A 49,895-nucleotide genomic window follows, 5' to 3' on the forward strand; every position below is an offset into this window, starting at 1 on the left:
ATCCATCGACGTGCCGGACAGCAGCCCGAGCACCCGCCAAGATTTCACAAGATGTGGTCTATTGCATGGCGGAAGTTTACGCAAGACTGCGTTGAAGCCGCTGACGCAGTTGATAGCGAGTCGAGATCAGCCGGTCAGCGCGGCCACCAGCTCCTTGCCCTTGGGCAGCATGTCGTCCCGGCACTGGTCGATCTCCGGGCCGTGGGTGGCCCCGCCGGGAATGCCCGTGCCCTCCTGGTGCAGGGTCACCAGCACGTTGCCGTCGGCGAAGCGCCCGTAGCAGCCGTTGCCGCCGGTGGACTTGGGGAACAGCACGTTCTCCCCCTCCACCCGGTCCGCGGCGGACTTGTCGATGGTCAGCCAGTACTGGGCGCCGTCCTTGGTGCCGTTGTGCTGGGGCTGGCTGTCGCTGCGGAACAGGGTGATCTCGGCCCGCAGGTTCGCCTCCGGCTGCCGGGATCCCCAGTAGCAGCGGACATCCACCGTCTGCAGGTCGCCCTGGCCCCTGGCGGCCTGGGTGGCGGTGGTCTTCTTCGAGTTCGCCGGTTCCAGGGCGGGGAACAGGGTGAGCTTGGCGTGCAGCGCGGCGCAGTCGGGCAGGTCGGCGTGCTTGTCAGCGGGACCGGCCGCCGCCGCGGCGGTGTCCTCCGGGGTGTCGGCGGAGCCGCCGGAGGTGAGCGCGACGACCACGCCGATCCCGGCGACCAGCAGCACGGCCAGGCCGACCGCGAGCGCGATCATCGGCCCGTTGGACTTCTTCGGCGGCTGTGGGTAGCCGTAGGGCGGTGGGTACTGCGGCTGCTGCTGGTACGGACCCGGTTGCATGGTCATCATCCTGGCCCAGAGGCCACTCCGGCGAGGGCCGAACCGCCCATGATGCGAGGATGGGTCCGTGTCTGCCGAAGTCATGATCTGGATCGCCGTCGCCGTCGCCGCGGTGCTGCTCGTCGCGCTCGTCACCGGGGTCGTGCTGGCCCGCCGCCGCCGGGTCAGCCTCGCCGAGCAGGACAAGCCCGTGGTCGAGGGCCGTCCGGGCTACCAGGCGGACCGCAAGATCAGTTTCGCGCCGGGCGGGGAGACCGCCACGGTCACCGAGCCGGAGCCCGAGCCACACCCGGTGACCGAGCGCACCGAGGTCGACGGCCAGCCCGGTGTCGGCGACGACGCCGCGGTGCCCAGGGACACCCCGCGCCGGGACATCGTGGACGTGCCGCTGCCGCCGGCCGCGCAGGCCCCGGCCCCGATCGAGCCGATCGTGGTGGCCCAGACACACCCGGTGCCCGAGAACATCGAGCCCGCCGCCGGTCGCCTGGAGCGGCTGCGCGGCAGGCTGGCCAAGTCCCGCTCCGCCTTCGGCCAGGGCCTGCTCGGCCTGCTCGGCGCGGGCGACCTGGACGAGGACTCCTGGACCGAGGTCGAGGACACCCTGCTGCTGGCCGACCTGGGCGCGGCCACCACCGCGGAGATCATCGAGCGGCTGCGCGCGGAGATCGTCACCCGCGGGGTGCGCACCCCGGAGGCGGCCCGCGCGGTGCTGCGCGAGGTGCTGGTGGACGCGCTCAAGCCGGAGATGGACCGCTCGGTGCGCGCCCTGCCGCACGACGGCCGCCCGGCGGTGCTGCTGGTCACCGGCGTCAACGGCACCGGCAAGACCACCACCACCGGCAAGCTGGCCAGGGTGCTCGTCGGCGACGGCCGCACCGTGATCCTGGGCGCGGCGGACACCTTCCGCGCCGCCGCCGCCGAGCAGCTGGCCACCTGGGCCGAGCGCGCGGGCGCGGAGATCGTGCGCGGCAAGGAGGGCGCGGACCCGGCCAGCGTGGCCTTCGACGCGGTCAAACGCGGCGTGGAGGCGGGCGTGGACGCCGTGCTGGTGGACACCGCAGGTCGCCTGCACACCAAGACCGGCCTGATGGACGAGCTGGGCAAGGTCAAGCGGGTGGTGGAGAAGCAGGCCAAGGTGGACGAGGTGCTGCTCGTGCTGGACGCCACCACCGGCCAGAACGGCCTCACCCAGGCCAGGGTGTTCTCCGACGTGGTCGAGGTGACCGGCATCGTGCTGACCAAGCTGGACGGCACCGCCAAGGGCGGCATCGTCTTCCAGGTGCAGCGCGAGCTGGGCGTCCCGGTCAAGCTGGTCGGCCTCGGCGAGGGCCCGGACGACCTGGCCCCGTTCACCCCGGGCGCGTTCGTGGACGCCCTGCTCAGCTGAGCGTGTGCGCTGCGCGCAACGCAGCCGTAACACCGGCATCGGCACAGTTCACTTCGGTGAAACCTCCGGCGTAACCGGACGAAACACCGCCTCTCGATCCTTCACCGCAACGTGGCAGGCACGGGAGGACTACGAGAATGAACCAAGGCGACACCGCCTGGGTGCTGATCAGCGCCGCTCTGGTGCTGCTCATGACGCCGGGGCTTGCGTTCTTCTACGGCGGCATGGTGCGCGCGAAGAGTGTGCTCAACATGCTGATGATGAGTGTCGGCAGCATGGCCGTGGTCGGCGTGCTGTGGATCCTGTACGGCTACTCCTTCAGCTTCGGCAAGGACGTGGCGGGTGGCTGGCTGGCCGACCCGGCCGAGTTCTTCGGCCTCGATGGGCTGATGAGCCCGGAGGCGGTCTCGGGCACCATCCCGACGCTGGCCTTCGTCGCCTTCCAGGCCATGTTCGCGATCATCACCGTCGCGCTGATCTCCGGCGCGATCGCCGATCGCACCCGGTTCGTGCCGTGGCTGGTCTTCGCCGCGATCTGGGTCACCGTCGTCTACTTCCCGGTCGCGCACTGGGTCTTCGACTTCGACGGCAAGGACGCTGACGGCAACGTCACCGATCCCGGCGGCTGGATCGCCAACCAGCTGGGCGCGATCGACTTCGCCGGTGGCACCGCGGTGCACATCAACGCCGGCGCGGCCGCACTGGCCCTGGTGCTGGTGCTCGGCAAGCGGCGTGGCTGGCCCAAGGAGCCGATGAAGCCGCACAACCTGCCGTTCGTGGTGCTCGGGGCCGGTCTGCTGTGGTTCGGCTGGTTCGGCTTCAACGCCGGTTCCGCGCTGGCCGCCAACACCACCGCCGCGGTCACCTTCGTCAACACCATCGGCGCCACCGCGGCGGCCACCGTCGGCTGGCTGGTGGTGGAGCGCTTCCGCGACGGCAAGCCCACCACCCTGGGCGCGGCCTCGGGCATCGTGGCCGGTCTGGTCGCCATCACCCCGGCCTGTTCCGCGGTCAGCCCGATCGGCGCGCTGGCCATCGGCGTCATCGCCGGTGTGGTCTGCGCCCTCGCGGTGGGCCTGAAGTACAAGCTGGGCTACGACGACTCGCTCGACGTGGTCGGCGTGCACCTGGTCGGCGGCCTGGCAGGCACCCTGCTGATCGGCCTGTTCGCCACCGACGCGGCCCCGGCCGCGGTCAAGGGCCTGTTCTACGGTGGCGGTTTCGAGCTGCTGGGCAAGCAGGCGGTCGGCGCGTTCGCGGTGCTCGCCTACTCCTTCGTGCTCTCCTTGCTCATCGGGTACCTGATCAAGGTCACCATCGGCTTCCGGGTCGAGGCGGAGGCCGAGGTCGAGGGCATCGACGACGCCGAGCACGCGGAGAGCGCCTACGACTTCGCCACCTTCGGCGGGCGGGGCGGCGCGTTCAAGCCCACGGGGTCCGCATCCACCGCGTCCCTTGAGGAGAGCAAGGCATGAAGCTGGTAACCGCGATCGTCAAGCCGTTCACCATCGACGACGTGAAGGCCGCGCTGGAGCAGCTGGGCGTGCTCGGCATGACCGTCAGCGAGGTCCAGGGCTACGGCAGGCAGAAGGGGCACACCGAGGTCTACCGCGGCGCGGAGTACGCCGTGGACTTCGTGCCCAAGATCCGCATCGAGGTGCTGATCGACGACACCGGGGTGGACAAGGTGGTCGACGCGATCGTCGAGTCCGCGCGCACCGGCAAGATCGGCGACGGCAAGGTGTGGGTGACCTCGGTGGACACCGTGGTGCGGGTGCGCACCGGGGAACGCGGCACTGACGCGATCTGAGGCGGAGCGTCGCATGAGCGCAGGGATCAGCGAGTCGGTCGGTCCCGCCGCGGGCGACCTGGTGCGGGCGCGGCAGCTGCTGCTGGCGCCCGCACCGGGCCACCGCAAGCTGGCCGCGGAGCCACTACGGGCGGCCCTGGTGGACCTGCACGACTTCTGGCTGGCCGCGCACGCCGGGCTGGCCGGGATCGGCGGGGCGGGCAGCGGCACCGCGCTGGTCGCGGTGGGCGCGCTGGGCCGTCGCGAGCTGGCCCCGTACTCCGACCTCGACCTCGTTCTTGTCCACAATGGACGGACCGAGGTGGGTGCGCTGGCCGACCGGCTGTGGTACCCGCTGTGGAACTCCGGCATCGGCCTCGACCACTCGGTGCGCACCACCGCCGAGGCGGAGAAGGTGGCAGGCGCGGATCTGCGCGCCGCACTCGGCCTGCTGGAGGTGCGGCACCTGGTCGGCGACCAGTCGCTGTCCGACCGGCTCGCCGCCGGGGCCAGGCAGTCCTGGCGGGCCGGCATCCGGAACCGGTTCGAGGAGCTGGTCGAGGCGGTCGAGACGCGCTGGCAGCGCTCCGGCGAGGTCGCGCACCGGGTCGAACCGGACCTCAAGAACGGCAAGGGCGGCCTGCGCGATGTGAACCTGCTGGACGCGCTGGCCGCCACCCAGCTGGTGGACCGGCCGGGCCGGGAGGTGCGCGAGGCCCGCACGCTGCTGCTGGACGTGCGCACCGAGCTGCACCGGGCCTGCGGCAAGGCCCGCGACATCATCCGCGCCGAGGACGGCGACGAGATCGCCCTCGCCCTCGGCCTGCCGGACCGCTTCGAGCTGGCCAGGCTGCTCTCCGCCACCGGCCGCACCGTGGCCTACGCGGTGGACGTGGCCCTGCGCACCGCACGCAACGCCTTGCCGCGCAAGGGTTTCGCCGCACTCAGCAGCCGAGCCCCGTGGAACCGCGGCCCGGCGCGCCGGCCACTGGACGACGGGGTCGTGCTGCACGGCGGCGAGGTCGCGCTGGCCCGCGACGCGGTGCCGGCCCGCGATCCCGGCCTGCTGCTGCGGGTGGCCGCCTCGGCCGCGCGCACCGGCAGCCCGATCGCCGCGGGCACCCTGGCCCGCCTGGCCGACTCCGCGCCCGAGCTGCGCCGCCCGTGGCCCAGCGAGGCCAGGCAGGAGCTGCTCGCCCTGCTCGGCTGCGGCCGCGGCCTGATCGCCGTGGTGGAGGCGCTGGACCGCACCGGCCTGTGGGGACGGCTGTTCCCGGAGTGGGGCGCGGTCCGCGACCTGCCGCCGCGCGATGCCGCGCACGCCTGGACGGTGGACCGGCACCTGGTGCACGCGGTGGCCAACGCGGCCCGGCTGGCCACCACCGTCTCCCGCCCCGACCTGCTGCTGCTGGCCACCCTGCTGCACGACATCGGCAAGGGCCGCGAGGGCGACCACTCCGAGGTCGGCGCCGCGCTGGCCACCCAGGTCTGCGAACGCCTCGGCCTCTGGCCATCCGACATCGCGATCGTCGCCTCGGCCGTCCGGCACCACCTGCTGCTGCCGCACACCGCCACCCGCCGCGACGTGGAGGACCCGGCCACCGTGCACCGCGTGGTGGACACCCTGGGCGGCGACCCGGTGGTCCTGGAGCTCCTGCACGCCCTCGCCGAGGCTGACTCGCTGGCCACCGGCCCCGGCGTGTGGACGGAGTGGAAGGCCGCGCTGATCGCCGACCTGGCCCACCGCTGCCGCGCCGCCATGGCGGGGGAGCAGCTGGCAGGACCGGGCCCGCTGCCCGCCGAACAGGCCGAGCTGGCCGAGTCCGCGGTGGCCACCGGCAAACCGCACGTGGTGATCACCCCGGCCGGGCACACCGCCACGGTCACCGTGCTGGCCCCCGACCGGATCGGCCTGCTGTCCCTGGCCAGCGGCGTGCTCGCGCTGAACTCGCTGGAGGTGCACGCGGCCGAGGTCAGCGCGCACGCCGGCGCGGGCGTGGAGACCTTCACCGTGTCCCCGCGCTTCGGCACCCTGCCGGATGCCGCGCTGCTGCGGGAACAGCTGGTCAAGGTGCTCGACGGCACACTGTCCCTGGCCGACCGCCTGGCCGCCAAGGAACGCGACTACGGCGGCCCGCCGGAGGAGATCGCCCCGCCCAGGGTGCTGTGGTTCGACGACGAGGCCAGCGGCGCGGTGGTGATGGAGCTGCGCGCCACCGACCGGATCGGCCTGCTGCACCGGATCGCCGCGGCCCTTGAGGCCTGCAAGGTCGACGTCCGCTGGGCCAGGGTGGCCACCCTGGGCGGCACGGTTGTCGACTCCTTCAGCATCACCACCAGCGACAACGGCCTAGCCGAGCCGGGCAGCCCAGCCCGCCGCAAGATCGAGAAGGCGGTGCTGGCCGCCGCCCGTTAACCGCGCACCGCGCGCGAGACCAGCTCCGCCACGGTGTCGGCGTAGTCCCGGTCCAGCGGTCCGTGCCCGGTGAACAGCCGGTAGTGCAACGGCCCGAACAGCAGGTCCAGCACCGCCTCGGCGTCCAGCCGCGCGTCCAGGCCGCTGAAGGCCAGCGCCAGCCGGACCGGCTCGCGCCGCGGCCGGAACCAGCGCTCCCGCATGGCCTGGGCGAGCTCGGGGTCGTGCTGCGCCGCGCCGAGCAGCTCACGGAGCCGGTCCCCGAGCACGGTCCCGGCATAGAGCCGCACGAACCGCCGCGCCAGCTCGCGCAGCACTGCCTCCAGCCCCGCCCCCGCTGCCAGCCCCGCTTCCGCCGCTTGCCCCGCCCCCGCGACCTGCCCCGCCCCTGGTGCCCGCCCAGCCCCCGGCGGCGGCCCGGCCTCCCGCCGCGACCGCGCCAGGAACGCCTCCAGCACCACCTCCCCCTTCCCCCGCCACCACCGGTACACCGTCTGCTTCCCCACCCCCGCCCGCGCCGCGATCCGGTCCACCGTGATCCCGCCCCACCCGTCCGCCGCCAGCAGCTCCCAGGCCGCGTCCAGCACCGCCTGCCGCGCCCGCTGGTCCCGCCGCAGCGGATCAGGACCCGGCATCGTCTTCCCCCTGCTCAACGACCTGCCACGAGACGAGTCGTCTCGCGCCACGGGTCAAGCTACCCCTCCGTACCGGGCGTGCCGCTGCCTAGCGGGACGTAGGTGGTTCCACCCAGGCCGGATCACGGTCCATCACGCTGCGCTGACCTGCGCGAATCGGTCAGGCTGAGCACCGTGACGCGGTTCGGGGACCACGGTGGGGAGCCGTGGCAGGAGGCCAGAGCGTCACCAGCGGAGAGCCGGTGGCGGCCCGGCAGAGGGGTCCAGGCCGCCACCGGTGCTCTCCAGGCAGAACCTGTTGACTGGCTGTCGATGGGCTGTGGGCGGAACGTCCGGGTTACCCCCGTACGTTCTTCAGTTGTGGACAGCACCGGCGTCACCTCCAGCCGCCCCGGCATCGGACCACTCGTGGTCCGCGCCGGCCCCCGCGACCTGATGCTGCTGGCCGGCCTACCCGGCGCGGGCAAGTCCTCGCTGCTCCGCAAGCTGCGCGCCAGCGGCCCGTACACCGTGCTGGACTCCGACCAGGTCCGCGACCCGCTGGCGGCCCGGCTGCCGAACCTGCCCTACCGCTGCTACCGCCCGCTGGTGCACCTGCTGCACCACCTGCGCATCATCTGGGCCGCCTTCGCCACCAGGGGACCGGTGCTCGTGCACGAGCCCGCCACCAGGGTGGTCACCCGGAGCTGGCTGTCCGTGCTGGCCCGGCTCACCGGCCGCACGCCGCGGATGCTGTGGCTGGAGGTCACCCCCGAACAGGCGCGCGCCGGGCAGCGCGAGCGCGGCCGGGTCATCCCCGCGCACTCCTTCGCCAAGCACGTGCGCCGCGCGCTGCGGATCAGCGCCCGGCTCACCGCCGGACGCCCGCTGCGGGGCTGGCCGAAGGCCACCGTGATCTACCGCAGTGACGTCGCCAACGGGCTGAAACTGGAGTTGGTGGGTTCGCGGTCGAGCTGACGGCTAGCCTTAGGGGCAGGAACTCTGTTGCCATCCTGACCCCGCTGGAGCCCGTGACCCGTGTTCGACAACCTCTCCGACCGCCTCACATCGGTCCTGAAGAACCTGCGCGGCAAGGGCAAGCTGTCCGACGCCGACATCGACGCGACCTGTCGCGAGATCAGGATCGCACTGCTCGAGGCCGACGTGGCGCTGCCCGTCGTGCGCACCTTCATCGCGCAGATCAAGGAGCGGGCCAAGGGCGCCGAGGTCTCCCAGGCGCTGAACCCGGCCCAGCAGGTCGTCAAGATCGTCAACGAGGAGCTGGTCGCCATCCTCGGCGGCGAGACCCGGCGGCTGAACCTGGCCAAGACCCCGCCCACGGTGATCATGCTCGCCGGTCTGCAGGGCGCTGGTAAGACCACCCTGGCCGGCAAGCTGGCCAAGCACCTGGCCGGGCAGAACCACACCCCGCTGCTGGTCGCCTGCGACCTCCAGCGGCCCAACGCGGTCAACCAGCTCCAGGTGGTCGGCCAGCGCGCGGGCGTGCCGGTGTTCGCGCCGGAGCCCGGCAACGGTGTCGGCGACCCGGTCGCGGTGGCCAGGCAGGCCATCGAGGAAGCCCGCAAGTCCCAGCACGACCTGGTCATCGTCGACACCGCCGGCCGCCTCGGCGTCGACGAGGAGCTGATGAAGCAGGCCGCCGACATCCGCGACGCGGTGCAGCCCGACGAGGTGCTGTTCGTGGTCGACGCGATGATCGGCCAGGACGCGGTCAGCACCGCGACCGCCTTCCAGGAGGGCGTCGGCTTCACCGGCGTCGTGCTGACCAAGCTCGACGGCGACGCCCGCGGTGGCGCCGCGCTCAGCGTCCGCGAGGTCACCGGCCAGCCGATCATGTACGCCTCCAACGGGGAGAAGCTGGAGGACTTCGACGTCTTCCACCCCGACCGGATGGCCAGCCGCATCCTCGGCATGGGCGACGTGCTCACCCTGATCGAGCAGGCCGAGCAGGTCTTCGACGCGCGCGAGGCGGAGAAGCAGGCGCAGAAGCTCGGCGCGGGCGAGCTGACCCTGGAGGACTTCCTCCAGCAGATGATGGCCGTGCGCAAGATGGGCCCGCTGTCCAACATCCTCGGCATGCTGCCCGGCGCCGGGCAGATGAAGGACGCCATCGCCCAGGTCGACGAGAAGCACCTGGACCGCGTGCAGGCGATCATCCGCGGCATGACCCCGGCCGAGCGGTCCGATCCGAAGATCATCAACGCCTCGCGCCGGCAGCGCATCGCCAAGGGCTCCGGCGTGCCGGTCAGCGAGATCAACAACCTGGTCAACCGCTTCTTCGACGCGAAGAAGATGATGCAGCAGATGGCCGGCCGCTTCGGCATCGGCGGCGGCAGCGCCACCAGGGGCGGCGGCAAGGGCCGCAAGGGCAAGAAGGGGAAGAAGGGCAAGGGCCCGACCCCGCCCAAGATCCGCGGCGGCTTCCCCGGCATGGGCGGCATGCCCGGCTTCCCCGGCGGCATGCCCGACCTCTCCGGCATGCCCAAGGGGCTCAACGAGCTGCCCCCGGCGCTGTCCAACATGGACCAGCTGCCGCCCGGTTTCGACCCCTCGAAGCTGAAGTTCGACAAGTGACGCGGGCTCGACCCCCGTTCCACCTGCGCGGCGTCCTCCTGCCGGAGGGCGAGCACCGGGACCTGTGGATCGTGGACGGGCTCGTCTCGCACGAGCCCGTCCGCGACGCGGTGACCCTGGCCGAGGGCGGCTACCTGCTGCCCGGCCTGGTCGACGCGCACTGCCACGTGGGCCTGGGTCCCAGCGGTGCGGTCGAGCTGCCCGAGGCGGCCGAGCAGGCCGAGACCGACCGGGACGCGGGCACCCTGCTGATCCGCGACTGCGGCTCCCCGCTGGACACCCGCCCGCTGCAGGAGCGCGCAGACCTGCCCCGGATCATCCGCGCCGGCAAGCACATCGCCCGCCCCAAGCGCTACATCCCCTACGTCAGCGCCGACCTGGAGCACGAGGAGCTGCTGCCGGCCACCGTGGCCGAGCAGGCGGCCTACGGCGACGGCTGGGTCAAGCTGGTCGGCGACTGGATCGACCGGAGCACCGGTGACCTGGCCCCGCTCTGGTCGGACGAGATCCTCACCGAGGCCATCGCCGTCGCGCACGCCGCCGGAGCCAGGGTCACCGCCCACGTGTTCTCAGAGGACGCGGTCCCCGGCCTGGTCAACGCGGGCATCGACTGCATTGAACACGGCACCGGCCTCACCGAGAGCACCATCGCCGAGATGGCCAGGCGCGGCACCGCCCTGGTGCCCACCCTGATCAACATCGAGACCTTCCCCGGCATCGCCGCCAAGGCGGGCAAGTACCCCCGCTACGCCGAGCACATGCGCGCCCTGCACGCCCGCAACGACGCCACCGTGGCCGCCGCGATCGAGGCGGGCGTCCCGGTCTACGCGGGCACCGACGCAGGCGGCGGCATCAAACACGGCCGCATCGCCGACGAGATCGCCGCCCTGCACCGCGTCGGCATGACCACCGAAGACGCCATCGGCGCCGCCTCCTGGTCCGCCCGCGCCTGGCTGGGCAGGCCCGCGCTGGCCCACGGCGCCCCCGCGGACCTGGTCGTCTACGCCGAAGACCCCCGAGCCGACCTGCGGGTGCTGCGCGCCCCGGAGCTGGTCGTGCTGGGCGGCCACCCGTACACCTGACCCGGGGGAGGACCAGATGACAGGGGCGCCACACCAGGACGACGAGGCCACACCACCCACCGGCTTCGCCCGTCCCGCCACACCGCCAGCCGGCGAGTCCCCGGCCGCGCAGGCCCCGCTCGCGCCCCCTGTCGCCCAGCTCCCACCAGGCCTCGGCGACCCGCCAGCCACCTTCCCGGCCCTCAGCCACGCCCCGGCATCCCCAGCCACCCCGCCCGGCCTCGACCAGCTCCCGGCCACCGCACCCCCGCCCCCGGCCCCCTCACCCGCCTTCGCCCCGATCCAGGCCACCGGACCCCCGTCCTGGTCCGCCTACTCCGCCCCCATGCGCGGCGTCGACCAGAACCAGAACCCCTACCTGCACCCCCGCTTCTACGAGGCCCAGCAGGTCGCCGCCACCCGCACCAGCGTGCACTGGGGCATCCTGGTCTTCGTCCTCGGCTACGGCGCCTTCCACCTGGTCGGACTGGTCATCAGCTCGGTGATGGCCGGCCAGGTCAGCGGTTTCGACCCGGCCGAGCCCCCGGTGCTCGGCCCGCTGCTGCTGCTCTCCTTCGTGCCCAACCTGTTCCTCGGCCTGGTCCCGGCCATCGCCAGCTGGTGGAAGGGCAGCGGCCTGCGCCGCGACTTCGGCATCGTGCCCACGCTGCGCGACGTCAAGGTCGGCCTGGTCTGCGGCGTGATCTCCATCGGCGCCGCCTTCCTGATCAACCTGGTCGTGTTCGGCCTGCGCGGCGAGCCCCCCGCCCCGTCGGGTGGCCTGGTCGCCGCCAACGAGGGACGCACGATCTGGCTGGCCCTGTTCGCGCTGTTCCTGTTCATCGGCGCCCCGCTCACCGAGGAGCTGCTGACCAGGGGCGCGCTCTGGGGCGCGCTGGAGCAGTACCGGGTGCCCAGGTTCGCCATCCTGGTGCTCACCGCGCTGGTCTTCTCGCTCATGCACCAGGAGCCCGAGCGCGCCCTCGGACTGTTCGCCCAGGGCATCGCGATGGGCTGGGCCAGGATGCTCACCGGACGGATCGGCGCCAGCATCGTGGCGCACGCGGTGAACAACCTGCTGCCGGCCGCGTTGATCTTCTTCGCGGCGGACCTCGCACAGGCCGTCTGAACCGGGTAGTCCTACTGGCTAAGGTAGGACAGTTCTTCCCGATCGCAACCCCCAGCTGTTCGGAGGCGCCCGTGAACGCATCGCAGACGCCGGAGCCGTTGGGCGAACCCCCGGCCGCACTCCGGTGGTGGACGACGCTGCGCTCCCTCGGCGAGCGTCCTGCCGATGCGCTCTTCGACACCCCCGCCAAGCCGCACAAGTGGGGCTTCGGCGCCTTCTTGATCTCCTTCGGCGCGTTCCTGCTGGTCTCGGTCACGCTCAGCGCCCTGTTCCGGCCCGCTCCCGGCGGCCGGATCGGCCCGCTGGAGCTGGTCGCGGTGCTGTCCCTGCCCACCCTGACCGGCGCGCTGGTCGCGGTGCTGATCACCGTGGTGCGCGGCAACGGCCCGCTGGCCGACCTGCGGCTGCGCTGGAACTGGCGGCACGCCAGCATCGGCCTGGCCATCGGCGCGATCGCCCTGGTGCCCACCCTCTACGCCACCCGGCTCTGGGCGGCCTGGGTGGGCAACGACCAGGCCACCTCCGCGGTCGGCAAGGTGCTCGACGGAGTGTCCATGTCCCCGGTGCTGGCCGCGATCGTGTTCCTGCACCTGTGGCTGGTCGGCCCGCTGTGCGAGGAGATCGTCTACCGCGGCCTGCTCTGGGGCGCGGTGGAACGGCTGGGCTGGGGCCGCTGGGCCGCGTTCGTGCTCAGCACCATGGTCTTCGCGGTCGCCCACTTCGAGCCGGAGCGCACCCCGCTGCTGCTGTTCATCGCCATCCCGATGGGCCTGGCCAGGATGTACACCGGCGGCCTGCTGGCCAGCATCGTGGTGCACCAGGTCAACAACCTGCTGCCCGCGCTGGGCATGCTGCTGATCATGACAGGGGTGATCCCGGCGTGAGGCTGGACCTCAACAGCGACCTCGGCGAGGGCTTCGGCATCTGGCGGCTCGGCGACGACGAGGCGCTGCTGGCGGTGGTCACCTCGGCGAACGTGGCCTGCGGCTTCCACGCCGGCGACCCGGCCACCATGCGCAGGGTCTGCCAGGCCGCGGCCAGTGCCGGGGTCGCGGTCGGCGCCCAGGTCTCCTACCGCGACCTGGCCGGGTTCGGCCGCCGCTTCATCGACGCCGACCCGGCCGAGCTGGCCGACGAGGTGCTCTACCAGATCGGCGCGCTGTCCGCCTGCGCCCGCGCGGCCGGGACCGAGGTCCGCTACGTCAAACCGCACGGCGCGCTGTACAACGCCGTGGTGCACCACGAGGCCCAGGCTGCCGCCGTGGTCGACGGGGTGCGCGCCTTCGGCGAGCTGCCCGTGCTCGGCCTGCCCGGCTCCCGGCTGCTCGCCGCCGCCGAGGCCGCCGGCCTGCCCGCGGTGCAGGAGGCCTTCGCCGACCGCGGCTACACCCCGGAGGGCACCCTGGTGCCGCGTGGTCAGCCCGGCGCGCTGCTGACCAGCACCGAGGACGTGGTCGAGCGCGCGGTGCGGCTGGCCGAGCGCGGCGAGATCCTGGCGGTGGACGGGTCCGTGCTGGCCAGCGGCGCGCGCTCGCTCTGCCTGCACGGGGACACCCCCGGCGCGGTCGCGCACGCGGTCGCGGTCCGGGCCGCGCTGACCGAGGCCGGCGTCACCCTCAGCGCCTTCGCCTGACCCCGAATTCGTCCCCCGGCCACCCCATCTGGCACAATGGCTGGCTGTCCGCCATGGTCGGTCCCTCTCACCGTGCCACGGCTCCGACAACCGAGCGCACCGCACCCGCAACCCCACGCGGGCAGGCAGGCGCTCACCCGTGAGCAGCACAAAATTTCGAGGAGCACCGCTACCCGTGGCCGTCAAGATCAAGCTCATGCGCCTTGGCAAGATCCGCCAGCCGTACTACCGCATCGTGGTCGCCGACGCGCGCACCCGCCGCAACGGCAAGGCGATCGAGACGATCGGCAAGTACCACCCCAAGGACGAGCCGAGCTTCATCGAGGTCAACGCCGAGCGTGCGGCGTACTGGCTGGGTGTCGGCGCGCAGCCGACCGAGCCCGTGCAGCGCCTGCTCGAGCTGACCGGTGACTGGCAGAAGTTCAAGGGCCTGCCGGCCCCCGCCGAGGGCACCCTGAAGGTCAAGGCGCCCAAGGCTGACAAGAAGGCGCTGTTCGAGGCCGCGCTCGCCGCCGCTGGCGACGAGCCGTCGACCGACGCCACCACCCCGAAGCAGAAGAAGGCCCCGAAGAAGGCCGAGAAGGCCGCCGACGAGGCCCCCGCGTCCGCCGAGGGCGCCGAGAAGGCTGAGGACGCCGGCGCATGACGGTACTCGCGGACGCTCTCGAGCACCTGGTCCGCGGCATCGTCGACCACCCGGACGACGTGCGCGTCCAGCTGATCACGACCCGCCGCGGGCGAACCCTTGAGGTGCACGTGCACCCCGAGGACCTCGGCAAGGTGATCGGCAGGGGCGGTCGCACGGCGACCGCGCTGCGCACCGTCATGTCCGGCATCGGCGGCCGGGGCCTCCGGGTCGACGTCGTCGACACCGACCGCTGAGCACCGCGGACGTCATCTCCGTGAGCACTGAAGTGGTCGTCGGGCGCATCGCCCGGTCGCACGGCATCCGCGGCGAGCTCGTCGTGGACGTGCACACCGACGAGCCGGACGACCGGTTCGCCATCGGCACGGTCCTGACCGGCAAGCCGCGTCAGGGCGCGTCCAGGAGTCTCACCATCACAGCCGCCCGGCCACACGCCGGGCGGCTGCTGGTGAGCTTCGAGGGCGTGGCCGACCGTTCCGCCGCGGACGCCCTCCGCGGGGTCCTGCTCACCGTCCCGGTCAGCGCGCTGCCCGAGATCACCGAGGAGGACGCCTTCTACGACCACCAGCTGGAGGGCCTGGCCGCGGTGGACACCACCGGAGCCGCCATCGGCGTGGTCCGCGAGGTCCTGCACGGCCCGGCTGGCGAGCTGCTCGTGCTCGACGCCGACGGCGCCGAACTGCTCGTGCCGTTCGTGCGGGCCATCGTGCCGGAGGTCGACCTCCAGGCCCGCCGGGTCGTCATCGACCCACCCGAAGGCCTCTTCGACCAGTAGAAACGACGAACGCGCGTGCGCCTGGACGTCATCACTATCTTCCCCGAGTACGTCGCCCCGCTGCGCGAGGCGCTGCTCGGCAAGGCCCTCGACCGCGGCCTCATCCAGCTCGGCGTGCACGACCTGCGGAACTACGCGCACGACGTGCACCGCTCGGTCGACGACAGCCCCTACGGCGGCGGTCCCGGCATGGTGATGAAGCCGCAGGTCTGGGGCGAGGCCCTGGACGACATCTGCCCGGCCGAGCCCGCGCCCCGGCTGATCGTGCCCACGCCGGCGGGCCGCCCGTTCACCCAGGCCATGGCCCACGCCTACGCCATGGAAGAGCACCTGGTCTTCGCCTGCGGCCGCTACGAGGGCATCGACCAGCGCGTGGTCGACGCCGCCTCGGCGCGGATGCCGGTGGACGAGGTCTCCATCGGCGACTACGTGCTCATCGGCGGTGAGGCCGCGGTGCTGGTCATGGTCGAGGCCGTGGTCCGGCTGCTGCCGGGGGTGCTGGGCAACCAGGCCTCGCACGAGCAGGACTCCTTCTCCGACGGCCTGCTCGAAGGCCCCAGCTACACCAGGCCCGAGGTCTGGCAGGGCCTGCCGGTGCCGGAGGTGCTCCGCTCCGGCAACCACGCCGCGATCAACCGCTGGCGCCGCGACCGAGCGCTGGAGCGCACCTACCACCGCCGCCCCGACCTGCTGGCCGCGCTGACCGAGGACGCCCTGGACAAGCACGACCGCAAGCTGCTCGACCAGCTGCGTGCCGAGGACCACCAGTCCTGACCAGGTCGATTTCGTGCCCGACTACCCCGTCTGGCACACTGGACAGGTTGCTGCTGCCGGTCGCTGGCCGGCGCGCACACCGGAAGCTCACCCCTGACGGGCCCTCTCGCGGACACGGCGACGGACCTAGGGCGTAAGTGAGAACTCTGAGAATGACGAGGACGGAACACCCATGAACACCCTGGACGCTCTGGACGCCCAGTCGCTGCGTTCTGACATCCCGGACTTCCGACCGGGCGACACGCTGAAGGTGCACGTTCGCGTCATCGAGGGTTCTCGTGAGCGCGTCCAGGTGTTCCAGGGCGTGGTCATCCGCCGCCAGAACGGTGGCATCCGCGAGACCTTCACCGTCCGCAAGGTCTCCTTCGGCGTCGGCGTCGAGCGCACCTTCCCGGTGCACTCCCCGAACCTGGCCAAGATCGAGCTGGTGACCCGCGGCGACGTGCGCCGGGCCAAGCTCTACTACCTGCGCGAGCTGCGCGGCAAGGCCGCGAAGATCAAGGAGAAGCGGGACACGGTCCCCGCCAAGTGATCGGGGCGAAGTCCCGTCACGTAGCCTGACTTGGTGGCCGACATCGTGGCTTCCCAGCCTCAGCACAACGATCCGGATGACTCCACCCCCGCCCACGGCACCCCGCGTGCCGGGGCCGGGGCAACGGAGGAGAAGCCCTTCCATACGAAGAAGCCCAAGAAAAAGGGCTCCTTCTGGAAGGAGCTGCCGATCCTGATCGTGGTCGCGCTGCTGCTCACCTTCCTGATCCAGGAGTTCCTGGCCCGGGTGTACGTGATCCCGTCGCAGTCGATGGAGCAGACCCTCCACGGCTGCGCCGGGTGCACGAACGACCGGGTGCTGGTCGACAAGGTGACCTATCGCTTCAGCAACCCCGAGCCGGGTGACGTCGTGGTCTTCCGCGGCCCCGACTCGTGGAGCCCGGAGATCGTGGGGTCCCGCTCGTCGAACTCCTTCGTCCGCTGGCTGCAGGGCCTCGGCTCGTTCATCGGCCTCGCGCCGCCGGACGAGCGGGACTTCGTCAAGCGGGTGATCGCGGTCGGCGGGCAGACGGTGCAGTGCTGCGACGACCAGAACCGGCTGCTGGTCGACGGCAAGCCGCTGACCGAGCCGTACCTGTACTGGGAGGCCGACCGCGGCGGTCCCGAGGACCAGACCCGGTTCGGCCCGATCACGGTGCCGCAGGGCCATCTCTGGATGATGGGCGACAACCGGAACAACTCCTCGGACTCCCGTGCCGAGGGCCACGGTCCGGTGCCGGTGGACAACGTGATCGGCAAGGCGCAGGTCATCGTGCTGCCGCCGAGCCGCTGGCAGGGCATCGACGACCCGAACCCGCAGGCCGTCGCCCTTGGCGCCGCGCCGTGGCAGGCCGGGATCCCCGCCGGGGTCGGCATCGCGGGCGCGGTGCCCACGCTCTGGCTGATCCGCCGGGGGCTACGGCCGCTGCGTTCGCGGCAGAAGCGGGAACGCGACTGACCATGGCAGGGGCGAGGACGCGTCCGGCCGGTCGCGCCCATGATCGCCGCGCCGCGCCACCCGCCGAGCTGCCCTGCCCACCGCGTGCGGTGGTCCGTGGCAGCTCGGGCAACTGGGCCTTGCAGGCCGCGCTGGACCGGCGCGGCCTTGGCCCGGTGGCCGGGGTGGACGAGGCGGGCCGGGGCGCCTGTGCCGGACCGCTGGTGGTGGCGGCCTGCGTGCTGCGGCCGGGTGACGTCCGCCGGTTCGAGGGCCTGACCGACTCCAAGCTGCTCACTCCGGCCGCCCGCGACCGGATGTACGACCTGGTGCTGGACCGGGCGCTGGCGCACTCCGTGGTGGTGATCGACCCGGCCGAGGTCGACGCACTGGGCATCCACGTGGTGAACCTGGAGGGCATGCGCCGGGCGGTGGCGCGACTGGCCACCCACCCCGGCTACGTGCTCACCGACGGCTTCCGGGTGCCCGGCCTGACCGCGCCGAACATGCCGGTGGTCAAGGGCGACCAGGCGGTGGCCTGCGTGGCCGCGGCCAGCGTGCTGGCCAAGGTCACCAGGGACCGCATCATGACCGAGCTGCACCAGAAGTGGCCGCGGTACGGCTTCGAGGTGCACAAGGGCTACTGCACCGCGGAGCACAGCGCGGCACTGCGGGCGCACGGCCCGATCGACGAACACCGGTGGAGCTACGCGAACGTCATCGCGGCCGCCGCCGAACACGGCATGGCCCCGCCCCGGCGGGTGAAAACCGGACTGCTCGCGACCGCCCGAAACGGCGTAGCCCCAGTAGTCCAGAATGTGTTGGTTCCACCAGGACGCCTCGCTGAGGGGGCGGCAGTGTCACGACGAGGGGTCGAAGGCGGATGAGCGCGGAGGATCTCGAGAAGTACGAGACCGAGATGGAGCTTCAGCTCTACAAGGAGTACCGCGACATAGTCGGTCAGTTCGCCTACGTCGTGGAGACCGAGCGGCGGTTCTACCTGGCCAACGCGGTGGACGTGCAGGTGCGCAACGCCGACGGCGAGGTCTACTTCGAGGTGCGCATGTCGGATGCGTGGGTGTGGGACATGTACCGCCCCGCGCGGTTCGTGAAGAACGTCCGGGTGATCACCTTCAAGGACGTCAACGTCGAGGAGCTGGACAAGCCAGACCTCCGCCTCCCCGAATCCGGCCCCTTCGGCCAATAGCACACCCCCGCCGCACCCCGCTCCCAAGATCGCGACCTATCCACACCCCCGGGTCCCCACCCCACCCACCAGCCCACTTATCCACACCCCGCCCCACCCCACCTGGCATTCCCCACCCGCTCCCACCAGGGTCGAAGAAGACACCCCGTCCTCCGACCCAGGAGCCCCCATGCCCCCCACGGCCACCCTCACCGCAACCCTGGAATCCCGCGCCACCGCCCACAACAAGACCCTGGGCCGCCGCGGCGAGGCCCTGGCCGCGCAGTACCTGGAGTCCCAGGGCCTGACCATCCTGGACACCAACTACACCTGCCGCCACGGCGAGCTTGACCTCATCGCCACCGACGGCAAAACCCTCATCGTCTGCGAGGTCAAAACCCGCAGCGACCCGGCCTTCGAGCCCCCCGCCGCCGCCCTGACCCCCCGTCAGGCCCGCCGCATCCGCGACACCACAGAATCCTGGCTGGCCCTGCACCACGTCCCCTGGGTCCCCATCCGCTGCGACCTCATCGCCATCCAATGGCCCCCAGGCGACCCCCCAATCCTCGACCACCGCCGCGCCATCCTCTAGCGCGCCCCAGTCGAGCCCCAGCTCCCGCAGGCCCCAGCCCCCGCCTGCCCCATCCCCGCCTGCCCCAGCCCCGCCTGCCCCAGCCCCGCCTGCCCCGGCCTGCCCGCTCGCATCTCCGAGGCGGCCACCCGAGGTAGCAGCCCCCTTCTCGCCCCTCCGCACGTCCTTCACCCAGCCGAGCCACCAACAGTGCCTCGGCCGCCCCGCACGCCCACCCGCGCCTTCCGCGTCCCCGGCCGCTCCCGTCGGAGCCACTCACCCCTCCTCCCCGCCCCAACGTCCCCGCCTTCGCCGCCGCCGCAACGTCTCTCGCCGCCCTCGATCTCCTCCTTCCCGTCTTCTCTGCCGAACCGACACCTCTCACCACCTTCCACCTCCTCCCCTCCTCGTCCGCCACACCGCCCCTTCCTCCCCCCACTTGCCCTCCCTCCCGCCGCTCCCGCTCTCCCCTCCGCCCTCCCACCTCCTTCCTCCTCTCTCTTCTCTTCCCTTCCCTTCGCACTGCCTGGAGTTGCCCTCATGCCCCCGGCCCGAGCTTGGTCCGTAGCCCTCTTCGGCGTGGACGGCCTCCTCGTCGAGATCGAGGCCGACCTCGGCGGCGGCCGTCCCGGCGTACAGATCGTCGGCCTCCCCGACACCGCGCTCCAGCAGTCCAAGGAGCGGGTCAGGGCCGCCGTCTGCAACAGCGAAGAACCCTGGCCCGAGCGGAAGATCACCTTCGCCCTGTCGCCCGCCGCCCTGCCCAAGACCGGTGCGGGCTACGACCTCGCCCTGGCCTGCGTGGCCCTCGCCGCCGCGGCCGCCATCCCCCAGGAGGCGCTCAACTCCACCGCCCTGCTTGGCGAACTGGCCCTGGACGGCAGGCTCCGCCCCATCCGCGGCGTCCTCCCGTCCCTGCTCGCCGCCCGGCGTGCCGGCATCCGCCGAGCCGTGGTGCCCACTCCCACCCTCCCCGAGGCGGGCCTGGTGTCCGACCTGGACGTCTACGGCGCCAACACCCTCGCCGAAGTCCTCCGCTGGCTCCGCGGCCAAGCCGACCTACCCACCCCGCCACCCACCACCGGCGCGCCCACGACCCCCTGCCCCGACCTAGCCGACGTCCTCGGCCAACCCGAGGGCCGCTGGGCCCTTGAGGTCGCCGCCGCCGGCGGCCACCACCTCCTGCTCGTCGGCCCACCCGGCACCGGGAAGACCATGCTCGCCGAACGCCTCGTCGGCCTGGTGCCTCCCCTGACCAGCGAACAGTCTCTCGAGGTCACCGCCATTCACTCCCTGGCAGGCACCCTGTCCCCGGAGTCCCCGCTGGTCACCAGCCCGCCGTTCGTCGCCCCGCACCATTCGGTCTCGGTCGCTGGACTGATCGGCGGCGGCTCCGGCCTGGCCAAACCCGGCGCGATCAGCACCGCCCACCACGGAGTCCTGTTCATCGACGAGGCCGGCGAGCTCGGCCCGCAACGCCTGGAGTCCATGCGCACCGCACTGGAACAGGGCGAGGTCCGCCTGGCCCGCCGCGACGGCCTGGTCCGCTACCCGGCTCGCTTCCAACTGGTCCTGGCCACCAACCCCTGTCCCTGCGCCCCACCCCGCGACAGCGAATGCGTCTGCCTGCCCCCAGCCCGCCGCCGGTACGCCGCCCGCCTGTCCGGCCCCCTGCTGGACCGGGTCGACCTCCAAGTCCGCATGCGCCCGCTCACCCACATGCACGTCGACCCCGACAACCCACCCGAGAACACCACCACCGTCCGCGAACGAGTCCTGGCCGCCCGCGAACGTGCCCAGCACCGCTGGGCCAAACAAGGCTGGCTCAACAACGCCTCCGTCCCCGGCCAAGCCCTGCACCGCGAGTTCGCCCTGCCCAAGTCGGCCACCGCCCTGCTCGACAGATCCCTAGCCCACGGCCTCCTCTCCGGCCGAGGAGCCGACCGCTGCCTACGAGTCGCTTGGACCCTGTGCGACCTCGACGAAGCCACCCGCCCCACCAGCGACCACGTAGCCGCTGCCCTGGAGTTCCGTGACCGAGCTGCCCGCCCCTGAACACCAACCCACCCGCCGCCACCTGTCCCCGGCCTCGCACCGTCCCCACAACACCCAACTTCGCGGCCACCGCCCGAAAGCCCCGCCAACCGCCCGAAATCCCACCGACTGCACGAAGCCCACACCGCCCGCCCGAAGCCCCGCCAATCACTTGAAGCCCTGCGAACCGCCGGACCTCGCACCGATCGCCTCAAGCCCTGCCAACTGCCGGACCTCGCACCGATCGCCTGAAGCCCTGCCAACTGCCGGACCTCCCGCCAATCGCCCGAATTCCGACCAGCTGTCCGAACTCCGCCGACCGCCTGAACTCCCACCGCACGCCCGATGCCCCCACCAACCCGTCAGGAGCCCCGTGAGCGTGGATGCCTCCCGCCTGCGCCTCGCCCGCGCCTATCTCTCGCGAGTCGCCGAACCCCCAGCCCCCGCACTGCACCGCCTCATCAGCGAAGTGGGACCGGTGGAAGCCGCCGACCGCGTCCACCGCGGCGACGTTCCAGAACCCGTCGCCAGGACGACCGAGTCCCGGCGCAACGCGTTCCGTCCTCGTGATGATCTGGCCGCGGCCGCCGCCATCCAGGCCCGCTTACTCATCCCGGAGGATCCTGACTGGCCCAGCTGGCAGTTCTCCAGCTTCATCGCCGCCGCGGCCCAGGGCTCTGAGGACGCCGTGCCGCCGTTGGCGCTGTGGGTGCGTGGCGATGCCCCGCTCGCCGGTCTGGTCGAACGCGCCGTCTCGGTCGTCGGCTCCCGCTCGGCGACCCCGTACGGCGAGGTGATCGCCACCGAACTCGGTATCGGACTGGCCGAGTTGGGCGTCACCGTCGTCTCCGGCGCGGCGATGGGCATCGACGGTGCTGCCCACAGCGGCGCGATCATCGGCAACGGACACACCGTGGCCGTGGTCGCCTGCGGCCTGGACATCCCGTACCCGCTGGACCACCTCGGCCTGTTCCGCCGGATCCTCACCCGCGGCGGCCTGGTGATCAGCGAATACCCGCCCGGGGTCAAACCAGCCAAGCACCGCTTCCTGGTCAGGAACCGTCTCATCGCGGCCCTCGGCGGCGGCACCGTTGTGGTCGAAGCCGGTATCCGCAGCGGTGCCACGAACACCGCCGCGCACACCCGCGCGCTGGGACGTCCGCTGATGGCCGTGCCCGGCCCGGTCAACTCGGCCATGTCGGTCGGCTGCCTCGCCCTGCTGCGCTCCGGTCACGCCGTCCCGGTCGGCACCGCGGCCCAGGTGATCGAAGCCTCCGGCCGCATCGGCATCGACCTGTCCGACACCCCGGAAGGCCCCCGCAAGGACACCGACGGCTTGGAACCCCACGCACTCCGCGTGCACGAGGCGTTGCCGGAACGAGCTGGAATGAGCGCGGAAGAAGTAGCCATCGAGTCCGGTCTGCCCCTAAGTCGGGTCAGAGGACTACTCCCCGCATTGGAACTCGCCGGACTCGCCCAGAGGGGCGACGAGGGTTGGCATCGGCAGCGAGCCAATAGATGATCAAACTGCGAGCACGGACCAGGTCAGCGACCCGCAACTGTTGGGCGGCACCACTTGACCTTGTCCGTCCGACCGCGCAGCGTGTGAGGTCGAGGCCGCCGCCCGCCAGGCGTGCCACGAGGGAGGAATGGCATGCCGACCCCGCGAGGGGACCGCCGTCGGGCCACCACAACGGCGTCCGCGCGTGCCCAGCTCCCCGCCCTGCTGGCGAGGTCCGTGGCCGAGTTCGAACGCCACCTGACCCTGGAGCGCGACGTCTCTCCGCATACGGCCCGCGCCTACCTGAGCGACGTGGTCTCCCTGCTGACCCACTTCACCCACGGCCCCACGACCTCCGCCGCAGCACCGGCCAGTCCACCCGCCGCGACGGTGACCGCCGCCGCCCTTGGCGCTGAGGGCGACACCGCTGCCGACGCCATCGCCGCCGCCGCTGCCGATGCCAGTGGCGGTGCCGATGCTGCTGGCGACGGCGACGGCGGTGCTAGTGGGCACGCCGGTGCCGGTGCCGGTGCCAGCACCAGTGCGGGTGCGGGTCCGGGAGACGGTGGCGGCGACGCGCCGGATCTGCGCGCCCTGGATCTTGACGAGCTGCGTGCCTGGCTTGCGGACCAGCGGGCCGGCGGGGCCAGTCGGACCACGCTCGCCCGCCGTGCCGCCGCCGCCCGGACGTTCACCGGATGGGCGGCCAAGGCGGGTTACCTGGACAACGATCCGGGGCCTCGGCTGGCCTCCGCGCGGCCGCATCGGCACCTGCCGACGGTGCTTCGCGCTGATCAAGCCACCGCCGCGATGGAGGCTTCGGCGTCCGGGGCTGCGGAGGGTGATCCGGTCGCTCTGCGTGATCACGCGATCGTGGAACTCCTGTACGCCACTGGAGTTAGGGTGGCGGAACTCTGTGGGTTGGACGTGGGCGATATTGATCACGCACGGCGTGTCGCACTGGTCATGGGCAAGGGTGGCAAGCAGCGTTCTGTCCCGTACGGAGTGCCCGCGGACCGGGCGATTCGTGCCTGGTTGGAGCGCGGTCGGCCGCAACTTGTCTGTGCCGCTTCACATGCGGCGTTGTTCCTCGGCGCGCGCGGTGGCAGGCTCGATCCCAGAGTGGTGAGGAGGGTGGTGCACGACATGGTCGGTTCCGTGCCGGGCGCCGCCCCGATTGGGCCGCACGGGTTGCGTCATTCCGCGGCGACCCATCTCCTGGAAGGCGGAGCCGACCTCCGCAGCGTTCAGGAACTGCTCGGTCACGCTACGCTCGCAACGACTCAGCTCTACACCCACGTCACCGTCGAACGGCTGAAGGCGATACATGACCGAACCCACCCCCGTTCCTGACGATGCCGGGGGAGGTTTCCGCACAGCGACCGTGTCAACGGCGTCCTCCCCGCAGGCCCGCTCCGCCCACCTCGGACGGGCTCGTCGTCACGGCGTTGACGACAGCACGGCGCCCAGGCAGGGGCGCGGTGCCGGTACCTCCGGCGGACACGGCCACCCGCCCGAGCCGGAGGCCGCTGAGCAGGCCGCCCCGCTTGGCGAACAGCGCAGCGCCGACGATGTCGAGGCCGGCATCGTCGCGTTGTGGCGCGCCTACGGCGTGGCCCGCGAGCAGTCGCTCCGGGACCGCCTGGTGCTCCACTACGCGCCGCTGGTCAAGTACGTCGCCGGTCGGGTCGGCACGGGTCTGCCGTCCTACGTCGACGTCGCCGACCTGGTGCAGTCCGGGGTGTTCGGGCTGGTCGACGCGATCGAGAAGTTCGAGCCGGAACGCGGGCTGAAGTTCGAGACCTACGCCATGCAGCGCATCCGCGGCGCGATCCTGGACGACCTGCGCGCCCAGGACTGGGTGCCCCGCTCGGTGCGCAGCCGTGCCAGGGACGTCGAACGTGCCCTGGAACGCCTCGAAGCACGGCTCCAGCGCACCGCTACCGACCTGGAACTGGCCGACGAGCTCGGCGTCACCAGCGACGAGCTCCGCGACCTGTTCGCCCAGCTCCAGCTGACCAGCGTGGTCGCACTGGACGAGCTGATCGCCGCGGGCCGGGGCACCGCCTCACTGGCCGAGACCCTGCCCGACGACCGCGCCGAGGACCCGGTCGCCGCCCTGGTCGACCAGGACGGTCGTCGCCAGCTGGCCGACGCGATCGCCCAGCTCTCCGAACGCGACCGAGTCGTGGTCACGCTCTACTACTTCGAGAACCTGACCCTCGCCGAGATCGGTCGCGTCCTGGGCGTCACCGAGTCCCGCGTCTGCCAGCTGCACACCCGAGCTGTGCTGCGCCTGCGGACCAAGATGGCGGAGCAGGCCGAGGCCTGACGGACCTGACGCGGTGACCGCGCCGCGATCAGGTCCGAGCACCGTGCGCCGGGCACCGGTTGTGGGCTGGCCCAGCCCGGATCGGTGGGTGGGGGTTCGGTGGTGCCTGGAGTTGTCTGGGTAGATGGCTTGGTTGGCCTCCTTTGGTTGTGCTGGCTTGGAGCCTCGCCTGGCTGGAGTCTCCGGGAGCGAGCTGCGGGCTGAGAGCGGAGACGCTGGCGGCTAGTTGCCGCTGGGGCAACAGCTTTTCGCCGGGATTGGCGTCGGTGTCGGCTAGCCGTCGACGGGTGGTCGGGGTCAGGAATGGGGCTGGGACTCGAGTTTCAGCTTTTGGCGGTGCGGCCGAGGCCGGAGTTGGGCTTGCCCGGGACCGGAGTTGGCCGGGCACTGGGCTGTGATTGGGCTTGCCGGCAGCTGGTGATGGTCAGGCTGGGTGGGGACGCAGCGGGGGTTGGGGCGGGCGTTGGTTGGCGTGTCTGGGCTGTCTCCAGGTGACCATTTGCCTGCTTGGCAAGGGTGATCCCAATGGGTGATTTTGGGAGATTGATCGGATTGGGCCGGGCAGGGCCGCCGGGGATTGGTTGGGCGGACGGGATTGAGGTTGGGCGGCCGCGGCCGCGGGGGGAGGGGGCCGGGCTGGGCCGGGTTGGGCCGGGTTGGGCCGGGTTGGGCTGGGCTGGGCTGGGATTGGGTTGAGCTGGGCTGGGATTGGGTTGAGCTGGGCCGGATCGGGTTGGGGTTGGGTGAGTGCTGGGGTTGAGGGCCGGGTGGCGTGGGTGTGCGCGGTGGTTCGGGTGGGTGGTGCGGTGGGCGTGGGGCGGGTTGGTGGGGGAGTTGGAAGTTGGGGTTGGGCGGGGCAGGGGGAGGAGGCGGAGGGTGGGGCGGGTCAGGAGGTGGAGGGGGTTCAGGTAGGTGTGGTGGCGGCGTAGGCCCCAGTGCAGGCAGGCGGGGGCTGGGCAGCCGGGGTGGCCTGGGGTGAGGTGGCCGAGGGGAGTTGCGGTGGGGATGTGCTGGCCTTTGCGGACCTGGGGTGTCAGGGGTTCGTAGGTGGTGTGCAGGCCGTTGGGGTGGTGGAGGGTGACCACGCCCCGGCCGGCTACCGGGCCGGCGAAGGTGACCACGCCGGTGGCGGCGGCGAGGACCGGGGTGCCTGGTGGGGCGCCCAGGTCTATGCCGCGGTGGCCGGGGCCGTAGCGGTGCTGCGGCGGGGTGAACCGCCGCAGCACCGGCGGCCGACCGGGGAGCGGCCAGGTCCACCTCGTGCTGGCGGGAGACAGCGAGGGTGGGGTGGCGCTGCGGACCGCGGTCGGGTCTGCCCCGGCCACCGCGCAACCGGCCAGGGCCGCCGTCAGCAGGGCGAGGGCCATCGCCGCTATGACGGGGTGCACCACGAGGGCCGTCCTGACGGGGGCGGGGGTTGGCGTCAGGGCGGGGGTGGTGACTGGCGGGGTGGGGGTGGAGTGGGGCATGGGGTTCAGCGTGGTGGGGGCGGGGGTGGGGAGCCAGGGCGTGGGAGGGCGGCTGTGGATAGGTGGGGGATTGTGGATAGGTCGCGATCTTGGGCAGGGGGGATTCGGAGTTGGGGTGGGTGTGGGCGTATGCTTTGAGCGCGGCCCGTCTGTGTGCGGGTTGACTTCGCGTGTCAGCGCAGGTCTCACCAGATGAGACGCGTGGCCCGGTGGTCCTGGATCTTCCGCAGGTGGGAAGGCCCGGGTTCGGGCGGCGGCCCTGACACCAGGGCGAGGGACCGCCCGGTTCCTTGCGACAACCATCCCGCGTGCGGGTTTATCCAGCACGCCTGAGAACACGAGGTGTCATCCGGCTATGGCCGTCGTCACCATGAGGCAGCTGCTCGACAGCGGCGTGCACTTCGGGCACCAGACTCGTCGCTGGAACCCGAAGATGAAGCGCTACATCTTCACCGAGCGCAACGGTATCTACATCATCGACCTTCAGCAGACGCTGACCTACATCGACCGGGCCTACGAGTTCGTCAAGGAGACGGTCGCCCACGGCGGCACCATCCTGTTCGTCGGCACGAAGAAGCAGGCGCAGGAGGCCATCGCCTCCCAGGCCCTGCGGGTCGGCATGCCCTTCGTCAACCAGCGCTGGCTGGGCGGCATGCTCACGAACTTCTCCACCGTGCACAAGCGTCTTCAGCGCCTCAAGGAGCTGGAGTCGATGGAGCAGACCGGTGGCTTCCAGGGTCTCACCAAGAAAGAGATCCTGATGCTCACCCGTGAGAAGGACAAGCTGGAGAAGACCCTCGGCGGTATCCGCGACATGGCCAAGGTGCCGAGCGCGGTGTGGATCGTGGACACCAAGAAGGAGCACATCGCCGTCGGCGAGGCCCGCAAGCTGGGCATCCCGGTCGTGGCGATCCTGGACACGAACTGCGACCCCGACGAGGTCGACTTCCCGATCCCGGGCAACGACGACGCGATCCGGTCGGCCGCGCTGCTGACCAAGGTCGTCGCCGAAGCCGCGGCCGCCGGCCTGATGGCCCGTTCCGGCCAGGGCAAGGCTGCCGAGGGCGAGGACAAGCCCGGCACCGCTGAGGAGCCGCTGGCCGAGTGGGAGCAGGAGCTGCTGGTCAACGCGGGCGCTCCGGCGACCGCGGGCGCTCCCGCCGCCGCCGAGGGCGAAGCCGCCCAGTCCTGATCAACGACCTCCGCCCGGCCCACGCGCCGGGCGGAGGTTCGTCAGGCTCCTCAACCCCACGCTCCCGTTGCGTACCGAAGAAGGACGGACGACGCACGATGTCGAACTACACCGCGGCTGATGTGAAGCGGCTCCGCGAGCTGACCGCCGCCGGCATGATGGACTGCAAGAAGGCGCTCGAAGAGGCCAACGGCGACTTCGACAAGGCGGTCGAGATCCTGCGCATCAAGGGCGCCAAGGATGTCGGCAAGCGCGCCGAGCGCACCACCGCCAACGGCCTGGTCGCCGTCGCCGGCGGGGTCATGGTCGAGCTGAACTGCGAGACCGACTTCGTCGCCAAGAACAGCGACTTCCAGGCGCTGGCCGACAAGATCGTGGCCGTCGCCCAGGAGGGCAAGATCGGCGATGTCGCCGAGCTGAAGTCCGCGAAGCTGGACGAGGGCACCGTCGAGGACGCCGTGCTCGGCCTCTCCGCGCGCATCGGCGAGAAGCTGGAGCTGCGCCGGGTCGTCTCCTTCGACGGCAACGTCGCGGTCTACCTGCACAAGCGCGCCTCCGACCTGCCGCCGGCCGTCGGCGTGCTGGTGGAGTACACCGGCGCCAACGAGGACGCCGCCCGCGGCGCCGCGATGCAGATCGCCGCGATGAAGCCGCGCTACGTCACCCGTGACGAGGTGCCCGCCGAGATCGTCGCCAACGAGCGCCGGATCGCCGAGGAGACCGCGCGTGAGGAGGGCAAGCCCGAGGCTGCCCTTTCCAAGATCGTCGAGGGCCGCCTGAACGGGTTCTTCAAGGACTCCGTGCTGCTGGAGCAGGCCTCCGTGCAGGACTCCAAGAAGACCGTCAAGGCCGTGCTCGAGGCCGAGGGCGTCACCGTGACCGGCTTCGCCCGGTTCGAGGTGGGCCAGGCCTGAGCGGCCTGCCCCGATGAACACCATCTGGTCCGAACGAGGACCATGAGGCTGTGCCCCGCCTTCACCTGTGAGGGCGGGGCACAGTTTCGCAAGCAAGGGCCGCCCATGGCCTGACGAGGAGGACGGTTGACCGTGACCGCGGACGGCGCAGCACACACCGGCTACCGCAGGGTGTTGCTCAAGCTCGGTGGGGAGATGTTCGGCGGCGGCGAGGTCGGCGTCGACCCGGATGTGGTGCAGGCGGTCGCCCGGCAGATCGCCGACGTGGTCGCCACCGGCGCCCAGATCGGCGTGGTCATCGGCGGTGGAAACTTCTTCCGCGGCGCTGAACTGCAACAACGCGGTATGGATCGTTCTCGGGCCGACTACATGGGCATGCTCGGCACGGTGATGAACTGCCTCGCGCTGCAGGACTTCCTGGAGCGCCAGCACGGCATCGACACCCGGGTGCAGACCGCGATCACCATGGGGCAGGTCGCCGAGGCGTACATCCCCCGGCGGGCGATGCGGCACCTGGAGAAGGGCCGCGTGGTCATCTTCGGCGGCGGCGCGGGCATGCCGTACTTCTCCACCGACACCACCGCGGCCCAGCGCGCGCTGGAGATCGGCTGCGAGGTCGTGCTGATGGCCAAGGCCGTGGACGGCGTCTACACCGCCGACCCGAAGCTGGACCCCGAGGCGCAGCGGTTCGAGCACATCACGCACAGCGAGGTCCTGCGCCGCGGCCTGAAGGTGGCCGACGCGACAGCCTTCAGCCTGTGCATGGACAACAACATGCCGATCATCGTGTTCAACCTGCTGGTCGAGGGCAACATCGCGCGCGCGGTGCGCGGTGAGAAGATCGGCACACTGGTCAGCACCCCTGCCGGCTGAACACCTCCCCAGCCGTGCTGGGATGGTGGCACAGCTACCAGTGGAGTCGGCCAACGAGACTTAGGAGCAGCCGTGATCGACGAGACCCTCCTCGATGCCGAGGAGAAGATGGAAAAAGCGGTGGCTGTGGCGAAGGAGGATCTGGCCGCGGTGCGGACCGGCAGGGCCACTCCGGCCGCCTTCTCCCGCATCGCTGTCGACTACTACGGCGCCTTCACCCCGATCAACCAGCTCGCCTCGGTGACCGTGCCGGAGGCGCGGATGGCGGTCATCAAGCCCTATGACCTGAGCCAGCTGAACGCGCTGGAGAAGGCGATCCGGGACTCCGACCTCGGCGTGAACCCGACCAACGACGGCAGCATCATCCGGGTGATCTTCCCGCAGCTCTCCGAGGAGCGCCGCCGGGAGATGGTGAAGGTCGCCAAGAGCAAGGGCGAGGACGCCAAGGTCTCCATCCGCAACATCCGCCGCAAGTCCAAGGACGAGCTCGACCGCATCAGCAAGGACGGCGAGGCGGGCGAGGACGACGTGGCGCGTGCGGAGAAGGAACTGCAGACACTGACCGACAAGTACGTCGGCCAGGTCGACGTGCTGGTCAAGCACAAAGAGACCGAACTTCTCGAGGTCTGATCGGGTGTCGACCGGCGATCGTGAGGATGCGCCCGGAGCGTCGTCGGACGTTCCGGGCGCTGCTTCGTCAGCTTCTTCCGACGCCGGGCGGCCGTCGAAGGCGGGCCGCAACCTCGGTGCCGCCATCACCGTCGGCGTGCTGCTGGGTGCGGCGATCCTGGTGGCCCTGCTGACGATCAAGGAACTGTTCGTCGGCGTGGTCGCGCTGGCCGTGCTCGGCGCGACCTGGGAGCTGTCCGGGGCGCTGCGCAGGGGCGCGGGCATCGAGGTGGCCCGCTGGCCGGTGCTCATCGGCGGGCAGGCCATGGTGTGGCTGTCCTGGCCGTTCGAGCGCAACGGGCTGCTGTCGGCCTTCGTGGTGACCGTGCTGCTGATCCTGGTGTGGCGCTTCCGCGGCGGCATCAACGGCTACCTGCGCGATGTCGCCGCCTCGGTGTTCACCACCGCCTACGTGCCGATGTTCGCCGCCTTCGCCGCGATGCTGGTGGTGCCGGAGGACGGCGCGGGCCGGGTGCTGTGCTTCCTGATCGGCGTGGTCTGCTCGGACACCGGCGGCTACGCGGCCGGGGTGTTCCTCGGCAAGCATCCGATGGCGCCCTCGATCAGCCCGAAGAAGTCCTGGGAGGGCTTCGCCGGGTCGATGCTGGCCGGGGTGGTCTCCGGCGCGCTCAGCCTGCCGCTGCTGCTGGGCGGCGCCTGGTGGCAGGGCGTCCTGTTCGGCGCGGCCCTGGTGATCACCTCGACCGTGGGTGACCTGATGGAGTCGGTGATCAAGCGCGATCTGGGGCTGAAGGACATGGGCACGCTGCTGCCCGGCCACGGCGGCCTGATGGACCGGATGGACTCCCTGCTGCCCTCGGCCGTCGTGTCCTGGCTGCTGCTGCGAGCCTTCGTACCCGCGCTCTAATCGTCGTAGGGATCATCCACCGCGCTGCGCGGTTCGCTGCGCCGCGAGGTGTCGACCACGGTGAACGTGCCGCCGGTCGGGTCCTCCAGGATGGCCAGCCTGCCGAAGGGCGAGTCGAACGGCTCGTAGCTGATCTTGCCGCCCAGTTCGGCCGCGCGGAGGGCGAGCGCGTCCGTGCCGACGGCCGGGTCCACGCCGAAGTAGACCATCCAGTGCGGGGGCACCTCGTGCGGGAACTGCGCGCCCATCCGCATCCGGCCCACCAGCGGCTCGCCGTTGCGTAACCAGGTGGTGTAGTCGAAGGCGGCGCCGTCGCCGATCTGCTCCTGCCGGAAGTCGAACAGCCCGGCGAAGAAGGCGTCCGCGCGCTGCCCGTCCCTGGTGTTCAGCTCGGCCCAGCTCAGCGCGCCCGGCCTGCCGGTGGCGAAGTGCCAGCCGAGGTCGGTCTCCCAGAACCCGAGCACGCCGCCGGTTGGGTCCTTGGCCACCACCAGGTAGCCCATGTCCGGCACGTGCACGGGGCCGGAGAGCACCGCGCCGCCTGCTGCCTCGATGTACTTGGCCGCGACCTCGGAGTTGGTGACGTGCAGGTACAGCGTCCAGCCGAGGAAACGGGCCTGGTCGTGCTGGGCCAGGTAGACCGCGCCGACCGGTTCGCCGTCCAGGCGGGCCATGCTGTAGCCGTTGACCTCGGGCTCGAACTGCCAGCCGAACAGGCCCGCGTAGAAGCGCTTGCAGGTCTCGGGGTCGCTGCTGGCGACATCCACCCAGCACGGGTGGCCGCCGGAGGGATCCAGCGGAGCAGGGGTGTGCATGCGGGTGCTCCTTCATCGGGTGGGGACGGCCGACGGGCGTGAAACTACGCTCGGCTGCCGACAATTCCTGTGATGAATGGGGAGCAGTTGGGAAACTGTTGGGCGTGAGTTCGACCGCGGAGAACGCAGGCGTGGTGCCCAGCCCCAACATCTGGCACTGGCCGGATGTGTACGAGACGGAGAACCGGGCGCAGGACACCGCGGGCGCGATCTGGCGGACCCTGCGCGCGGAGTGCGACTGGACCGGGCTGGACGTGGTCGACGTGGGCTGCGGCGACGGCTTCCACCTGCCGGTCTTCGCCGAACTGGCGCGTTCGGTGCTCGGCGTCGAACCGCACCCGCCGCTGGTCGAAAGGGCGGTCAGACGGGTGGCCGGACTGGCCAACGTGAACGTCCTGGCGGGCTCGGCGCAGCGCATCCCGCTGCCGGACCGCTCAGTCGACCTGGTGCACGCGCGCACCGCCTACTTCTTCGGCCCCGGCTGCGAACCGGGCATCGCCGAGGCCCTGCGGGTGCTGCGGCCCGGCGGCGCGCTGGCCGTGGTGGACCTGGACGGCAGCCGGCCGCCCTACGGCAAGTGGCTCCGGGCTGACGTGCCCGGATACCACCCGCGCCGGATCGAGAAGTTCTTCACCCGGCTGGGGTTCTCACTTCACCGGATCGAGACCCTGTGGCGGTTCACCGACCGGGAAAGCCTGGTGAAGGTGCTCTCGATCGAGTTCTCCGCGAAGGTCGCCGCGCGCGCGATCGCGGACACCGCGGGGCTGACCATTCCGGTCGGTTACCGGCTGCACGTGCTCCGGAAATCCAGCGGCCTGCTGCTGCCCTGAGCCCCTACTGTGCCCGGCATGCCAGCTGACGCCCCGCCGCTCCGGTCGCTGTCCCTGCACGCCCCGCACCGGGGCCTGCCCGAGCTGGTGCTCGGCCGGATGGCGGCACAGCTCTCGCCGGGCGAGGGGCCCTACGACGCGGTGCCCAGGCTGGAACGACGGGTCGCCGAGCTGCTGGGCAAGCCGGCCGCGGCGCTGTTCCCGACCGGCACGATGGCCCAGCAGGTCGCGATGCGCCTGCACGCCGACGCGCGCGGCCGCCGGGGCGTGGCCTTCCACCCGTACTGCCACCTGGACGAGGCCGAGCAGCAGGGCTACACGGTGGTGCACGGGCTGCATGCGGTGCGGGTCGGCGAGCGGGAGCGGCTGCTCACCCTGGCCGAGCTGCGGGAGGTCGAGGAATCGCCGGCCGCGCTGCTGCTGGAGCTGCCGCAGCGCAGCATCGGCGGACAGCTGCCGGAGTGGGACGAGCTGGTGGCGCAGACCGAGTGGGCGAAGGAGCGGGGCGCGGCCACGCACCTGGACGGCGCGCGGCTGTACCTGGCCCAGCCGTACTACCAGCGGCCGCTGGCCGAGATCGCCGGGCTGTTCGACTCGGTCTACGTCTCGGCCACCAAGGGTCTGGGCGGGGTCGCGGACGCGGTGCTGGCCGGCAGCGAGGAGCTGATCCGGCACGCGCGGGTCTGGCGGCACCGGCTCGGTGGCGCGGCCGAGGTGGCCTGGCCCTCGGCGCTGGCCGCGGAGTGGACGATGGACACCTGGCTGCCCAGGGTGCCGGAGTACCTGGCCACCGCGCGGGAGCTGGTCAGCGGGCTGCGCGGGGCCGAGGGCATCGAGGTGCTCTGCGATCCGCCGCAGACTCCGCTGTTCCACCTGCACCTGGCGGCCAGCCCGGAGTCGGTGCTGGTGGCGGCGCGGCGGCTGAGCGAGGAGCGCGGCGTGTACTTGCCGCGCTACGCCGGGGCGATGCCCTCGCCGCGGATGTCCGCGATCGAGATCACCGTGGGCGCGCAGTTCGACGACGTGCCGGTGGCCGAGGCAGTGGCGCTGCTCACCGAGCTGGTGGCGCGGGCGAGGGAGCTCGACCGGGGCTGTGGACAGAGGTAAGGAGCACTCCGCGGGACGTGGGACACTGGGTGGGCCATGACTTCGTTGCCCCTCGTGTTCGACGCCCCCAAACGCGGCCTGCCGCCGCGGCACCTCGCCGACCTCTCGGCCGAGCAGCGCCGCGCCGCGGTCACCGAGCTCGGTGAGAAGCCGTTCCGCGCGAACCAGCTGTCCAACCACTACTTCGCCAGGCTCACCGCGGACCCGGCCGAGATGACCGACATCCCGGCGGCCAGCAGGGACCGGCTGGCGGGCGAGCTGATGCCGCCGCTGTTCACCGAGCTGCGGAAGGTCACCTGCGACGAGGGCACCACCCGCAAGACGCTGCTGCGCGCGCACGACGGCACGCTGATCGAGAGCGTGCTGATGCGCTACCCGGACCGGGCGACGCTGTGCATCTCCAGCCAGGCGGGCTGCGGCATGGCCTGCCCGTTCTGCGCCACCGGTCAGGGCGGGCTGCAGCGCAACCTGTCCACCGCGGAGATCGTGGAACAGGTGCGGCTGGGCGCGGTGGCGATGCGCGACGGCGAGCTGCCGGGCGGGCCGGGGCGGCTGTCCAACATCGTGTTCATGGGTATGGGCGAGCCGCTGGCCAACTACAAGCGGGTGATCGAGGCGGTGCACCGCATCTGCGATCCGGCGCCCGCGGGGCTGGGCATCTCGCAGCGGTCGGTGACGGTGTCGACGGTCGGGCTGGTGCCGGCGATCCGGAAGATGACCGAGGAGAAGCTGTCGGTGCGGCTGGCGGTGTCGCTGCACACGCCGGATGACGAGCTGCGGGACACGCTGGTGCCGGTGAACACCCGGTGGAAGGTCGCCGAGGTGCTGGAGGCCGCGCGGGGTTACGCGGACCGGACCGGGCGGCGGGTGTCCATCGAGTACGCGCTGATCAGGGACATCAACGACCAGGGGTGGCGGGCGGATCTGCTGGGGCGGCTGCTGCGGGACAACCTCGGGCAGTTCGCGCACGTCAACCTGATCCCGTTGAACCCGACGCCGGGCAGCAAGTGGGATGCCTCGCCGAAGCCGGTGGAGCGGGAGTTCGTGCGCCGGGTGGAGGCGCAGGGGGTGCCGTGCACGGTGCGGGACACGCGTGGGCAGGAGATCGCGGCGGCCTGTGGGCAGCTGGCGGCTGAGGGCTGAGTTGTAGGCGGGCGGGTTGGTTTCGGTGCTAGCATTGACAGCAATGACAGCATCGGAGGTGGGTCATGGCGGTCCTGACGATCCGCGACTTCGACGAGAGTCTGAAGGCGAAGTTGCGGATCCGTGCGGCTGAGCACGGTCGATCCATGGAAGCCGAGGTACGCGCGATCCTCGCGGCGGTGTTGACCAAGTCTGAGTCCGGCCCTGGGATGGGGTCGAGGATCAGGCAGCGCTTCAGTGACGTCGAGGACGTCGTGTTCGAACCTCCACAGCGCACGGAGCAGGCACGAGCAGCGGAGTTCCTTGAGTGATCGTCCTTGACACCAACGTCGTTTCCGAGCTGATGAGGCGAGCTCCGAACGACGAGGTGGTGCGCTGGGTGGATCGGTACCCGGCCGAGGAAGTCTTCGTCACCGCGGTGACGGCGGCCGAACTCGCCTACGGGGTCGAGCGAATGCCGGACGGCCAGCGCAGGACCGCGCTCGCGGTCAAGGTTTCCGAACTCCTGACCGAGGACCTCCAGGGGCAGATTCTGCCGTTCGACGGTGTGGCGGCCGTGTACTACGGCGAAATCGCGGCAGCACACGAGAAACAGGGTGCCCCGATCAGCATGGCGGATGCACAGATCGCCGCGATCTGCCGTCGTTTCGCGGCCTGCTTGGTCACTCGTAACACCAAGGATTTCGCGGATACCGGCATCACCGTGCTCAATCCGTGGGGCGATGCCGATGAGGCGTAGACGGTAGAAAGCGGCTCGCGTGTCGTTGTGGTGCAGTACTTTGCCGCGGTGACGCTCAGGAAGGTCGATGATGGCTGGACCGGGGACGACCTCGACGATCTGATCGCCTACTTCGGCGTCGATCCGGATGAGTTCCAGGCACACCAGGTGGTGGCGGCGCGCTGCGCCCGGTGCGCAGGCCGGGTCTTCGTGCTGGAGACCGCCGAGTCGTCCACCTGTGTGCGGCGCACCTGCGTCGACTGCGACTCGACCGTGTTCATGCTGGACGCGGCGGAGTACTGGCCGACCGCCGATGAGGAGGTCGAGGCCAGGTACTTCGTCGAGTGCTCGTGTGACGAGGACCGGTTCGAGGTTGCGGTGGGCTTCACCTTCTACGAGGACACCCCGGACTCGGACATCCGGTGGGTGAGCATCGCGGTCCGGTGCATTGCCGATGGTTCGCTCGGATACTGCGCGAGTTGGAAGATCGGCTACGGGCCTTCGCACCATCTGGTCGAGGCGGTCTGATCGCATGCGGGAGTTCCAGGCGTTCGGTTTCGAGCCCGGCTACCGGGTGGCGGTTGATCCTGAGTTCCCGGCTGACGGGGACTGGGGTTGTCCGGTGTTCGGCTATGACCGGGATGGCCGTGTTGCCGGGGAGTTCGTGGCGCGGTGGGGCAGTCCGCTGACCGTGCGCGTCACTTCGGCCGGGGTGGAATGGGTGGGCCGGTTTCCGGCCTCGGCGGTTGGCGGGGTGGACGGGGTGTTCGCCTGCCCGGCGGCCGGGCAGCTGTGCGTTGTGGTGGCCGGGCTGGCGCAGGTGGTCGAGGTCGGCGCGCCGGGGGCCGGGGCGGTGCTGGTGCGGGACCAGGTGGCTCAGGTCGTGCCGGTGCTGGGGATGCCGCTGTTGCTGCTGGTCAGCTGGACCGACCTGGTGGCGATCGGGCCGGAAGGTGTTGCCTGGGAGTCCGCGCGGCTGGCGCTGGACGGGTTGCGGGTGCTGGACGCCGGCGATGAGGGCATCCGGTGCGTGGACGACTTGGCGGAGATCGTCGTGGTGGACCCGGTCACCGGCGAGACGAGGGGTTGAGGTGTACGAGCTGACCGGTGTGCTCGGTCGCGCGGAGCTGCTGCGGGACCGGGTGGCCGGACTGCCGCAGGCGGTGGTGGTCGGGCTGAGCCAGGAGCTAGGGCTGGTTCTCGTGGGCGCGGAGCTGTTCCGGGAGCTGACCGGAGCGCGGCGGGTGGACTTCGCCGAGCTGCCCGCGGCCTTCGCCGCACTGCTCGCGGAGTGGTCCCGGACCGGGCCCATCGCCTTTGTGGAGGCGGACTTCTTCGACGGTGATGGGTACCAGGGCGCCTCGGTGTGGCGGGACGGCCTACTGGAGTGGGGGCCGGTGGTCGCCGAGACCTGCGGGGCGGCGCGGCCGGACTGGCCGATCAACGCGGCGCTGGCCCGGCTCGGCGCGGTGAGCGATGGCCGGGACCTGTTCAGCTCGGTGGGGCTCGGCGCGGAGCGGGATGTGGCCGACTGGCTGGCGCGTGGCCTCAGGCACCGGTCGCGGTGATCACGATGGCGGTGGCGTTGTCGTTGCCGCCCGCGGCCTCGGCGGCCAAGAGCAGTTCGCGCACCATCGCCGCGGGGGTCTGCCCGCTGCCCAGGATGGCCAGGAGTTGTTGGTACGGAACCTGTTCGGCGATGCCGTCGGTGCACAGCAGGAAGGTGTCGCCCGGTCGAGGGGTGATCTTCATCAGGTCCGGCTCGGGGTGTGCGGGGTGGCCGAGGTAGCGGGTCAGCTGGTAGCGGGCTGAGGCGGCCTGCCGGGAGTCGAACGGGTACCAGCCGTGCACCGCGCCCAGCCAGGCCATGGTGTGGTCGACGGTGAGCAGCTCCAGCAGGCCGGCGCGCAGCCGGTACAGCCGGGAGTCGCCGAGCTGAGCGAGCCAGAACCCCTCCGGCGTCTCGGCCAGCGCGGTGAGCGTGCAGCCGGCCAGGCCGCCGATCTCCCGGCCGAACTCACTGATCCGCTGGTGCGCGAGCGCCACCGCGGTGCCGAGCGCGGCCGGATCGGCGCGGCCGTGCTCGGCCACCAGGTCCACCGCGGTCTGGGCGGCCATCGTGCTGCCCGGCCCGTCGCCCATCCCGTCGGCGACCACGGCCAGCAGCGGGTCCAGGCTCAGGTGCGCGCGGTCGAAGTTCGACCGGTAGCGGTTGCCGGTCTCGCTGCCCGTGGCGGCGGTGAGGACGAGGGTGGTCATCGGAGGAAGTATCCGGTGCCCTTCACCGTGTGCAGCAGCGGCGGGGGGCCGAGCTTGCGGCGGAGCTGGGCGATCACCACGTCCAGCACGTTGGAGGCGGGCGCGACCAGCTCGTCCCAGGCCGCGGCGATCAGCTCGGCGCGGCTGACCGTGCCGCCACCGGCCAGCAGCAGGCGGTGCAGCACCGCGAACTCCTTGCCGGTCAGCTCCAGCCGGGTGCCCGCGCGGCGGATCTCGTGCCGGGCCGGGTCCAGTTCCAGGTCGTCGTGGCGCAGCACCGGGGCCGGGGCCAGGCCGGTGCGGCGGCACAGGCTGCGCACCCGGACTACCAGCTCGATCATCGCGAACGGTTTGACCAGGTAGTCATCGCCGCTGGCCAGGCCGTCGATGCGGTCGGCGACGCTGTCCCGGCCGGTCAGGAACAGCACCGGCACCGGCCAGCCGGCCGCACGCCGGGCCGTGACGTAGCTGAGGGAGTCACCGGCGGGCAGCATGCGGTCGAAGACCGCGCAGTCATAGGCGTTGACGCTGAGCGCTTCGTCGGCCGCCGGCAGGTCGGTGGCGGCGTCGACGGCGAAACCCGCGCCGCGCAAGGAAACCTCGACGGCTACCCGCAGGTTCTCGTCATCCTCGGTGACCAGTACCCGCACAGTGGCCGACAGTAGCCGATCGGCCGGGCCGGTTCAGCCGACTCGGTCCAACAGCCAGCCCCGGTCCGCGGCCTTGGCGCCGGCCTGGAACCGGCTGCGCGCGCCGAGCCGGTTCATGATGTCGGAGACCATCCGCCGGACCGTGCGCACCGAGATCCGCATCCGGGCCGCGGCGGACTCGTCGGTGCAGCCGTCGAAGAGCAGGGTGAGCAGCTCGCGTTCGCGCATGGTCAGCTCGGCGGGCTCCGGCAGTTCCGAGGCGATCAGCGGCACCGCCGCCGGCCACACCCGCTCGAACAGCTCGGTGGTGGTCCGCACCACCCCGGCCAGCCGGAACATGGCCACCCGGCCCGGGTAGCCGTCGGCATGGTCCGCGGGCAGCACGGCGACCTCGCCGTCGATGACAAAGGCGTCCATCGGCACTTCCGGCAGTGTGCGCACCTCCGCCCCGGCCAGCGCCAGCGCGCTGAGCTGCAGCGAGGCGCCGGGGGTGGTGCGGGTCCGGTCGGGCACCAGCACCCGGTAGCGCACGCCGCGGCGCAGGTTGTCGTGGTCGAGCTTGCGGAAGGTGGCCAGCTGGCGCGGGAACGCGGTGTTGCCGCGGCGGGCGATGAGCACCTCGCGGCCGGCGGTGGCGAGCTGGGTGTCCACCCCGGTGGCCACGGGGGTGCGGTCGGCCGGGCGCAGCAGGGAGAGCACGGGGGTCTGGGTGTTCACAGCGGGTTGCCTCCGATCGGCATGGTCGCGGCGAGGGCGCGGGCGTGCTGCCCGTCGAGTCGTTCCAGACGCACGCCGAAGCGTTCGCCCAGGTAGGTCAGGTCGGTGGCGGCCGCGTCGACCACGGCGCCGGTGGTCGCGGCGATCCGGAGCACCGCGGCAGGCTCCCGGTCCTCGCCGGTGGTGACGGCCACGGTGATCGCCACGCCAGGCGCGGCGGCCAGCAGCCGTTGCAGCAGCGGACCACGGTCCACTGTGGACAGTTGGGCGTACCCGGCGAGCCGGAAACCGGCCTGGGTCACCGCGCCCGCCCGCCAGAACCGCCAGTCCTCGCGGGTCTCACCGCGGCCGGACCCGGTGTGGGTCAGCGCGGGCAGCACCGCGCGCAGGTCCTCCTCGGCGAGGGCGTCGGCAGGCAGTCCGGCGCGGGTGAGGCGGCGCAGCACCCGGCGCACGGTGTTGGCCAGCGCGGTGGTCAGGTCCTCGTCCCGGAAGACGTCCGGATCGCGCAGCGCCCGCACCGCCAGCCAGGTGCGCGGCGGCCGGTCCCTGGCCGGTCCGGTGTGCAGCACCAGCCGGGCGCCGAACTCGGGCATCGCCGGATCGGGGTCGGGCAGCAGCGCGTCCGCGGCCGCGGCCCGCAGGAACTCGTGGTCAGCCGCGCGCGGGCGCAGCACCACGACCAGCTCGTCCGGGTGGCTGAGCAGGCCGGCCGCGACCCCGCCGATGGTGGCGGTGCGGATCCGGCTGGCCGGAGCGAGCAGGTCGAGCAGGGTGGCCGGGTCGTGTTCGGTGGCGCCGAGGTCGTGGGCGCGGCGGCGGAGCAGGTGGCGGAGGCGGGTGGCCAGCAGCGTGGTCAGCCAGCGGCCGCGGACCCGGATCGCGGTGCAGGCGAGCAGGGCGGCGCCGACGCCGAGCGCGGTGGCCAGCGGCCAGGGGCGGCCGATGGCGAGCACGGCAGTGAGGGCGGCGAGCTGCCAGCAGAGGATGCGGAGGGCGGGGATGGCGGCGCGGCGGGGCGCGGGCGCCGGGGGAGCTGGGGGTGGTGGCGTGGGGCCGGTTTGGCGGGGCGTGGCGGGGGCGGCGGCGAGTACGCGCGGGCTGGCGGGAGCGGCGGCCGCGAGGACTCGGGGGCCGGTGGGTGTGGCCGGAGGGGCGGTGGTGAAGGCGCGGGGGCTGGTGGGTGCGCCAGGAGCGGCGGCCGGGAAGGCACGGGGGCCGGTGTCGGAGCCGGGAGCGGTGACCGGGAAGGCACGGGGGCCGGTGTCGGAGCCGGGAGCGGTGACCGGGAAAGCGCGGGGGCCGGTGTCGGTGGCAGGAGCGGTGACCGGGAAAGCGCCGGGGCCGGGGGCGGTGCCAGGAGTGGTGGCTGGGAAGGCATGTGGTCCGGTGGCGGCGGCGAGGACGCGGGGGGCGGCGTGGTGCGGTGGCTGGGCATGGCCCGGAGCGTGGGCGGGCCGCGGGCCGTGGGCAGGCTGGGCCGGGCTGTGCGGGACCGGGCTGGCCCCAGCGGTGCCCGGGTGGTGTGGCTGGGCTGGCCCAGTGGGCGGGGCCGTGCGGGTGGTCAGGCCCGTTGGCCAGCCGGGAGCGGGTTCCTGCGGCATGGGTTCCTCCTCACGCGACGCGGGTGTTGGACAGGGGGCGGGCGGCGCGGGCGTGGGCGCGGACCAGCGGGTGGGTCTGGAAGCGGCTGGGGGCGGGGGCCTCCAGCAGGTGGTGGTCGGTGAGCTCCTCCAGCAGGCGGCGGGTGTCCGGGTGGGACAGGCCCAGCTGCTGGCTGGCCTGCCGGGTGTCGAACTCCGGGGGGAGCGCGGCCAGCGCGTGGAAGGCGGAGCGGGCGCCAGCTGACAACCGCCGGTACGAGCCGGTCAGGCCGGGGGCCAGCTGCGCGGAGCCGAGCCAGTCGGCCAGGTCCGAGGCTGTCCACTGTGGACGGATCGCGAGCTGGGTGGCGACCGCGTGCAGGGCGCCGGGGTTGCCGCCGCAGGCGGTCAGCGCGGTCGTCAGCGAGGTGAGCGGCCTGCCCGTGGCGGCGTGGAACAGGGTGGCGGACTCTTTGGGGGACAGCGGGTTCAGCGGGTACCGGGTCTCGCCGGGCAGGCGCCAGTCGCGGGTGCGGGTGGTGACCAGGGTCAGGCTGGCCGAGGCGCCGGGCAGCAGGGGGCGCAGCTGGTCCTCGTCGGCGGCGTCGTCCAGGACCAGCAGTACGCGGCGGGCGGACAGCTCCGATCGCCACAGCGCGGCGCGTTCGTCCGCATCGGCCGGAACTGCCGTGTGGCCGAGGCCGCGGAGCAGGCGGGCCAGCGCGTCGGCCGGCGAGAGCGGGGGCGCGTCGGCGTGGGCGCGCAGGTCCAGGAAGAACTGGCCGTCGGGATAGCGGGCGGCCAGGCGGTGGGCGGCGTGCACGGCCAGCGCGGTCTTGCCGGCTCCGGTCATGCCGTCCAGCACGATCGTCTGGCCGGGCGTGGACTGGCCCAGCGCGGTCAGTTCGGCGGCGCGGCCGGTGAAACCCGGGACGTCCCTGGGCAGCTCGCGGCGCGGGTGGCTGGTGGCGGGGGTGGCCAGCGCCTGCTGGTGCGCCTCGGCCAGCGACGGGCCCGGGTCGACGCCCAGCTCCTCGGCCAGCACCCGGCGGGCCTGGTGGTAGGTCGCCAGCGCCTCGGCCCGGCGGCCCGCCGCGTGCAGGGCGCGCACCAGCTGGGTCCAGGCGGCCTCGCGCAGCGGCTCGTCCGCGGTCAGCGCGCGCAGGCCGCTGATCGCCGCCCGCGCCTCGCCCGCGGCCAGCTGCGCCTCGGCCAGCGACTCGCGCAGGTCGCGCCGGATCTCCTCGAGGCGGTCCGCGGCGGACTGGAACTCCGCGCCGGGCAGGTCCTCGAACGGGCGGCCGCGCCAGGCGGAGAGGGCCTCGGTGTACAGGGCGATCGCCCGGTGCGGCGCGCCCTCGGCCAGCGCGGCGCGGGCCGCGGCGGCCAGGTCGGCCACCCGGTCGGCGTCCAGCTCGCCCGGCGCGACCAGCAGCCGGTAGGCGCCGGGACGGCTCTCGATCGCCGAGGGCAGCAGGCGGCGCAGGCGGCAGATGTAGGTCTTGAGGTTGGCCTCGGCGGAGGCGGGCACGGCCTGTTCATGCCAGGTCGACTCGATCAGCCGATCAACCCGGACCCACGCGTTAGGGTGCAGCAGCAAGGTCGCCAGCACCGTGACGGGCTTCCGCGCACCGAGCTCGAGCACCGCTCCAGCCGGGTCGCGGGCCTCGACCGGACCCAGAATGTGGAAGATCGTCATCCCCCGCCCCCTCTCTCCATCGCACCCACCATCTCTGTGGCCACATGAGGTTTCCATGACACGACCGGGAGTGATCCCCGTCCGCGTTCTGGTGGTCGAGGACGACGACGACCTGCGGTTCGCGGTGGTCGCGGAGCTGCGCTCAGCCGGACTCGCGGTGGTGGAGGCGGCGGACATCGCGGCCGCGGACCGGGCGGTGCGCGCGGGCGAGCACGCCTGCGTGGTCTTCGACCGGATGCTGCCCGACGGCGACGCCATCAGCTACGTGCACCGGCGGCGGCAGGAGGGCTGGGCCACCCCGGTGTTGTTCCTGACCTCGCTGGACAAGATCGCCGACCGGGTCGCCGGGTTCGAGCACGGCGGCGACGACTACCTGGCCAAGCCGTTCGCGATGGCCGAGCTGACCGCGCGGGTGTCCGCGCTGTGCCGCCGCGCCGGCAGCGGCAGGCCCTCGGTGCTGCGGCACGCCGACCTGGAGATGGACTGCGCCCGGCGCGAGGTGCGCAGGGCCGGGGTGCTGCTGACCGTCTCGGACAAGGAGTTCGCGGTGCTGGAGCACCTGCTGGCCAGGGCGGGGCAGGTGGTCTCGCGCAGTGAGCTGATCGAGCACTGCTGGGACAACAGCGCCGACCCGATGTCCAACGTGGTCGACGCGGTGGTGAAACGGTTGCGCGCCAAGCTGGCCGAGCCCAGGCTGATCCACACCGTGCACGGGCGCGGCTTCCGGTTGGGCGCCGGGTGAGCACCACCTCCGCCGACCGGCTGCGCCGCCTCCGCCGCCTGCTCACCCTGCTGTTCACCGCGCTGAACGCGGCCGGGCTGATCCTGTTCGCCTACCTGGTGATCCGCGAGGACCGGCAGCAGGGCGAGCAGCACATGGACGCCGACCTGCGCCGGGTCAGCGCGGTGGTGTCCCGGCTGATCGACTACGACGGCACGATCAACACCGAGGAGCTCGGGCACGACCAGATCAACAACGCCTGCCCGCAGTTCACCGTGCTGGACCGGGACGAGAATGGTGAGTGGTCGACCAATCACACCAGCGAGAAGCCCTGCGCCCCGCTGCCGATGACCACACTGACCAGCCTGGCCCAGCAGTCCGTGGACACCCGCAGCATGATCACCGGCTACCAGCGCGGCAGCGGCGGCGAGCTGCTCAGGGTCACCGCCGACTCGCTGCGCAACCGGTCGGGGCAGTACGTCGGCGCGGTGGTCGCCGCGATGGACGCGCGGGAGGCCGAGAGCAGGCACGACCGGCGGGTGCTGATCGTGCTCGGGGTGTCCGTGCTGCTGGTCGGCGCCTGCGCGCTGGCCGGGCACGTGCTCTCCGGCCGGGCCATGCGTCCCGCGGTGGACGCGCTGGCCCAGCAGGAGGCGCTGCTCGGCGACATCGCGCACGACCTGCGCAAACCAGTGGCGGCGCTGCGCGCGCTGGCCGAGACCGGGCTGCGCAACCCGGACCAGCACGCCGAGCTGCTGCCGCGCGCGGTGCGGCTGTCCGCGCGGATGGGCGGCATCATCGACGGCCTGCTCATGCGCGCCCGCTTCGCCGCCGGGGTGCAGGAGCTGGCCAGGCAGCCGATCTGGCTGGACCAGCTGGTCGCGGGCGTGGTCGAGGACACCCCGCCGGAGGGCGCGCGGATCACGCTGACCACCAGTCCGAGCAAGGTCGACGCCGACCCGGTGCTGGTGCAGCGCGCGGTGGCCAACCTGCTCGGCAACGCCCTGCAGCACGGCCACCAGCCCGGCGCGGCCGCGGTGGTGCACGTCAGCGTGGCGGGCAACCGGGTCACCGTGGCCGACCAGGGCCCCGGCATCGACGCCGAACGCGCCGAGCTGGCCCTGGACCGCTTCACCAGCGGCGGCGGGTCCAGCGGGCTCGGCCTGGCCATCGTGCGCTGGGTCGCCCAGGCGCACGGCGGCACGCTGCGGGTGTACAACGCCGAGGCCGGCGGCGCCATCTTCGAGCTGGAACTGCCTGCCGTGTACCGGGACTGAACGACCGGTGTACCCGTGCTGCCTAGGATCCCCGGTATGAGCACCACGCAGGCCGGGCAGGTCTACTCGCTGATCGCGCGCAACGTGCAGTCGGTGGTCCGCGGCAAACCCGAGGTGGTGCGCCTGGCCGTGGCCGCGCTGCTGGCCGAGGGCCACCTGCTCATCGAGGACGTGCCGGGGCTGGGCAAGACCACGCTGGCCCGCTGCATCGCGCGCAGCATCGGCGGCAGCTGGAACCGCATCCAGTTCACCCCCGACCTGCTGCCCGGCGACATCACCGGCGTCACCGTCTACCACCAGAAGGAAGAGGAGTTCACCTTCCATCCCGGTGGCATCTTCGCCAACGTGGTGGTCGCCGACGAGATCAACCGCGGCACGCCCAAGACCCAGTCCGCGCTGCTGGAGGTCATGTCCGAGCGCCGGGTCACCGTGGACGCGGTCGCGCACCCGGTGCCCAGCCCGTTCCTGGTGGTGGCCACCCAGAACCCGATCGAGATGGAGGGCACCTACCGGCTGCCCGAGGCCCAGCTCGACCGGTTCCTGATGCGGTTGTCCGTCGGCTACCCGGACGTGGACGCCGAGGTTCTGGTGATCATGAGCGACTGCGCGGGCGTGTCCCCGGACGACCTGCCCGCCGTGGTCGACATCCCGACCCTGCGCGCCGCGATCACCCAGGTCCGCAAGGCGCACCTGGACCGCGCGGTGGTCGAGTACGCGGCCCGGCTGGCCGCGGCCACCCGGGAGCACACCGCGGTGCGCTTCGGCGCCAGCCCGCGCGGCAGCATCGCGCTGGTGCGCGCGGCGCAGGCGATGGCGGCCACCGAGGGCCGGGAGTTCGTCACCCCGGACGACATCAAGGACGTCGCGGTGCCGGTGCTCGCGCACCGCCTGGTGCTGACCGCCGACGCGGAGCTGAACCAGCGCGGCGCGGCCGAGATCGTGGCCGAGGTGCTGGCCGCGACGCCCGCGCCCGCGCTGAACCAGAGCGCCCGCTAGCTAGTTGCGGCAGTCCGCGCCGTTGATGGACTTGGGCTGGCTCTTGTAGACCACGCCGCCGCCGTTGGTGCCCCGGACGTCGAAGCAGTACTTGCGGTTCGGTTCCACCTCACCCTTCCAGGTGGTGGTCTGCTGCGGCGGGAACGTCTTGTTCTCGGTCGCGTTCTCGACCGCCATGCCCACGGCGAAGTACAGCGACTCGCTGCTGCGCCAGTTCAGCTCGACGGTGTTGCCGCGCACGATGGGCTCCTCCAGCACGATCTCCACCGGTTTCGCGGAGGTGGTGGGCGCGCTGGCCGGGGCGGGGCCGGGGGGCAGGGCCAGTTCGGCGGGGTCGTCGTTGATCAGCAGCACCGCGCCGACGGCGAGCACCGCGGCCAGGCCGACGCCGCCGAGGACCAGGCCGGTGCGGCTGGCCGGGCGGTCGGGGCGGGCCGGGCCGGAGATCACCAGCGGGGCGCCGTGCGGCTGGGGCGGGGTGGGTTCCGGTGCGGTGTCCGGGGTCGTGGTCTCTGGTGCCGCGGCGGGGGCCGGGGGCTCCGGTGCGGTCGCGGCGGCCCGGGCGGGGTGGCCCGATGGCGGGGTGGCGGGGTGGCCGGGCGGCGGTGTGCTCGGGATCTGGCCCGGCCGCGGGGTGCGCCGGACCTGGGCGACGTGGCCGGCCGCCCGGAAGCCGGGGGCCTGGGCGGGGTGGCCGGGCAGGGGTGCGACGGGCCAGTCGGCCTGCGCGGTGGTCAGCCGGTGCGCCTCGGGCGAGGGCCCCGGCACGTAGCCGGCGAAGTCGTCGAAACCCCGTCCCGGCGCCTCCGTGCCCGCGTTCCTCGGTTCGGGCCCGCCCATCCGGTCCAGCCAGCCCGAGACCACCGCCGCCTCGGCCGGGCGCAGCGCCGGGTCCTTGCTCAGCAGCGCCGACACCACCGCGGTCAGCGTCTCGGGCACGTCCGGCCTGGTCAGCGGCGGCACGGGGGTGCCGAGCACGCGCAGCATCCGCTCGCCCTCCGGCTCGCCGATCGCGCCGGGATGCGGTGACTCGCCGGAGAGGGCCAGGTGCAGCAGGGCGCCGAGGCCGTACAGGTCCGAGCGTTCGTCCACGGTGCCGTCGCGGAGGGTTTCCGGGGCGGTGAAGTCGATGCCGGTGCGGTGGTCGCGGGGGTAGGCGCGGCGCAGAGTGAGGCCGAGGTCGGCGAGCACGGGTTCGCCGGTGGGGCGGAACAGCAGGTTGCCGGGGGTGACGCCGCCGTGCACCAGACCGGCCCGGTGCGCGGCGGCCAGCGCGGTGGCCACCGCCCTGCCGAGGGCGAGCGCGTCGGGCACCGAGAGCCTGCCGCAGCTGGCGACGAGCTCGCGCAGGGACTGCGAGCACAGCTCCATCCGCAGCGCGGTGCGGCCGTCCGGGGTGTCCTCGACCGCGTCGGCGACCAGCACCGGCGCCCGATCCCGCAGCGCGGCCAGCCTGGTCAGCTCCCGGTCCAGCTCGGCACGGGTGCGCTTGGGCAGCTTGGCCGGGAAGACCTTGAGCGCGAACGCCTCGCCGGTGTCCGCGCGCATCCCGGCGTACACCGTGGCCACCGGTCCCTCGCCGAGCGGGACCAGCTCCTGCGGGCCGTTGCCGGTCATCCCGGACTCCCCTCTGTCTCGCACATCATCCGATGCCACCGGTGATGGCCGCTAGCTGCCGACCCGGTTCCCCGGCCGGGCCTTCGCCCAGATCGTAGGAAGCCGGACCACAGGTGCGCGCCGGGCGGCAGGTTGTTGCCGCTGCGGCCAGTGCGAGGAGGTAGGCCGATGACCACGACCGGGCTGGTGCGAGTGACGGTCGCCGCGCCGCACCGGCGCATCGACATGGCGTTGCCCGAGCAGTCCAGCGTCGCCGAGATCGTGCCGGGGCTGCTCCGGCACGCCGGTGAGCACCTCGCTGACGACGGTGCCGCCGACGGTGGCTGGCTGCTGCGGCGGGGCGACGGGTCGGCGCTGGAACTCGGGCGCACGCTGGGCTCGTACCGGATCAGGGACGGCGAGGTGCTGCACCTGACCTCGCGGCGCACCGAGTGGCCGGAGCTGGAGTACGACGACCTGGTCGACGCGATCGCCGACGGCGCGGGCCGGGCCGGCCGGGCCTGGAGCGCGCGGCACACCCGGCTGGCCGGGCTGGCCGTCGGCGGGCTGGTGCTGCTGCTCGGTTTGGCGGTGGTGCTGCGGGCCGGACCGCCCTGGCCGATGCCCGGACTGTGGTCACTCCTGGTGAGTTTGTTGCTACTCGCCGTGGGTGCTACGTTGGCCAGGACCGCGGGAGACGCGGTGGCCGGCGCGGTCTTCGGGGCGCTGGCGCTGCCGTACTCCTTCCTCGGTGGAGCTCTGCTCCTGGCCGGTAGCCACCCGCTGCTGGACCTGGGCGCACCCCAGATCCAGGCGGGTAGCGCGGCACTGCTGTTCGGGGCGGTGCTCGGCCATCTCGGCACGGCGCACGGGTTGCCGGTCTTCGCCGCGGCGGCGACCAGCGGCCTGCTCGGCGTGCTGGGTGGCGTGCTGGCCGGGCTGGACACCTTCGACGGGGCCCAGGCGGCCGCGATCGTGGCCGGTGCGGTGCTGGCGTTCTCCCCGCTGCTGGCTCCGCTGGCGATCCGGCTGGCCAGGGTGCCGATGCCGGTGCTGCCCCGCACCACCGCGGATCTCGTCCGGGATGATCCGCAGCCGCCGCGACCGGCGGTGTACCAGGCGGTCGCGCGGGCGCACGGGCTGCTGACCGGCATGCTGGTCGGCGCCGCGCTGGTGGCCGTGGTCTGCCAGGTGTTGCTGGTGCGCAGTGGCCGCACGTCCGCGCTGTGGCTGCTGGTGGTGCTCGCGCTCGGGTTCCTGCTCAGGGCGCGGCTGTATCCCGTGCTGTGGCAACGGGTTCCGTTGCTCGGCGCGGGGGTGTGCGGGGCGGTGTGCCTCGCGCTCGGACCGCTGCTGTCCGGGCGGGTGGCCATCGCCGGTGTGGTGCTGCTCGTGGTCGGCGGGCTGGTCGTGCTGGCCGGGCTGCACCACAGCCGACGCCAGGCGAGTCCGTACCTCGGGCGCTATGCCGAGCTGTTCGAGGTGGTGGTGGTGCTCGCCGTGGTGCCGGTGGTGTGCGCGGTGCTCGACCTGTACGCGTACCTGCGCGGGCTGGGCGGCTGAGATGGCATCCAGTCGCGACCAGCTGCAGGCGCACCAGTTCCTGGCCCAGCGGGCGATCTCCGCGCTGGTCACCAGGGAGACCGATCCGGAACAGCCACCGTTCCGGCGACCGAGCGTGTCCGCGTTCGGCAGCATCGCGCTGGCGGTGATCATCCTGGCCGGGTTCGGCGTGTACGGGCTGATCGTGCCGGGCGGCAAGGACGCCTGGCGCACCGACGACGCGGTGATCGTGGAGAAGGAGACCGGGGCGCGGCTGGTGTACGTGGACGGCAGGCTGCGGCCGGTCACCAACCACACCTCGGCGCTGCTGGCGCTGGGCAAGCACGCGCCGACCATGGACGTCTCGCAGGCGTCGCTGGCCGGGGTGCCGAGGGCGCCGCGGATCGGGCTGCTGGACGTGCCGGACGGGCTGCCGGCCCGGGAACGGGTGCTCGGCGGCGGCTGGAGCATGTGCTCGCAGCCCGCGGTGGACACCACCGGCGCGGCGGTGCACGAGTCGGTGCTGCTGGTCGGCCAGGCGCCCGGCGGCGGTCGCGCGCTCGGTGAGTCCGCGCTGCTGCTGGAACCGCCGGAACAGGGTGACTGGCAGCTGGTCTGGCGCGGGCACCGGCACCGGATCGCCCAGGCCGACACGGCCGCGGTCCGCCTCGCGCTGCGCACCGGGCCGGTGCTGCGGGCCGGGTCGGCCCTGGTGGACAACCTGCCGGCGGGCGCGGAGATCGGCCCGATCACGTTGCGGGACATCGGCAAGCCCAGCACCGCGGTGCCCGGCAAGCCGGACCTGCGGATCGGCCAGCTGGCGCTGGTGCGCACCTCGGGCGAGGTGACCCAGCGGTACCTGGTGGAGGCCGACCGGCTGCGGCCGATCTCGGAGCTGCAGTACGAGATCCAGCGCGCGCACAAGCCCACCGCCGAGGCCCTCGGCGAGGGCGAGCTGAACGGCGTCGCGTTGAGCCCGTTGGCGGTCAGCGGGGCGAAGCTGGCCACGGTGGAGCCCGCGCGGGCCGGCCAGGCGCCGGAGCGGCGGCCGGAGTTCGCAGGTCCGGCCGCGGGCGCGCCCACGGTGTGCGCGAGCTTCGAGCCGGGCGCGGAGGTGCCTGCGGTGACGGTGGACTCCGTGCTGCCGCAACGGGATCCGGCGCTGCGCACGGGCAGGCGCACCGACGCCGGGCTGCCGCTGGCCGACCGGGTGGTGGTGTCGCCGGGGTCGGTGGCGCTGGTGGAGGTGATGCCCAGTCCGCGCGCGCCGGTGGGCACGCTGTCGCTGGTGAGCGACCAGGGACGCAACCATCCGCTGGCCACGCCGGACGTGCTGGCGATGCTGGGGTACGAGGGGGTCCGGCCGGTGCGGATGCCCGCTGGGCTGGTGGCCCGGATTCCGCTGGGGAGTGGGCTGGATCCGCTGGCGGCGCAACGGCCCTGAGGCGCGGGCTGACGGCGCTGGGGCGCGGGCCGACGGCGCTGAGGCACGGGCCGACGGCGCTGACGCGGGATCGGAAG

Annotated in this window: 52 protein-coding genes (1 of these 52 only partly in view); 41 read left to right on the forward strand and 11 right to left on the reverse strand. The window is 72.4% G+C overall.

The annotated features are described in order from the left end of the window. Together ACWDY5_RS27020 and ACWDY5_RS27025 are read right to left on the reverse strand one after the other, a co-directional pair. Window positions 1–6, reverse strand: the 5' portion of a protein-coding gene (locus tag ACWDY5_RS27020; protein ID WP_449725004.1) for an anhydro-N-acetylmuramic acid kinase. 1,191 nt of this gene lie to the left of the window's left edge; 6 of the gene's 1,197 nt are visible here — the first part of the coding sequence; the start codon lies at window positions 4–6; its stop codon lies off the left edge, out of view. Between the two features lie 120 nt (window positions 7–126). Then, window positions 127–825 carry a hypothetical protein gene (locus tag ACWDY5_RS27025; protein ID WP_449724968.1) on the reverse strand — a complete coding sequence of 233 codons (699 nt, stop codon included), beginning with the start codon at window positions 823–825 and terminating at the stop codon, window positions 127–129. An 82-nt stretch (window positions 826–907) separates the two neighbouring features. Here ACWDY5_RS27025 and ftsY point away from each other — a divergent pair, with 82 nt between their 5' ends. The 4 genes from ftsY to ACWDY5_RS27045 all read left to right on the forward strand — a co-directional run bounded on the left by ftsY (window position 908) and on the right by ACWDY5_RS27045 (window position 6,417). Then, window positions 908–2,212 carry a signal recognition particle-docking protein FtsY gene (gene ftsY / locus ACWDY5_RS27030; RefSeq protein ID WP_449725005.1) on the forward strand — a complete coding sequence of 435 codons (1,305 nt, stop codon included), beginning with the start codon at window positions 908–910 and terminating at the stop codon, window positions 2,210–2,212. A gap of 137 nt (window positions 2,213–2,349) precedes the next feature. Further along, the gene (locus tag ACWDY5_RS27035; RefSeq protein WP_449724969.1) at window positions 2,350–3,687 is read left to right on the forward strand and encodes an ammonium transporter; all 1,338 of its coding nucleotides are present in this window, start codon (window positions 2,350–2,352) and stop codon (window positions 3,685–3,687) included. After that, window positions 3,684–4,022, forward strand: coding sequence for a P-II family nitrogen regulator (locus ACWDY5_RS27040; RefSeq protein ID WP_252481985.1), 339 nt, complete (start codon window positions 3,684–3,686; stop codon window positions 4,020–4,022). Before ACWDY5_RS27035 ends, ACWDY5_RS27040 begins: the two co-directional genes overlap by 4 nt. A gap of 13 nt (window positions 4,023–4,035) precedes the next feature. Beyond that, window positions 4,036–6,417, forward strand: a complete 2,382-nt coding sequence (locus ACWDY5_RS27045; protein WP_449724970.1) for a [protein-PII] uridylyltransferase — start codon at window positions 4,036–4,038, stop codon at window positions 6,415–6,417. Here the strand turns inward: ACWDY5_RS27045 and ACWDY5_RS27050 are convergent. After that, window positions 6,414–7,052: a TetR/AcrR family transcriptional regulator gene (locus tag ACWDY5_RS27050; RefSeq protein ID WP_449724971.1), complete on the reverse strand. Its 639-nt coding sequence runs from the start codon at window positions 7,050–7,052 to the stop codon at window positions 6,414–6,416. The two genes, ACWDY5_RS27045 and ACWDY5_RS27050, sit on opposite strands and share 4 nt — an antisense overlap. 360 nt (window positions 7,053–7,412) lie before the next feature. Here ACWDY5_RS27050 and ACWDY5_RS27055 point away from each other — a divergent pair, with 360 nt between their 5' ends. The 19 genes from ACWDY5_RS27055 (at window position 7,413) to ACWDY5_RS27145 (ending at window position 24,736) form a co-directional block, all read left to right on the forward strand. Beyond that, window positions 7,413–8,009: an AAA family ATPase gene (locus ACWDY5_RS27055; RefSeq protein ID WP_449724972.1), complete on the forward strand. Its 597-nt coding sequence runs from the start codon at window positions 7,413–7,415 to the stop codon at window positions 8,007–8,009. A gap of 60 nt (window positions 8,010–8,069) precedes the next feature. After that, window positions 8,070–9,626, forward strand: a complete 1,557-nt coding sequence (gene ffh / locus ACWDY5_RS27060; RefSeq protein WP_252481989.1) for a signal recognition particle protein — start codon at window positions 8,070–8,072, stop codon at window positions 9,624–9,626. Further along, window positions 9,623–10,708: an amidohydrolase family protein gene (locus ACWDY5_RS27065; protein WP_449724973.1), complete on the forward strand. Its 1,086-nt coding sequence runs from the start codon at window positions 9,623–9,625 to the stop codon at window positions 10,706–10,708. Before ffh ends, ACWDY5_RS27065 begins: the two co-directional genes overlap by 4 nt. A 16-nt stretch (window positions 10,709–10,724) precedes the next feature. Further along, a complete protein-coding gene (locus ACWDY5_RS27070) occupies window positions 10,725–11,816 on the forward strand; it encodes a CPBP family intramembrane glutamic endopeptidase (protein WP_449724974.1) in 1,092 nt (363 codons plus the stop codon). 71 nt (window positions 11,817–11,887) lie between these two features. After that, window positions 11,888–12,700 (forward strand): CPBP family intramembrane glutamic endopeptidase, encoded by an 813-nt coding sequence (locus tag ACWDY5_RS27075; protein ID WP_449724975.1) that lies wholly within the window; start codon window positions 11,888–11,890, stop codon window positions 12,698–12,700. Next, window positions 12,697–13,449: a LamB/YcsF family protein gene (locus tag ACWDY5_RS27080; protein ID WP_449724976.1), complete on the forward strand. Its 753-nt coding sequence runs from the start codon at window positions 12,697–12,699 to the stop codon at window positions 13,447–13,449. The genes ACWDY5_RS27075 and ACWDY5_RS27080 overlap by 4 nt, the downstream gene beginning before the upstream one ends. A 175-nt stretch (window positions 13,450–13,624) precedes the next feature. Beyond that, a complete protein-coding gene (rpsP, locus tag ACWDY5_RS27085) occupies window positions 13,625–14,095 on the forward strand; it encodes a 30S ribosomal protein S16 (protein ID WP_449724977.1) in 471 nt (156 codons plus the stop codon). Further along, on the forward strand, window positions 14,092–14,331 hold the full coding sequence (locus ACWDY5_RS27090; protein WP_086789136.1) for an RNA-binding protein: 240 nt from the start codon (window positions 14,092–14,094) through the stop codon (window positions 14,329–14,331). Before rpsP ends, ACWDY5_RS27090 begins: the two co-directional genes overlap by 4 nt. Window positions 14,332–14,351: 20 nt before the next feature. After that, window positions 14,352–14,870, forward strand: coding sequence for a ribosome maturation factor RimM (rimM, locus tag ACWDY5_RS27095; protein ID WP_449724978.1), 519 nt, complete (start codon window positions 14,352–14,354; stop codon window positions 14,868–14,870). Window positions 14,871–14,885: 15 nt separating this feature from the next. Beyond that, window positions 14,886–15,644 carry a tRNA (guanosine(37)-N1)-methyltransferase TrmD gene (gene trmD / locus ACWDY5_RS27100; RefSeq protein WP_449724979.1) on the forward strand — a complete coding sequence of 253 codons (759 nt, stop codon included), beginning with the start codon at window positions 14,886–14,888 and terminating at the stop codon, window positions 15,642–15,644. Between the two features lie 172 nt (window positions 15,645–15,816). After that, entirely contained in the window at window positions 15,817–16,176 is a 360-nt protein-coding gene (rplS, locus tag ACWDY5_RS27105; RefSeq protein WP_252481996.1) for a 50S ribosomal protein L19, read from the forward strand. 33 nt (window positions 16,177–16,209) lie between these two features. After that, complete coding sequence (lepB, locus tag ACWDY5_RS27110) at window positions 16,210–17,133, forward strand: signal peptidase I (protein WP_449724980.1); 924 nt, start codon at window positions 16,210–16,212, stop codon at window positions 17,131–17,133. Window positions 17,134–17,222: 89 nt separating this feature from the next. Next, entirely contained in the window at window positions 17,223–17,999 is a 777-nt protein-coding gene (locus ACWDY5_RS27115; RefSeq protein WP_449725006.1) for a ribonuclease HII, read from the forward strand. Next, window positions 17,996–18,319 (forward strand): DUF2469 domain-containing protein, encoded by a 324-nt coding sequence (locus ACWDY5_RS27120; protein WP_086790123.1) that lies wholly within the window; start codon window positions 17,996–17,998, stop codon window positions 18,317–18,319. Before ACWDY5_RS27115 ends, ACWDY5_RS27120 begins: the two co-directional genes overlap by 4 nt. A gap of 169 nt (window positions 18,320–18,488) precedes the next feature. Beyond that, window positions 18,489–18,890: a YraN family protein gene (locus tag ACWDY5_RS27125; RefSeq protein WP_252481997.1), complete on the forward strand. Its 402-nt coding sequence runs from the start codon at window positions 18,489–18,491 to the stop codon at window positions 18,888–18,890. Window positions 18,891–19,409: 519 nt separating this feature from the next. Beyond that, on the forward strand, window positions 19,410–20,924 hold the full coding sequence (locus ACWDY5_RS27130) for a YifB family Mg chelatase-like AAA ATPase (protein ID WP_449724981.1): 1,515 nt from the start codon (window positions 19,410–19,412) through the stop codon (window positions 20,922–20,924). 352 nt (window positions 20,925–21,276) lie between these two features. Continuing rightward, the gene (dprA, locus tag ACWDY5_RS27135; RefSeq protein WP_449724982.1) at window positions 21,277–22,425 is read left to right on the forward strand and encodes a DNA-processing protein DprA; all 1,149 of its coding nucleotides are present in this window, start codon (window positions 21,277–21,279) and stop codon (window positions 22,423–22,425) included. A gap of 216 nt (window positions 22,426–22,641) precedes the next feature. Continuing rightward, window positions 22,642–23,757 carry a tyrosine-type recombinase/integrase gene (locus tag ACWDY5_RS27140; protein ID WP_449724983.1) on the forward strand — a complete coding sequence of 372 codons (1,116 nt, stop codon included), beginning with the start codon at window positions 22,642–22,644 and terminating at the stop codon, window positions 23,755–23,757. 232 nt (window positions 23,758–23,989) lie between these two features. After that, window positions 23,990–24,736, forward strand: coding sequence for a FliA/WhiG family RNA polymerase sigma factor (locus ACWDY5_RS27145; RefSeq protein WP_449725007.1), 747 nt, complete (start codon window positions 23,990–23,992; stop codon window positions 24,734–24,736). A 323-nt stretch (window positions 24,737–25,059) separates the two neighbouring features. Here the strand turns inward: ACWDY5_RS27145 and ACWDY5_RS27150 are convergent, their stop codons facing one another. Beyond that, window positions 25,060–26,508 carry a peptidoglycan DD-metalloendopeptidase family protein gene (locus tag ACWDY5_RS27150; protein WP_449725008.1) on the reverse strand — a complete coding sequence of 483 codons (1,449 nt, stop codon included), beginning with the start codon at window positions 26,506–26,508 and terminating at the stop codon, window positions 25,060–25,062. Window positions 26,509–26,560: 52 nt separating this feature from the next. On the opposite strand from ACWDY5_RS27150, the gene rpsB reads away from it, so the two are divergent. The 5 genes from rpsB (at window position 26,561) to ACWDY5_RS27175 (ending at window position 30,721) form a co-directional block, all read left to right on the forward strand. Then, window positions 26,561–27,397, forward strand: a complete 837-nt coding sequence (gene rpsB, locus ACWDY5_RS27155; protein ID WP_252486123.1) for a 30S ribosomal protein S2 — start codon at window positions 26,561–26,563, stop codon at window positions 27,395–27,397. A gap of 98 nt (window positions 27,398–27,495) precedes the next feature. Then, on the forward strand, window positions 27,496–28,311 hold the full coding sequence (tsf, locus tag ACWDY5_RS27160; RefSeq protein ID WP_283661024.1) for a translation elongation factor Ts: 816 nt from the start codon (window positions 27,496–27,498) through the stop codon (window positions 28,309–28,311). A 132-nt stretch (window positions 28,312–28,443) separates the two neighbouring features. Continuing rightward, window positions 28,444–29,184, forward strand: a complete 741-nt coding sequence (gene pyrH / locus ACWDY5_RS27165; RefSeq protein WP_252486169.1) for a UMP kinase — start codon at window positions 28,444–28,446, stop codon at window positions 29,182–29,184. A 72-nt stretch (window positions 29,185–29,256) separates the two neighbouring features. Further along, window positions 29,257–29,814 (forward strand): ribosome recycling factor, encoded by a 558-nt coding sequence (gene frr / locus ACWDY5_RS27170; protein ID WP_449724984.1) that lies wholly within the window; start codon window positions 29,257–29,259, stop codon window positions 29,812–29,814. Between the two features lie 124 nt (window positions 29,815–29,938). Continuing rightward, window positions 29,939–30,721 (forward strand): phosphatidate cytidylyltransferase, encoded by a 783-nt coding sequence (locus ACWDY5_RS27175; RefSeq protein WP_449725009.1) that lies wholly within the window; start codon window positions 29,939–29,941, stop codon window positions 30,719–30,721. On the opposite strand, the gene ACWDY5_RS27180 is transcribed toward ACWDY5_RS27175, so the two are convergent. Further along, on the reverse strand, window positions 30,718–31,536 hold the full coding sequence (locus ACWDY5_RS27180; RefSeq protein WP_449724985.1) for a VOC family protein: 819 nt from the start codon (window positions 31,534–31,536) through the stop codon (window positions 30,718–30,720). The genes ACWDY5_RS27175 and ACWDY5_RS27180 overlap by 4 nt on opposite strands. 104 nt (window positions 31,537–31,640) lie before the next feature. On the opposite strand from ACWDY5_RS27180, the gene ACWDY5_RS27185 reads away from it, so the two are divergent. From ACWDY5_RS27185 to ACWDY5_RS27220, 8 genes are all read left to right on the forward strand, one after another. Next, window positions 31,641–32,366 carry a class I SAM-dependent methyltransferase gene (locus ACWDY5_RS27185; RefSeq protein ID WP_449724986.1) on the forward strand — a complete coding sequence of 242 codons (726 nt, stop codon included), beginning with the start codon at window positions 31,641–31,643 and terminating at the stop codon, window positions 32,364–32,366. An 18-nt stretch (window positions 32,367–32,384) separates the two neighbouring features. Continuing rightward, a complete protein-coding gene (locus ACWDY5_RS27190; RefSeq protein ID WP_449724987.1) occupies window positions 32,385–33,473 on the forward strand; it encodes a threonine aldolase family protein in 1,089 nt (362 codons plus the stop codon). A gap of 36 nt (window positions 33,474–33,509) precedes the next feature. After that, on the forward strand, window positions 33,510–34,616 hold the full coding sequence (gene rlmN, locus ACWDY5_RS27195) for a 23S rRNA (adenine(2503)-C(2))-methyltransferase RlmN (RefSeq protein WP_252486129.1): 1,107 nt from the start codon (window positions 33,510–33,512) through the stop codon (window positions 34,614–34,616). Window positions 34,617–34,681: 65 nt separating this feature from the next. Beyond that, window positions 34,682–34,927 carry a FitA-like ribbon-helix-helix domain-containing protein gene (locus tag ACWDY5_RS27200; RefSeq protein WP_449724988.1) on the forward strand — a complete coding sequence of 82 codons (246 nt, stop codon included), beginning with the start codon at window positions 34,682–34,684 and terminating at the stop codon, window positions 34,925–34,927. Beyond that, window positions 34,924–35,355, forward strand: a complete 432-nt coding sequence (locus ACWDY5_RS27205; RefSeq protein ID WP_449724989.1) for a PIN domain-containing protein — start codon at window positions 34,924–34,926, stop codon at window positions 35,353–35,355. The genes ACWDY5_RS27200 and ACWDY5_RS27205 overlap by 4 nt, the downstream gene beginning before the upstream one ends. Before the next feature lie 48 nt (window positions 35,356–35,403). Continuing rightward, window positions 35,404–35,862, forward strand: a complete 459-nt coding sequence (locus ACWDY5_RS27210) for a hypothetical protein (protein WP_449724990.1) — start codon at window positions 35,404–35,406, stop codon at window positions 35,860–35,862. A gap of 4 nt (window positions 35,863–35,866) precedes the next feature. Next, a complete protein-coding gene (locus tag ACWDY5_RS27215) occupies window positions 35,867–36,424 on the forward strand; it encodes a hypothetical protein (RefSeq protein ID WP_449724991.1) in 558 nt (185 codons plus the stop codon). Window position 36,425: 1 nt separating this feature from the next. Continuing rightward, a complete protein-coding gene (locus ACWDY5_RS27220) occupies window positions 36,426–36,902 on the forward strand; it encodes a hypothetical protein (protein WP_449724992.1) in 477 nt (158 codons plus the stop codon). On the opposite strand, the gene ACWDY5_RS27225 is transcribed toward ACWDY5_RS27220, so the two are convergent. The 5 genes from ACWDY5_RS27225 to ACWDY5_RS27245 form a co-directional block, all read right to left on the reverse strand. Beyond that, on the reverse strand, window positions 36,883–37,593 hold the full coding sequence (locus ACWDY5_RS27225; RefSeq protein ID WP_449724993.1) for a PP2C family protein-serine/threonine phosphatase: 711 nt from the start codon (window positions 37,591–37,593) through the stop codon (window positions 36,883–36,885). The two genes, ACWDY5_RS27220 and ACWDY5_RS27225, sit on opposite strands and share 20 nt — an antisense overlap. Then, entirely contained in the window at window positions 37,590–38,243 is a 654-nt protein-coding gene (locus ACWDY5_RS27230; RefSeq protein WP_449724994.1) for a response regulator transcription factor, read from the reverse strand. Before ACWDY5_RS27230 ends, ACWDY5_RS27225 begins: the two co-directional genes overlap by 4 nt. 33 nt (window positions 38,244–38,276) lie before the next feature. After that, on the reverse strand, window positions 38,277–38,960 hold the full coding sequence (locus tag ACWDY5_RS27235) for a helix-turn-helix transcriptional regulator (RefSeq protein ID WP_449724995.1): 684 nt from the start codon (window positions 38,958–38,960) through the stop codon (window positions 38,277–38,279). Then, window positions 38,957–39,916 (reverse strand): type VII secretion protein EccE, encoded by a 960-nt coding sequence (locus tag ACWDY5_RS27240; RefSeq protein ID WP_449724996.1) that lies wholly within the window; start codon window positions 39,914–39,916, stop codon window positions 38,957–38,959. The genes ACWDY5_RS27235 and ACWDY5_RS27240 overlap by 4 nt, the downstream gene beginning before the upstream one ends. A 658-nt stretch (window positions 39,917–40,574) precedes the next feature. Beyond that, window positions 40,575–42,242, reverse strand: a complete 1,668-nt coding sequence (locus ACWDY5_RS27245; protein ID WP_449724997.1) for a BTAD domain-containing putative transcriptional regulator — start codon at window positions 42,240–42,242, stop codon at window positions 40,575–40,577. A 55-nt stretch (window positions 42,243–42,297) separates the two neighbouring features. On the opposite strand from ACWDY5_RS27245, the gene ACWDY5_RS27250 reads away from it, so the two are divergent. From ACWDY5_RS27250 to ACWDY5_RS27260, 3 genes are read left to right on the forward strand one after another with little or no spacing between them, the layout of a single operon-like run. Continuing rightward, entirely contained in the window at window positions 42,298–42,984 is a 687-nt protein-coding gene (locus ACWDY5_RS27250; RefSeq protein ID WP_449724998.1) for a response regulator transcription factor, read from the forward strand. Next, entirely contained in the window at window positions 42,981–44,240 is a 1,260-nt protein-coding gene (locus ACWDY5_RS27255) for a sensor histidine kinase (protein ID WP_449724999.1), read from the forward strand. Before ACWDY5_RS27250 ends, ACWDY5_RS27255 begins: the two co-directional genes overlap by 4 nt. A 36-nt stretch (window positions 44,241–44,276) precedes the next feature. Continuing rightward, a complete protein-coding gene (locus ACWDY5_RS27260) occupies window positions 44,277–45,236 on the forward strand; it encodes an AAA family ATPase (protein WP_252486142.1) in 960 nt (319 codons plus the stop codon). On the opposite strand, the gene ACWDY5_RS27265 is transcribed toward ACWDY5_RS27260, so the two are convergent. After that, window positions 45,237–46,853, reverse strand: a complete 1,617-nt coding sequence (locus tag ACWDY5_RS27265) for a serine/threonine protein kinase (RefSeq protein ID WP_449725000.1) — start codon at window positions 46,851–46,853, stop codon at window positions 45,237–45,239. A gap of 168 nt (window positions 46,854–47,021) precedes the next feature. Here ACWDY5_RS27265 and eccD point away from each other — a divergent pair, with 168 nt between their 5' ends. Together eccD and eccB are read left to right on the forward strand one after the other, a co-directional pair. Continuing rightward, the gene (eccD, locus tag ACWDY5_RS27270; protein ID WP_449725001.1) at window positions 47,022–48,395 is read left to right on the forward strand and encodes a type VII secretion integral membrane protein EccD; all 1,374 of its coding nucleotides are present in this window, start codon (window positions 47,022–47,024) and stop codon (window positions 48,393–48,395) included. 1 nt (window position 48,396) lies between these two features. Then, entirely contained in the window at window positions 48,397–49,818 is a 1,422-nt protein-coding gene (eccB, locus tag ACWDY5_RS27275) for a type VII secretion protein EccB (protein WP_449725002.1), read from the forward strand. The last annotated feature ends 77 nt before the right edge of the window (window positions 49,819–49,895 follow it).

The sequence above is a fragment of the Crossiella sp. NPDC003009 genome (genome assembly GCF_053591555.1).

What these genes read in the sequence shown, in the direction of transcription:
- ACWDY5_RS27025 (WP_449724968.1), bottom strand. Translation starts at nt 825, where the DNA reads ATGCAACCGGGTCCGTACCAGCAGCAGCCGCAGTACCCACCGCCCTAC.
- ftsY (WP_449725005.1), top strand. Translation starts at nt 908, where the DNA reads ATGATCTGGATCGCCGTCGCCGTCGCCGCGGTGCTGCTCGTCGCGCTC.
- ACWDY5_RS27035 (WP_449724969.1), top strand. Translation starts at nt 2,350, where the DNA reads ATGAACCAAGGCGACACCGCCTGGGTGCTGATCAGCGCCGCTCTGGTG.
- ACWDY5_RS27040 (WP_252481985.1), top strand. Translation starts at nt 3,684, where the DNA reads ATGAAGCTGGTAACCGCGATCGTCAAGCCGTTCACCATCGACGACGTG.
- ACWDY5_RS27045 (WP_449724970.1), top strand. Translation starts at nt 4,036, where the DNA reads ATGAGCGCAGGGATCAGCGAGTCGGTCGGTCCCGCCGCGGGCGACCTG.
- ACWDY5_RS27050 (WP_449724971.1), bottom strand. Translation starts at nt 7,052, where the DNA reads ATGCCGGGTCCTGATCCGCTGCGGCGGGACCAGCGGGCGCGGCAGGCG.
- ACWDY5_RS27070 (WP_449724974.1), top strand. Translation starts at nt 10,725, where the DNA reads ATGACAGGGGCGCCACACCAGGACGACGAGGCCACACCACCCACCGGC.
- ACWDY5_RS27090 (WP_086789136.1), top strand. Translation starts at nt 14,092, where the DNA reads ATGACGGTACTCGCGGACGCTCTCGAGCACCTGGTCCGCGGCATCGTC.
- rplS (WP_252481996.1), top strand. Translation starts at nt 15,817, where the DNA reads ATGAACACCCTGGACGCTCTGGACGCCCAGTCGCTGCGTTCTGACATC.
- ACWDY5_RS27120 (WP_086790123.1), top strand. Translation starts at nt 17,996, where the DNA reads ATGAGCGCGGAGGATCTCGAGAAGTACGAGACCGAGATGGAGCTTCAG.
- ACWDY5_RS27125 (WP_252481997.1), top strand. Translation starts at nt 18,489, where the DNA reads ATGCCCCCCACGGCCACCCTCACCGCAACCCTGGAATCCCGCGCCACC.
- ACWDY5_RS27130 (WP_449724981.1), top strand. Translation starts at nt 19,410, where the DNA reads ATGCCCCCGGCCCGAGCTTGGTCCGTAGCCCTCTTCGGCGTGGACGGC.
- ACWDY5_RS27150 (WP_449725008.1), bottom strand. Translation starts at nt 26,508, where the DNA reads ATGGTTGTCGCAAGGAACCGGGCGGTCCCTCGCCCTGGTGTCAGGGCC.
- rpsB (WP_252486123.1), top strand. Translation starts at nt 26,561, where the DNA reads ATGGCCGTCGTCACCATGAGGCAGCTGCTCGACAGCGGCGTGCACTTC.
- tsf (WP_283661024.1), top strand. Translation starts at nt 27,496, where the DNA reads ATGTCGAACTACACCGCGGCTGATGTGAAGCGGCTCCGCGAGCTGACC.
- ACWDY5_RS27180 (WP_449724985.1), bottom strand. Translation starts at nt 31,536, where the DNA reads ATGCACACCCCTGCTCCGCTGGATCCCTCCGGCGGCCACCCGTGCTGG.
- ACWDY5_RS27190 (WP_449724987.1), top strand. Translation starts at nt 32,385, where the DNA reads ATGCCAGCTGACGCCCCGCCGCTCCGGTCGCTGTCCCTGCACGCCCCG.
- rlmN (WP_252486129.1), top strand. Translation starts at nt 33,510, where the DNA reads ATGACTTCGTTGCCCCTCGTGTTCGACGCCCCCAAACGCGGCCTGCCG.
- ACWDY5_RS27200 (WP_449724988.1), top strand. Translation starts at nt 34,682, where the DNA reads ATGGCGGTCCTGACGATCCGCGACTTCGACGAGAGTCTGAAGGCGAAG.
- ACWDY5_RS27215 (WP_449724991.1), top strand. Translation starts at nt 35,867, where the DNA reads ATGCGGGAGTTCCAGGCGTTCGGTTTCGAGCCCGGCTACCGGGTGGCG.
- ACWDY5_RS27225 (WP_449724993.1), bottom strand. Translation starts at nt 37,593, where the DNA reads ATGACCACCCTCGTCCTCACCGCCGCCACGGGCAGCGAGACCGGCAAC.
- ACWDY5_RS27245 (WP_449724997.1), bottom strand. Translation starts at nt 42,242, where the DNA reads ATGACGATCTTCCACATTCTGGGTCCGGTCGAGGCCCGCGACCCGGCT.
- ACWDY5_RS27250 (WP_449724998.1), top strand. Translation starts at nt 42,298, where the DNA reads ATGACACGACCGGGAGTGATCCCCGTCCGCGTTCTGGTGGTCGAGGAC.
- ACWDY5_RS27260 (WP_252486142.1), top strand. Translation starts at nt 44,277, where the DNA reads ATGAGCACCACGCAGGCCGGGCAGGTCTACTCGCTGATCGCGCGCAAC.
- ACWDY5_RS27265 (WP_449725000.1), bottom strand. Translation starts at nt 46,853, where the DNA reads ATGACCGGCAACGGCCCGCAGGAGCTGGTCCCGCTCGGCGAGGGACCG.
- eccD (WP_449725001.1), top strand. Translation starts at nt 47,022, where the DNA reads ATGACCACGACCGGGCTGGTGCGAGTGACGGTCGCCGCGCCGCACCGG.
- eccB (WP_449725002.1), top strand. Translation starts at nt 48,397, where the DNA reads ATGGCATCCAGTCGCGACCAGCTGCAGGCGCACCAGTTCCTGGCCCAG.